This is a genomic window from Caballeronia sp. ATUFL_F1_KS39, assembly GCF_023630985.1.
Classification (GTDB): Bacteria; Pseudomonadota; Gammaproteobacteria; order Burkholderiales; family Burkholderiaceae; genus Caballeronia; species Caballeronia zhejiangensis.
Genome location: NZ_JALQDZ010000054.1, coordinates 1 through 57,671 on the forward strand (window position 1 = coordinate 1; position 57,671 = coordinate 57,671).

Consider the following 57,671-nt stretch of genomic DNA (forward strand, 5'->3'; position numbering starts at 1 on the left):
CAGTGGGATCAACGCCGCTCCGACGATGATAAGAAGCTTCATGCATGGGAACAGTCGTTGCCGAAGTGCATCGGCAATGTGCTGAAGGAGTTGAACCGCACGCACTACGCGTATGACGAGCGCGGGAACCTGAGCCGCAAGACCGAGCCTAATGGCGTGACGTGGGTTTATGCCTACGACAAGCAGAACCGGCTCACGGAGGCCAAGCGCTACGCGAAGCCGCCAGCGGCGAACGAGATCGACCGCCGGGAGAGGAGCACGGATGGTTTTACTACCTGGATTTCTGGCACTGCGCCGTTCGATGTTGCCGCAAGCTATACCTACGACGCGTTCGGGCGGCGCGTGGCGAAGGAAGTCAGAGGCGCGACAGGCGCAACCGAGCTAACCGTCTTCACATGGGACGGCGATGTGCTGCTCATGGAAGAGCGCTTTGACGAGCTGCCGCGCGAGTATGGACGCGAGCGCAAGTCCGCGAATGCCGCTTATCAGACGGTGCGGGAAGATGAGCAGGACGCGTATTCGCTGCCGGTCGCGCAGCGCATGCACACGTTGGACGTGAGCCATCAGTGGACGCGGGCGTCGCTCTATCTGCACGAACCGGGGACGTTCGTGCCGCTCGCTCGTCTCGATGAGAAGCTGGTCGAACCCGCGTTTCTCGCGACGGGCACCGATGGTGGGTTTGTTCAGGTTCCGGCGAAGAGCCGTCATGCGACGCTGTTCTATCAGAATGACCACCTTGGCACGCCGCAGGAGTTGCTCGACGAGTCGGGTAAGGTTGTGTGGCTGGCGCGGTATAAGGCGTGGGGTGGAAGGAAACCAACGCCCTATGGCAAGACGGATCCGGCCGAAGCGGATAACGCGATTCGGTTCCAAGGCCAATACGCGGACGACGAGACGGGGCTGACGTACAACCGTTATAGATACTACGATTCGAGTTCGGGCCGCTACATTACGCAAGACCCTATCGGTCTTGCAGGCGGAACAAACCTATATCAATATGCGCCTAATCCGGTGCAGTGGATTGATCCACTTGGGTTGTTGAAGCTCGGATACGACAAAAGCTCACGCACCTGGAGTACGCCGAACGGTTTGAGTTACGGGCAAGGGTCCAGACAAGGCAATCGAATTAAGCATGTCTTGGAACATGAGTCTCCAAACTCAAACAAGCCAACTCACTCAGTGTTCTGTACGTGCAAGCGCGGTAGCTCACTAGATATGGTGGATGAAGCTTGGAAGAATCGCGGCCAGCCTCTAGCCGACGATCCGGGCGCCTATATTGTTCCTATGGGCAGAGCAGTCGGTACTGCTGGGGAAACAAGCATCAAGATCATCACTCGTCCAGGGACGAATGAAGTTATTACGGCTTATCCAGTACATTGAAGGGATGAAAGATGATTTGCCCACGGTGTGAGCAAGATTATGTTGTCGAGGCAAGAATCAAAGCGAACGGGCGCTTGATTTATATCTGTCCCGAGTGTGACGCGACATGGTTGTCCAATACTGAAATCAGTTCCGGCAAATTCCAAGATTACGGAACCTACATGGAATCAATCGGACTGTCTCAGTTGTGGGATGAACTGGAGGTGGTCAAGCGCATTTAATGAAGAGGGCCGCTGACGCGGCCCTTTGTTCATTCGGCGGTAATGGTGGGCCGCCCATGTTCAACATTGATCTTGACGCGCTGCCCTGCTACGAATCCGGCGTGCTCGATCCATCGTCCGGCGAGCTTGAGCCACGGAAAACACGGCGGCTCCGTTCGCTGCCAGTAGGGTTTAGTCGAGCGGCTTTCGCGCCGCGACTCTTGAACAGTCACGAACCGTTCCGTAACGTGGGGGCGTGCTTTAAGATTGGTGTCAGCCATGGTCAACTCCTTGCTTGAGTTGGTGGTGGTCAGCGGGCCGTGAGTGTTGGTAGCACTCACGGCCCGCGCTTCGTTTACCTTACAATCGGCATCGGTACTATGATCCGGCGACGGGACGGTTCATCACGCAAGACCCTATCGGTCTTGCAGGCGGAACAAACCTATATCAGTACGCGCCGAACCCGACACAGTGGATCGATCCGCTAGGGTTGGCAAAGGTTTGTTGCTGTGGGGAGCCGTACGTAGATCCGGATGCTCGCTGGCGAGATGTCATGAACGATCCGAATACGCCAAGTTCAATGCGTGGTTGGCTCCAAAATCAGGCACGTAGAGTTGATGCTGGCCAGCAAGCCAATATCAAGGCACCACCGGGGTATGAACTTGCACACAGACCTCGTTTCGAAAATGACTCCGGTTACGATTATTCGCATGCTGACCCGATGTTGGCGGCAGACCATCGAGGCATTCAGCATCGCTATTGGCGCAAGCGGAATGGGTGCTGGTCGGCAAAGATGCCGAGTTCTGGGTCGCCTGGGACCGGCAAGTTGAGTCTCCCGAAGGCGGGCTCTTTACCCTAAGCGAGAAATGATGGCTAAAGCGCGAGTGATAGGCACAACAGTAGATGCGATCCATGCAGCTGAGACGGAATTGGCGCGACGCTTGCCTAAGTCGTTCTCGGATTGGCTTCTGGACAACAACGGCAAACTATTGGGTGCTTTGGTTGTGTTTCCTGTATTCGATGCACGCGATCCCCGCAAAACGTGGGAGTCGATAGTTCGTCACTTCAAAGAAGATTGGCAAGAGTGGCGAGACAACTTCTCAGGTAGCTCTATCGACCTCTCTCAGTTGCTACCGTTTGCGGAATTCGGAACGGGGGATTACTACTGCTTCGACTATGGAACGCTTGGCGATGCCGGAGAGCCTGTTGTAGTTCTTTGGTCGCACGAGACAGGGCAAGCGTCAGCGATTGCTGATAGCTTCGCAGCCTTTCTGACTACGCCCGGTCGACCGGGATAACGATGAGGGAAGCATCTTGGGGCCGCGTGAGCGGCCCTTGTTGTTTCTGGCCTCTAAAGCTCGAAATCGACCAACGCGCGGCTACCCGTTTCTCCCCGATCGGGGAGAAACGCAGCGGCGGCTGTCAGTCTGCCGGCAGCTAGAAAAGCCGTTCCGCGACCACCCGGCGCGCGTCGTCGTTGAGGTGCATTTGCTGAATTCCAGCGATCGCACGGTGCAGCCAGGTATATCAATACGCGCCGAACCCGGTTCGATGGATCGAGCCTCTTGGCTTAACGACATGTCCGTGTCCCGATGATTGCGAGAAGATACTTGAGAACGAGGGTGTCCAAACGGGGCGTCACGGAGATCTCAGAAGGGTTGGCGGGTTGCAAGACTCGCATCACATCTATCAGGACGCCGCAGTCAATGGCATGTCGGGCTACAACTATAACGACGCCCCCGCGATCAGTCTGCAGGGGCGAAATCAAGACGGAACGACCCGGGGGACACCGCACTACAACGCGAACCGCGCGCAAGACCGGGCATCGCTAGGCGGTACACTTGGAAGCGAGACTGTAGTTGCCTTCAATTCATTGAAAGCCGCCGGGCTAAGTTCCAAAGCCGCAAAATGCGCGGTCTTGAAAGCGAGAAGTTACTTCTCCGGGATAGGTGCCAGCGCGGGAGCCAGAACAACCACACCATCAAAGCGAGGTAGATCTAAATGACCAAGTTGAACAACGATGAAGCTTACTTACTTATCACCGAATTCATCGAGGCCATCAATGCTCAAGATGCTCAAACACTTCAAGCAAAGTTCGACGTAACGATGCCCATTCTTGAGGAAATCAAGGAAACGTTGGCAGAGTACTTCTTGGATAACCCACGGATCGGTGTAGCACCACTCGACCGAGCATTTATAGAGCAGCGAGGCTCCCGGCGCTTCATTGATGTTTTTGAGATGAATGGTGGTGAAGCATGGGGAGTGGAAGCAGTGCTCTGGTCAGATGGCAAGCCCCAAGAACCAATTCTCCAAGTCGAAATCCAACGAGACCACGCTCAGATGCGCTTGAGATACAAATATATTGGGTCGTAGCGGTTTGAGAATCGACTAACTTCTAGTTTCTGAAATGACCTCAATTGCATGCGTAGGCGACGCAACCACCCACGGCGGGCGCATCATCACGGGCTCCGACACGATGGACATCAAGGGGCGCGGGGTGGCTCGCATGGGTGATTTGGTGACGTGCCCGGAACACGGCACCAACCCTATTATTCAATGCTCGGACAGGTTGACCGACACGAACGGCAATGGCGTCGCACTCGACGGACATTTGACCGCGTGTGGCAGCCGTCTGATCGCTTACGAGGATCACGGCTCGGTGGGGTAAGGGAAATGGTCGAGCGTCGATGCGCGGCTCGACCTTCGCGACGAGCACCCATAAGGCCCGCCTGGCGCGGGCCTCTACTTATGCGCGCTCGACGTCCTCGCTCGCTTCGTCTTGCGCCTCGCCACCGCCCAACTCGCGCAACTGAACGACGCCTTCAGGTTCCGTCGCGTAGACTTCCGCCTCTCCCGGCGTGAGCGTCGAATCGTTCAGCGTGTCACCGTCCACGATGACCCGAATATCTGAAACTGCCCTGGTTCTCGATATGCACCTTCATTGCTTTGTGTCCTTGGGGTTAGCGTTGCTGCGGGTGGATGAGCCGATTGATCGAGGCCGCGCCGCCGCTTTCATGCTCAGGTAACTGCACGCCGCCGTGTCCGCCCGTATTGGCGATGGTGTTGTGATCGCTTCTATGTAGACGAGCGTGCACCTGTGAAAAATAAGCGCGGCTAGCAGAGCTGCGGCGTAGCGGATGGACATAGCGGAGCGACGCTTTACGAGAGCGCTCCGAAAGCCTTCCACGTTCCCGGCGTGCCTGCTGCGGTGCAGGTCCACCCGGCGACGGCTGTTCCGGCCGGGTTGCTATTGGTCATGCTGTCACCGATGACCCACGTTCCGGAGGTCGGCGGAGCCGTGCCTCGCAATACGCGCTGCCCGGGCAGCAGGTTCCCGCTGTCGAAGGACTGAAATGGCGCTACCGCTGTCGTACTGTCGATAGCTCAATTCCAAACGGCATAGCGGGCACACTGAAATCGTTGCCCGCGACATCAGCGAGTGCCACGGCCCCCGCTTGAAGATTGATAAGCCCAATCGGATATTGCGTGTCGCCTGGGTAGGTCCGCACGTTCCCCTTAATCGATAGCTTGCTGATGGTCACAGTTGCGCTCGTCGAGGAAGCGCCAACCGTGACCGCGCGCTCGTCGCTCGCGCCCGAGCTGTTGACGTTCAGAATGGCGTTACCGTCAACAACGATCGCTTGAACGGTGCATGCTGCCGCTGGCGCACACGCGACACAACCCGCAACTTCGCACTCTGCGATGGAAAGCAAGGTTGAACGGGTCGGCTTCGCCTTCATCGGTTCGCGAGGAGATGCTCGATGTGCCCGTCGAAGCGTGCCGGGTTCGGGCCGCTGCGCGAGCCGCGCATCGCCGCCCAATCCAGAATCTGACGGACCGTACCATTTCCGTGGTAATGGTTAATTTTGCAAAGAAAGTAGGCGCCGCCCCGCACAGGGGCAGTGCCAATAGACCGACGCGAATACGGGATCCGGCGAAAACCAAAACCAAAACCAAAAAATCAAAACGAGTGATGAATCCCCGCCAGCACGATGACTTGATTCGCCGTACTCGACACCCCAGCGGTAAAGAAAGCCGCCTTCACCCCCCCAGTAGCATGCTCATAAAGCGCATTGACATAAAGCTGCGTCGACTTCGACAACATATAGATATCGCCGATTTCGAACTGCGTCCATCGTCCGCCCGCGAACGTCGTCGTCGCCGCGCCGCCCGCGATCCAGTTCCACGCGACCGGTTTAAAGGTCAACCCCGCATCGTATGACTGAAACGTATCGGACTGCCCGTTCGATTGCAGCTTCACGCGCGTATAAAGCGCATGCACGACGAACTTGCCGATCTCATACGACGCACCTGCGCCCATCTCCTCCTGCTTGTCCGCCATGTAAGTCGCCGCCGGCTGACCCTGAAACGTCGTCAGACCGGTCGTCGCGATCGCGGGCGTGCGATTGTGCTCGTTCGAATACGTGGCCGCCGCCTTGAACGGACCGTTCGCATACGTAATGCCGAAGCCGTAGTTGCGGCCCGTCGAGAAGTTCGTCGTGTTGCCGAGGCCCATCATCGCGCCCGCAGAGAAGCCATAGAAGTTCGCCGAGCGGAATTTCACCGAGTTGTCGTAGGGCACCACGCCCGTATCCGCCAATTGATCGATGTTGCCTGGATGGAACGCGTACCAGCTCGCCGCGAGATACGCGGTCGATAGCGGTCCGAGCATGTCGAAGCTGAACGGCGTCTGATGACCGAGCGTCAGCGTGCCGACGTTTTCTTGCTCGAGCCCGAGATACGCCTGCCTATTCCAAAGCGTGCCCGCCTTCGCGAAGTTGCCCGTGTTCGTGTAGAAGCCGTTCTCGAGTTGCGCGACGGTCTTGAGCCCGCCCCCCAAATCCTCGACCACGCGAAAGCCCCAGCGATCCGGCTGCATGTTGCCCTGCTCCTCCATCCACTTCGGATGGCCGCCGACGTTGTTGATATACGCGATGCCGGCATCGAGACTGCCATAGAGCGTGACCGTGCTTTGCGCGGCCGCGCCGGTCGCGACCCCGGCCCCGATGAGCCCCGCTGCGATGATGTGCTTCACCCTTCGTTCTCCTGATTGTGTGGTTCGAGCGCGGGCCTCGCCCGCTTTCCTGTTCCTGCTGATCGCAGTTGTTGCCCTTCCCCAGCAAGACGTCCCGCCACTCGCTTGCGTTCCATATATGGATCACCGTCCTGCCTATGGAAAGTATAGTGAGCTTTCCCGCGCCAAAAAAATAAATTCGTGATGAAGCCGGGTAGACCCTGAGACGACGCGGACACGGCGCATCTGCCGGGCAAAAGGGCTTACGGATCAATGACAAACGGGCGTTCTTACTTCATCCGCGAGCTTTGAACCGCGTCGACTTAAGTGTTTTCACCTAGATATCTACTTTTATATTTTTTCCGAGCCAGTCGACTCCTATAATCACCATACACGAACTGACGTTCCTTTAGTGGAACACAGACGAACCAGAGGAAAGGGTGAAAGATGTCTGAACAATGGCGCTGCGCCGGGCATGCCGGCGATCTGTCGGAAGACGCACCAATCGAATTCAAGCTCGATGACGGCGCGGAAATCGGAATCTACAAAGTGGGCGACGCGCTGTATGCGCTCGAGAACGTCTGCCCGCACGCATATGCGTTGCTGACGCAAGGCTTCGTCGATGGCGACACCGTCGAATGTCCGCTGCACGAAGCGGTGTTTCACATCCCCACGGGCAAATGCCTGAAAGAGCCCGGCGGCCGCGACCTGAAGACGTATTCGGTGCGCCTCGCCGGCGAGGAAATTCAGATCAAGGTGGCGTGACATGGAAAAAGTCGTGAACTTCAACCCGCATCTCAAGCCGTGGCTCGCGCCGCAGCCGAACAACGTCGCCGGCAAGGGCGTGATCGAAAAGCCGGGCGAGACTGAAAACTTCATCTGGCAGACGCGCAAGGCCGAGCCGACGCAATACGAAAACGACTTCGGCGATGCGCTCGAACGCGTCTTCGAAGCGGGCGCGCTGGAACTGGAACAGGTGGTCGCGGGCTTGAACAAGGACGGTTTCCGCACGCCGGAAGGCACCGCATGGACCGCCGACCGCCTCGCCGCCGAACTGCGCACGCTCGCCGAATAAAGAAGGAGCTTCTTCCCATGACCTCCCCTCACCAAACAGTCGCCGTCGATCCCGTTCAGGCCTATCTCGATCGCGGCTTGCGCAATTACTGGTATCCCGTGGCGCCGAGCTGGCAAGTGGCGAATGCGCCCATCGGCTTGACGCGACTCGGCGATCAGATCGTGCTCTGGCGCGACAACGAAGGCAAAGTGCATGCGCTCGAAGATCGCTGTCCGCATCGCGGTGCGCGTCTGTCGCTCGGCTGGAATCTCGGCGGCAGCGTCGCGTGCTGGTATCACGGCATCGAAGTCGATGGCAGCGGCACTGTGCAGAAAGTGCCCGCCGTGTCCGCGTGCCCGCTCGAAGGCCAGAAGTGCGTGAAGTCGTACCCCGTCGAAGAACGCGCGGGCGCGATCTTCCTCTGGTTCGGCGACGACGCCAACAAGGAACCCGCGCCGCTCGTGCTGCCCGAAGAACTCGTCGGCGAGGAATACGCGAGCTTCCTGTGCATGTCGCACTGGAAGTGCAATTACCAGTACGCGATCGACAACGTGATGGACCCGATGCACGGCGCGTATCTCCACGCGACATCGCATTCGATGGCCGAGGGCGACAAGCAGGCCGACATGCGCGTGCGCAAGACCGAAACTGGCTTGATGTTCGAGAAGGTCAATCAGCGCGACGTGAACTTCGACTGGGTGGAGCTCGGCGAAACCGGCTGCCTGTGGATGCGCCTCGCGATTCCGTACAAGAAGAAGTTCGGGCCCGGCGGCAACTTCGGGATCATCGGTTTTGCTACGCCCGTCGACAACGACAACTGCCAGGTCTACTTCTGGCGCACGCGCAAGGTCTCCGGATGGCAGCGCGATGCGTGGCGCTTCCTGTATCGCAATCGTCTCGAAGGACTGCACTGGGCCGTGCTCGAACAAGACCGCTATGTGCTCGAAAGCCTGGCGCCGAACGCACGCGATCACGAATTCCTCTATCAGCACGATGTCGGCATGACGCGCGTGCGTCGCATGTTGAAGCAGCGCGCGCAGCAACATCTCGCCGCGCTCGAAGCATTGCCGAAGAACACGGAGCACGCTCATGCGTGATGCGTCGAAAGCGCTCGACGGCCGTCGCGTGATCGTGACCGGCGGCGCTCGCGGACTCGGCGCGGCCTTCGTGCGCGCGCTCGTCGGGCAAGGCGCGCACGTCGCGTTCGGCGATGTGCTTAGCGAAGAAGGCGAAGCACTTGCGCGCGAACTGCGTGACGTGCACTTCTTCCCGCTCGATCTGAACGAACCGCGAAGCATCGCCGAATTCGTCGAACAAGGCACGAATGCGTTGGGCGGTCTCGATGCGCTCATCAACAACGCCGCGATCACCAACTCGGGCGGCAAGTCCGCCAGCGAGCTCACACCGCAAACATGGGATGCGGTGATGAACGTGAACGTGCGCGGCACTTGGCTGATGAGCGTCGCGTGCCTGCCGCATCTGAAGGATTCGGGACGCGGCGCGATCGTGAACATCGCATCCGATACGGCGCTGTGGGGCGCGCCGAAGCTGCTCGCATACGTCGCGAGCAAGGGCGCGGTGATCGCGATGACGCGCTCGCTCGCCCGCGAGTTCGGCGCGGACAACGTGACCGTCAACGCGATCGCGCCCGGCCTCACCGAAGTGGAAGCCACCGCATATGTGCCCGCCGAGCGTCACGAGTATTACCTCAAAGGCCGCGCATTGACGCGCGCGCAAGTCCCCGACGACGTGAACGGCCCCGTGCTGTTCCTGCTCTCGGATGCGGCGCGCTTCGTAACGGGCCAGTTGCTGCCGGTGAACGGCGGCTTCGTGATGAATTGATTCGCTCTATTTGATTGGAACCTGGAGAAAGCAATGGCCGATGCAGACATCGAACGCAAGTCGTGGGATCAGCCCGCCGAAGCGAGCTTCGCACAATGGATGGACACGCGCGTCGCGCGCCTCGAAACGCGCCGTTACGACTGGGACGCGCTCAAGTTCCAGGCCGACTACGACCCGAAGTATCGTCGCGCGCAGATGCGTTATGTCGGCACTGGCGGCACGGGTGTATCGAAGGACATGAACACGATTCCCGCAGGCAGCTTCACGTTTTCGACGATGGTCATTCCCGCCGGCAACATCGGGCCGAGTCATATTCATATCGACGTAGAAGAGATTTTCTTCGTGCTGCGCGGAAAGATGAAAGTCGTCTGCGAGAAGGACGGACAAACGTGGGAAGCCGTGCTCGGCGAGCGCGATCTCATTTCCGTGCCGCCGGGCGTGTATCGCACGGAGATCAACATCGGCGAGGAAGACGCGCTGATGTGCGTGATGCTCGGCGCGCCGAAACCCATCACGCCGACGTATCCGCCGGATTCGCCGCTGGCGAAGTTGAAGCGCTGAGGCTCGCATGAACATCCAGACGCTCGCGTGCTTTCCCGACACGCATATCGAAACCGCGCACGGCATCACGGGTTATCGCGAGGCAGGTGCGATGCATCGGCGCGCGCTGCCCGTCGTGCTGCTGCATGGGATCGGGTCGGGCGCGGCGTCGTGGGTCCGGCAGATCGGCGCGCTTGGTGCGAAGCGGCGTGTCATCGCATGGGACGCGCCGGGGTATGGCGAATCTAGTTGCATACGTAACGATTCGCCGCTTGCGCTCGATTACGGGCAAGCGTTGCGCGCGTGGCTCGATGCGCTCGATATCGATCGATGCGTGATCGTCGGCCATTCGCTCGGCGCGATCATCGCGGGATCATTCGCCGTGCATACGCCACAGCGCGTCGCGGGCCTGCTGCTGATATCGCCGGCTGCGGGTTATGGCGCTGCATCGAAGGAAGTGCGCGATTCGAAACGCGATGCACGTTTGAAGATGCTGAACGAACTCGGCCCGCAAGGACTCGCACGCGAGCGCAGCGCCAACATGCTTTCGCACTACGCCGACGATGAAGCGCGCGAATGGGTCCGCTGGAACATGGCGCGCATCGTCCCCGCAGGCTATGCGCAAGCGACGCATCTGCTTGCCAACGCCGATCTCGCAGCGGATATCGCGCGCTTTCACGGACGCATCGCGGTCGCCGTCGGCGCGGACGATGCGATCACGCCGCCCGACGCATGCGAGCGCATCGCGCAGGCCGCGCGGGTCAATCTGCAAGTGATGCCGCGTGCGGGCCATGCAGGCTACGTCGAATCACCCGCTGCATACACCGCATTGATCGATGCGTTTTGCGAAAGCATCGAATGCCACACGAAAGACGGAGTACCGCAATGACATCCCTCGCCACGGAAGAAGCCGACAATGGCGAACCGACTTACATCGTGCCGGGACTCGAACGCGGATTGAAGATCCTCACCGAGTTCTCGCCGCGCGAACCGGTGCTTGGCGCGCCCGAATTGTCGCGACGCCTCGGCATTCCGCGCACGACGGTTTTCCGCCTGTTGCAGACGCTCGAATCGCTCGGCTTTCTGGAGCGCGCGGACAAGGACCGCAACTATCGGCTGGGCGTCGCCGTGCTGCGTCTCGGCTTCGAATATCTGAGCTCGCTCGAACTCACCGATCTCGGCCTGCCGATCATCGAAGCATTGCGCGACGCGACCGGTCTCACGAGCCACATTCTCATTCGCGATGGGCGCGATGTCGTGTTCGTCGCGAAAGCGCAGAGTCACGCGCCTATCTTCAGTTCGGTGAAGGTGAACGTCGGCACGCGCCTTCCCGCCCATGCGACGACGCACGGCCACGTTCTGATGGGCGATCTTTCGCTCGATGAACTGCGCGCGCTCTACCCGGAAGCGCATCTCGAACGCTTCACGACGTCCACGCCCGAAACGGTCGAAGAGCTCTTCGAGCGCGTGAAGGAAGACGCCGAACGCGGCTACGCGACAAGCCAGTCGTCGTTCGAGCGCGGCATATCGGTCGTCACCGCGCCCGTTCGCAACGACACGGGACGCATCGTCGCCGTCATCACGACGACGATTCCGCGTCCCGAGATCGACGCAGCGTTGCTCGACAGCGGTCTCGTCGACAAGGTTCGCGAAGCCGCCGAGGCGCTCTCGATGCGTCTCAACTATCGCCCGGGCGCGCGTGCTTCCGCGTCGAACCGCTACATGAAATCTCTGGGGTTGCAATGATTCGAATCGATCTCTCGGACCAGGTCGCTGTCGTCACCGGCGGTTCGTCGGGCATCGGTCTCGCGACGGCGAAGTTGTTCTTGCAAGCGGGCGCATCGGTGGCCATTTGCGGGCGCGACAGCGAACGTCTGCAAGGCGCGCAGGCAACGCTCGCCGATGAATTCCCGCAAGCGCAACTGTTCGCCGCGCGTTGCGACGTGCTCGACGCGGACCAAGTGAACGCATTCGCATCGCAGGTAATGCAACGCTTCGGCCGCGTCGACATGCTCGTGAATAACGCGGGTCAGGGCCGCGTCTCCACATTCGCCGATACCACCGACGACGCCTGGCGCGACGAACTGGAACTGAAGTACTTCAGCATCATTCGTCCGACGCGCGCCTTCTTGCCGATGCTGAAAGATGCGCCTTCGCCCGCGATCGTCTGCGTGAACTCGCTGCTCGCGCTGCAACCGGAGCCGCATATGGTCGCGACTTCATCAGCGCGCGCGGGCGTGTTGAGTCTCGTGAAATCGCTTGCGACGGAACTCGCGCCGCAACGCATCCGCGTGAATTCGATTCTCATCGGCATCGTCGAATCGGGGCAATGGAAGCGTCGCTACCAGAACTATTTGAACGAAAACGCCGATAACCCCACGCGCCAAAGCTGGGAAGAATGGACCGGCGAGCTCGCGCGCAAGAAAAACATTCCGCTCGCCCGCTTCGGCTTGCCCGAAGAAGCGGCGCAGGCGCTCTTCTATCTCGCAACAACGCTGTCGTCGTACACGACCGGCAGCCATATCGATGTTTCCGGAGGCTTTGCTCGTCATGTCTGAAAAAACCACGGTCGGCGAACTGATCGCCGCGTTCCTCGAACAATGCGGCGTCCGCACGGCGTTCGGCGTGATCTCGATTCACAACATGCCGATCCTCGATGCGATCGGGCGTCGCGGCAACATCCGCTATGTCGGCGCGCGCGGCGAAGCGGGCGCCCTGAACATGGCCGACGGCCTCGCGCGCGTATCCGGCGAACTCGGCGTCGCGTTCACGTCGACGGGCACGGCTGCCGGCAACGCAGCGGGCGCGATGGTCGAAGCGCTGACCGCGGGCACGGCGTTGCTGCATATCACCGGGCAGATCGAAACCGAGTATCTCGATCAGGATCTCGCGTATATCCACGAAGCGCCCGATCAGTTGTCGATGCTGCAATCCATCTCCAAGGCGGCGTTTCGCGTACGCACCGTGGACACCGCGTTGCCGACGATTCGCGAAGCCGTGCGCGTCGCGCTCACTGCGCCTGCGGGCCCGGTGAGCGTCGAGATTCCCATCGACATTCAGGCCGCTGAAATCGAATGGCCCGCCGATCTCGCCGCGCCGCACGTCGGCATGCTCACGCACGACAGTCTGCGCGTGAAGCAGCTCGCCGATGCGCTCACGAACGCGAAGCGTCCGTTGCTATGGCTCGGCGGCGGCACGCGTCATGCACGCGGCGCGGTCGAGCGCCTCGTGAAGCTCGGCTTCGGCGTGGTGACGAGCGTGCAAGGTCGCGGCGTGCTGCCGGAAGATCATCCGGCGACGCTCGGCGCATTCAACGTGCATCCGTCCGTCGAAGCGTTCTACAAGACCTGCGATGCGCTCGTCGTCGTCGGCTCGCGTCTGCGCGGCAACGAAACGCTGAAGTACAAGCTCGCGCTGCCGCAGCCGCTTTATCGCATCGACGCCGATGCGCTCGCCGATAACCGCGGCTATCGCAACGAACTCTTCGTGCATGGCGATGCATCGCGCGTGCTCGATGAACTCGCGACGCTGCTCGAAGGCCGCATCCGCATCGATGCCGCGTTCGCGAGCGATCTCGCGGCAGCGCGCGAAACGGCCGTCGCGGAAGTGTCGAAGGGACTTGGACCGTACAAGCGTCTCGTCGATTCGCTGCAACGCGCGGTGGGCCGCGATTACAACTGGGTCCGCGACGTGACGATCTCCAACAGCACGTGGGGCAACCGCCTGCTGAAGATTTTCAATCCGCGCGCGGGCGTGCATGCGCTCGGCGGCGGCATCGGGCAAGGCATGCAGATGGCGATCGGCGCCGCGCTTTCGGGCGCGGCGAAGAAGACTGTCGCGCTCGTCGGCGATGGCGGTCTGATGGTCAATGTCGGCGAGCTCGCAACCGCCGTGCAGGAAAAGGCCAACGTCATGATCGTGCTGATGAACGATCAATGCTACGGCGTGATCCGCAACATTCAGGACGCGAACTACGGCGGACGCCGCATGTTCGTCGATCTGCATCAGCCGGATTTCGCGCAGTTCTGCGCGAGTCTCGGCCTTGCGCATCGCCGCATCACGTCGCTCGATCAGGCCGATGACATCGTGCGCGAAGGGCTCGCGATCGATGGCCCGGTGCTGGTCGAAGTGGACATGCTGTCGGTCGGCTCGTTCGCGACCGCGTTCGCCGGGCCGCCCGTCAAGAAGGAAGAGCCGAAGGAGCCGGAATATGCGTGATCCCCTCCATGCACGGCAAGCGATCGACATCGCGATGATCGGCTTCGGCGCGATCGGTTCGGCGGTGTATCGCGCGCTCGACAACGATCCGCTCGTTCGCATCTCGCATGTGATCGTGCCGGAACGCGATCGCGACAACGTGCGCGCCGTGCTCGGCGATAACGTCGATGTTGTGTCGCACGTCGATGCGCTCGCCAGTCATCCGGAATTCGCGCTCGAATGCGCGGGACATGCGGCGCTCGTCGATCATGTCGTGCCGTTGCTGAAGTCGGGCACGGATTGCGCGGTCGCATCGATCGGCGCGCTGTCGGAAGCCGGCTTGCTCGATGCCCTCGCCAATGCCGCCAATGAAGGCGCGGCCACGATCACGCTGCTCTCGGGTGCGATCGGCGGCGTCGATGCGCTCGCCGCCGCGAAGGAAGGCGGCCTGGACGACGTGCAGTACACCGGCCGCAAGCCGCCGCTCGGCTGGCTCGGCACGCCTGCTGAAACGCTCTGCGATCTGAAGTCGCTGACTGAAGAGAAGGTCATCTTCGAAGGCACTGCGCGCGATGCGGCGCGTCTCTATCCGAAGAACGCGAACGTCGCGGCGACCATTGCGTTAGCGGGACTCGGACTCGATGGCACACGCGTGCGTCTCATCGCCGATCCGGCTGTCGAGCGCAACGTGCATCGCATCGTCGCACGCGGCGCGTTCGGCGAGATGTCGCTGGAAATGTGCGGCAAGCCGTTGCCGTCGAATCCGAAGACATCGGCGTTGACTGCATTCAGCGCGATCCGTGCGTTGCGCAATCGCGCCGCGCGTTGCGTCATCTAAGGAGCTTCAGAAAGATGAATCATCCCGACACTTCGCTCGTAACGTCCGGCGATATCTATATCGGCGGCGAGTGGCGCAAAGGGCGCGGCAATCAGTACGCGAGCATCTATCCCGCCGATCAATCCGTCAACGCGGAGATCAGCACCGCCGACGCCGACGACGCGCGCGAAGCCGTCGAGATCGCGGATCGCGCTTACAGGCAGGCCGATTGGGCCGGACTGAAGCCGCATCAGCGTGCTGCGGTTCTGCATCGCATCGCGAATCTGATCGAAGCGCGTCATGAAGCGCTCGCGCAATTGCAGCGCCGCGACAACGGCAAGCCGATCAGCGAAACGCGCGCCCTGGTCACGAGCGCGGCCAACACGTTCCGCTACTTCGCAGCGTGCCTCGAAACGCTCGAAGAAGAACTCACGCCTTCGCGCGGCGATTATCTGACGATGAGCGTGCACGAACCGCTCGGCGTCATCGCGGCAATCACGCCGTGGAATTCGCCGATCGCATCCGATGCGCAAAAGCTCGCGCCTGCGCTCGCGGCCGGCAACGCGGTCGTGCTGAAGCCCGCTGAAGTGACGCCGCTGGCATCGCTTGCGCTCGCGCGCATCTGCGAGGAAGCGGGCGTGCCGAAAGGGGTCGTGAGCGTGTTGCCCGGCAAGGGCTCGGTCATCGGCGATGCGCTCGTGCGTCATCCGCTCGTCAAGAAGGTCGCGTTCACGGGCGGCACCGAAGTCGGTCGCGGTATTGCGCGTCTTGCCGCGGAAAAGCTGATGCCGGTATCGCTCGAACTGGGCGGCAAGTCGCCGACCATCGTCTATGCCGATGCCGATCTCGATCACGCAGTGAACGGCGTGCTGTACGGCATCTTCAGTTCATCGGGCGAATCGTGCATCGCGGGATCGCGGCTCTTCGTCGAACGCAAGGTGTACGGCGAGTTCATGTCGCGTCTCGTCGATCGCGCACGCGGGCTGCGCGTCGGCGATCCCACGCGCGAAATCACGCAGATGGGTCCGCTCATCACATCGCAGCATCGCGAGAGCATCGAACGCTATGTCGCGCTCGGTCTCGAAGAAGGCGGCACGCTGTTATGCGGCGGCGAACGTCCGACGGGCGATGGCCGCGAGAAAGGCTTCTTCTATCTGCCGACGATCATCGAAGGTCTCGCGAACGATGCGCGCATGTGTCAGGAAGAAATCTTCGGCCCGGTGCTTGCCGCCCTGCCCTTCGACGACGAAGCCGCGTTGTTGCAACAAGCGAACGACAGCGTGTTCGGTCTCGCCGCCGGCATCTGGACGCGCGACTACAAGCGCGCATGGAACCTCGCGCGCGCGTTGAGCGCGGGCACGGTCTGGATCAACACGTACAAGCAGTTTTCGATTTCGACGCCTTTCGGCGGATGGAAAGACAGCGGCATGGGACGCGAGAAAGGCCGTCTCGGCCTGCGCGAATACATGCAGCAAAAGAGCCTGTACTGGGGCTTGAACGATGCCCCGCTGCCGTGGGCGAACTGAAGGAGTTGCCATGACGATCCTTGGCATTGAACGCATCACCTACGGCGTGACCGATCTCGACACCTGCCGGCGCTTTTTCGCGGACTGGGGATTGAAGGAAGTCGCGCACGATGAAGCGCGCGCGCGTTTCGAAACGCTCAACGGCTGCGAAGTGCTGCTTGCATTGGCCGACGATCCCGCGCTGCCGCCCGCATTCGAAGGCGGTCCGACGTTGCGCGAAGTGACGTGGTCCGTCGCGACGCGCGCCGAACTCGACGCATTGCGCGGACGCTTCGCGGGCCAGCCCGGTCACATCGAAACCGACGATGCGGTCGGTTGCATCGATCCGAACGGCATGGCGATTCGTGTGGAAGTGACGAAGAAGCGCGACATCGACGTGAAGGGCTCACTGTCGAACGTGTGGGGCAACGCGCAGCGCATCGATACGCCGAGCCCCGTCTATGAGCGCGCGGAACCCGTCGAAGTGGGACACGTCGTGTTCTTCACGAACTGCGTCGCGGAGCAGGAAAAGTTCTATCACGAGCTGCTCGGCTTCGAGACATCGGATCGCTATCCGGGACGCGGCGCGTTCATGCGTTGCGCGCCGCATGGCGGTCATCACGATTTGTTTCTCTTGCAACTACCCGATGGAAAACGCGGCCTGAATCACGTCGCGTTCACGGTGCGCGACATCCACGAAGTCTTCGGCGGCGGCCTGCATATCAGCCGCTGCGGATGGACCACGCAACTCGGACCGGGACGTCATCCGGTTTCGTCGGCGTACTTCTGGTACTTCAAGAATCCGGCGGGCGGTCTCATCGAGTATTACGCGGATGAAGACGTGCTCACGCCCGAATGGCAGCCGCGCGAGTTCGAGCCGGGTCCGACCGTGTTTGCGGAATGGGCCGTCGATGGAGGTCTCGACGGCAACACGCGCCGCCAGAAAGAGGCGAAGGCGCCCGAAGGCAAGTTCATGACGGAGCGGAAAAATGGCTGATCTTCAGACAGTCGTCGTGATCGGCGGCGGACAGGCGGCGGGCTGGATCGTGAAGACGTTGCGCAAGGAGGGCTTCGATGGCCGCGTCGTGATGATCGCCGACGAGATTCATCTTCCTTATGAGCGCCCGCCGTTGTCGAAGGCCGTGCTCGCGGGCGAAGCGGATATCGAAACCGTGCGTCTCGTCGATCACGATGCATTCGCCGCGTTGAACGTCGAAGCGTGGCAGCCGGAACGCGCGACGTCGATCGATCGCGATGCGCGCATCGTGCGTACCGCGAGTGGACGCGAAGTGCAGTACGACCGGCTTGTCATCGCAACGGGCGGTGCGGCGCGCCGTCTGCCGGCATCGCTCGTGAAGACTTCGCATCTTGCCTATCTGCGCACGCTCGACGATGCGGTGCATATCGGCAAGCGTCTGCGCGAGAGTCATGCGAAGCGCCTGCTCGTGATCGGCGGCGGATGGATCGGCCTTGAAGTCGCGGCGACCGCGAAGAAGCTCGGCGTCGATGTGACCGTGATCGAAGGTGCGCCGCGTCTGTGCGGACGTTCGGTGCCCGCGAGCGTGTCGGACTTTCTGCTGAAGTTGCATCGCGATAACGGTGTCGATGTGCGTTTGAATGCATCGGTCGTATCGCTCGAAGACTGCGAAGGCGGCGTGCGCGCTTCGATGGCCGATGGCACGTTCATCGACGCCGGCTTTGCCGTCGCGGGCATCGGTCTCGCGCCGCACACGGCGCTCGCGGAAAGCGCGGGCATCGAAGTGAACGACGGCATCGTCGTCGATGAATTCGGCGCGACCCACGATGCACATGTGTTCGCTTGCGGCGATGTCGCCAATCATCCGAATGCGTGGCTGAAGCGCCGCGTGCGTCTGGAATCGTGGGCGAACGCGCAGAACCAGGCGATCGCGACGGCCCGCGCCGTGCTCGGCGTTCGCACGCCGTATGCGGAGATTCCGTGGTTCTGGTCGGATCAGTACGACGTGAACCTGCAGATTCTCGGCGACATTCCGCCGGGCGCGACGCCTGTCGTGCGCGGCGATCTGGACGCGCGTCGTGCATCGCTCTTCTTCTTCGAAGGCGATGTATTGCGCGGCGTCATCGCGATCAACGCGACGCGCGATCTGAAGGTCGCGAAGAAATGGATGAGCCAGGGACGCGCGGTCGATATCGCGTCGCTCGCGGATACGGCGAAGGCACTCGCATAACACATTGACGGGAGCAGGCATGAGGAGCATGAGCAACACGGCCGTTGAGCACGGCGGCACGGCCACGACAGTCGCGGACGCGAGCGCGGCCGCTCACGCGGTCACGAAGGGATCGATCATCGCGCGCATCGAACGGCTGCCCGCCAACGCGATGCAGGTGCGCGCGCGGATTCTGATCGGCGCGGCGACGTTCTTCGATGGCTTCGATGTCATCGTCATCGCGGCGACCTTGCCGCTGCTCATCCAGCGTTGGGGGCTTACGCCGGGACAGGTCGGCTTTCTGATCGCGTCGGGATCGATCGGACAATTGATCGGCGCATTCCTGTTTCCTTCGCTTGCGGAACGCTTCGGGCGCGTGCGTTCGATCGCGTGGAGCTCGGGGATCATCGGACTGACGAGCATTGCATGCGGCTTCGCGCCTTCGTTCGCCGTGTTCGTCGCGTTGCGCATCGTGCAGGGCCTCGGGCTCGGCGGCGAGTTGCCGGTGGCGGCGACGTACATCAACGAGATCACGCGCGCGCATGGACGCGGGCGCTTCGTGCTGCTGTATGAGATCGTGTTTCCGATCGGCCTGCTTGCATCGAATGCGCTCGGCGCGTGGATCGTGCCGCGATTCGGATGGGAAGCGATGTATTTCATCGGCGGCATTCCGCTCGTGCTGTTCTTCATGTTGCGCGCGCTGGTGCCGGAATCGCCGCGCTGGCTCGGTGAACGCGGCCGCATGAAGGAAGCGGGCGATGCGCTTTTTGCATTCGAAGCGACCGTCAAGCAGCCGTTGCCGCCGCTCGGCAATCTCGCCGAATTCGAAGCGATGGCGAATCGGCATCCGAAGCGGCGCCGTCTCGATCTGATCGGGCCGGCGTATCTGAAGCGCACGATCGCCGTCGCGCTGCTGTGGATGACGTGCGGCGTGCTGCAGTACGGTCTCTCGACGTGGTTGCCGACGATCTACAAGACGGTTTATCACGCGCCGCTGCAGCTTGCGCTGAATCTTGCGGTGGCGGCGTCGGTGCTGGGCGTGATCGGCTCGCTGACGTGCGCGCTGATCGTCGACAAGGTCGGGCGCAAGCCGGTCATCAACTGGTCGTTCGTGTTGTGCGCGGTGTCGCTGGTATGCGCGGGCGTGTTCGTCGCGCAGTCTGTGTATGTGGTTGCGACGTTCTGCGCGCTCGCGCTCGGCTTCATGGCTTGCGGGTTTATCACCGCTTATGTTTATACGCCGGAGTTATATCCGACGAGTATCCGCGCTTTCGGTTGTGGTCTCGGTGGCGCATGGCTCAAGATCGCGGCGATCTTCGCGCCGGCGCTCGTCGGCAAGACGCTGATGGGCGGGAACATGGACATCGCGTTCTATGCGCTCGCGGTCGTGCCGGTCGTCGCGGCGGCGGCGGTGCATTTCATGGGGATCGAGACGAAGGGGAAGGTGCTGGAGCAGTTGGAGGTTTGAGAGGATGGTTGCCCCGCTTTGCGCGGGGCTTTCTCTTTCCTGTTGAGCGGAGGCCAGAGGGGGCCTCGCTCGTTCGGAGGGTTTTCTGAGTTTTTTAGGTGGAACGTCCGGGGCGATCATGCTGCCGATTTAATCGCGGTTAGCGTCGCAAAGTCTGCCTCGTCCGGCGTTTGATCCGCCAGGCTCGAGTGGGGGGCCGCTTTCGGTTGCACAGTTCGATGTATTCGCCGATGGGGCGCTTCGGACCACGCACTCGCGCGCTCCAGATCGGCGTGAACTAACGCGCCGCGTGCATCAGTTCGCCCCCGGTAACGGGACGCCGACCTTCTGGGCGGCAGCCAGCGCACCAGGTGGCAAGGGCGGCGGCTGCCCGGTTGCCTTCTCGGCGAGCGTCTTCGTCACGAAGATGCGCGAGGGCAGTGTGAAGTGACGCAGCGCCAGCACGTCAAGCGGACCCGCGCCCGCTTCGGCGCGCAACTGCACCGAGAGCGAGGACCCCGCGCCCTGGTCCGGCGTCCACGACAGCAGATAGCGCGCATTATCCTGCTGCGAAACTCTCGCGCGCTCGAGCAGCCGGATGAATGCGAAGCGACCCTGCGAGTACATCGTCGAACGCAAGCCGCCTTCCTCAGTCTCCCACTGAAGCTGCGCGTTGTTATCCAGCGCCTGCGCCGGCCATTCGAACGGCACCCATTGTTCCATCTGGTTGAAGTAGTGCAGTTGCTGGCCCGACGAGATCAGCTTCATGTCCGTGATGCCCGGCGTCGCCAGGCGCGCGCATAGTCGTCGAAGTAGCGTTGGCGCAGCTCGGCTTTGAGCGTCGAGGGAGCGGTGTTGTCGATCTTCGCGTCGGATAACACCCAGTCGCCGGTGACGGTGCGTTGCTCGCTTGCTTCATCGATCGCCTTCGGGATGCGCTCATCCCACGCGGCGCGGGTGAACACGCCGGGAACGGTGGCGGTCGTGCTGAAGAGGCCTCGGCTCGGGTGGTCGCCCAATAGCGTCGCGAGTGTGATGGGCGGGTACTTCGGCTTCGTTTCCTCGATGATCTGCTGGTAGATCGCATCGGTGGAGTTTTGCAATCCCCGCACGCCGATGATGGTCTGGCGAGTGGCCGCCACGAGCCCGGAATCGGGATCGATCGCAGGCGCCGAAGTCGACGCCCCTGCACGCGTCAGATGGTTCGCGTAGAAGGCGATCACGTGCTGACGCACGTCATCCCATGTGCCCGCGGTCACCGACGCGTTCTGCGGCCGCATCGGTGCATCGGTGGCCACCAACTGCGTGTTCAGGAATGCGGCGTCGGCATGCTCGGGATGCGCGAGCATCAAGTAGGTCTTGAGCGTATCGTAGGCGGCCTGAACCTGCGCGTTGCCGCCACTGGCGATTTCCGCGTCGGAGAGCGAGGCGAGTTGCTGGAGGCGTGCTTCGAGCTTCGCCTTGATCGGCTCGATCAGCACGCGCGAGGCAATGCGCTGATACGCGGGCCACAGGGCGTCGAAAAGTGCGGCGTCGTGGTTCAGGCCGAAACGCGTGAAGAACGGCGCGCCTTCCTTACGATGGAATTCGAGCGTGTCGAGTTGCTTGTCGAGGGCGTCGAGCGCGAGCAGCGCTTGCGTCGGGTCTTGCGTGGACAAAGCTTTGGTTATGGTGGACGCGGCCTCGTGCATGGACGCGCGGTTCGATGCGCCCGAAATTATCGATCCCGATAGCCAGACTGCGGTGGCGGCGACGATCGACCAGGCGGCCGTGGCCGACCAAGAGAACCCGACGCGGCGACCATGGACCTTGCGGCTGTGCGTGGCGATGGCGGTCCATACAGCACGACGCGGCGTTTCGGGAACGCCCCTGCCTTCGCGCGCGGCCTCACGCGGAAATCCCTCCACACTTACCGATTGAGGCAGCGGTAAAAAGAACAGTCCATGCACGTTGCTGCGAACAAAGCTCGAGCGTCTCACGCCCGTCACGAGGTCGGCCAGCGCTCCTTGGAACATCGAGATATGCTGTGAAAGCACCGCGAATGATCGGTCTCTCGGATTCCGTGATACCCGAGCCACACCGACATCTGCCAGGCTATAAGTCAGACGCTGTAACGAGGCGCGGACATCGCCGCCGCTCGGATTGGGACTGGACCACGTAAAACCGATCGCCTCGTTCAAATCGACAGCGTTCTTACCGACTTCCTCCACATTCAGAACATACACAGGTGCAGACCAGCGCAACCCGCGAGCCAATCGCGCGAGCGTTCGGGAAAGCATCTGTGCATCGAACGGTTCGTGACCGCAAGGATCGGCGCGCGTGACAGTGACCACGGCGTCCACCGGACGGCGACTGCGTAGCCGGCGAATGTCAGAAAGACGCTGAGATTCGAAATCGCCGTTCGTTTGTCGCGCATACAGAAGAATGGCTCCGCCCACGCTCGCATAGCCGAATTCAATCAGATCCGGCGCCAAACGTCCGACCAAAGCTTCATCTCCAACGAGCAAAACCCACGACTCAGGATTACGCCAACGCCGGCCGTGTCGCTCGACCAGCCATTGCTTCATCTCTGAGATATCCGCCGCGCCAGACTTCGGCATGGTCCGCGACGCGTCCATCGGCACCCCGCCGTTCTTCAACACCCAAGTTTTGACAGCCCGATAAGCCGTCGCCGCACGCGACGATTCGTGGTAATTGAGCGCAAGCCACAACACGATAAACACACCGCACAGCGCAACGATGACCGGACCACGACTGTCTACCGAAATGCCAATCCACTGAGGCCGCAGCCAGACCAGCAGCCCCGGCAGGATAACGAGGAACAGCGTGCTGATTAAATCAAGCTTGAATTTCCGAGTCATGCAAAGATTCTTTGTTGTTCGATTCATTGTGGCTGGTCTGCACCACGGCAACACAGGCGCATTCGCCCGACTTCTGGACGACGAGCTGCGGCACGCCCGACCGATTCGCTCTATCCACGCCGCACGCGACGGCGAGCCACCCCGCCGATCGGCCTGCCCGTCCGACCGCGCGATCCAGATCAAACTCCCTCAGTGGCTCCTGCTCCTCCGTTCGCACACCGACGTGACTGAGGGACGCGTGCAGCGGTCCGACCGACTCGCCGTCCAATCCAGTCATCCACACCGAATCCAGCGACGCAGGATCCGCATTCGCCCAACGCAATGCGTACGTCAATGCGTGATCCAGATTCCCACTCGTCGAACTAAGGGGGCGATGCACCTTTCCGTCAGGTATCAATTGATGCTGCTCGGCGAGCGCCTGAGAACTCAGGAGCAGACCGACGCCCGCTTCAGCCGACCCATCGGCGGGACGCTCATCCAGCATGCCCTGAAGCGAAACCGAAACAAGCAGAACCGCATAGCGGTGTAACGGTCCCACCGAATCGTCAAGCCATCGATCGATCGTCGTCAGATCGATCGGCACTTTTGCGACCGTCGCTTCCGCTCGACGCAATTCGTGTCGCGCCCAGCTGGCCGTCCAGACCGTCTTGATATCCGCTTCACCGAGATAACCCGATACGTCGAGCACAATGCGCAGCGGAAAATTGTCCGGAAGCGCGTCGAGTCGTTCCGTCAGTTCGTCGAGAAGGCTATCGAAAACCCATGGCAGGAGCAGATCATGGCGCTCCTCGTCATCGGCCGCCAACAATGCCTCCGCAGGTTCGAGCCAGCGCGCCGTGATGGACGCATCCTGCGTGAAATCCGAAGCGTTCGCAGTGAGTGACAACTTCCTGGTTTCGATGTGCGCCATGAGTTCCGCTGTCTCGTCCTCCGTTACGCGAATCGCCGTGCCAAGCACGAACATGGGAATGCTTTCCCGGGCAAACGCTTCCTCACGGTGGCGCTTGCATGCAGCATTCCACGCTTGAACATCCAGACGCCGCCCTTCATACATGCTGAATCGGCGCAACACGATGAACGCGGCAATACCCGCCGGGTATACGAATCACTTGGCCGACGATAGAATCCGCCCTTACATAAACCAATCAGTATCGCGAAATACATTCATGCGGATCGATAAACCGCTTTGGCACGAAGGCCTGATTCTCACGCAGCAGCATTTTCAACAACAGGAGCGATGGGCGGAATTTGCCCTTCGTCAATTCACGACTGCGGCCCTTGCGCAACCGTGGGGAACGCTCGACGTCGAGGTCGACGAAGACGCGCTCGCCGCTGGCCGTCTCAAGCTCTCGCGCCTCAAGCTGCGTTTTCCCGACGGTACGCCCATCGATACATCGATTGCGCAGCCATTACCCCTTTCGCGCGATCTCACGCAAGGCGTGAGCGCGGATCGGCAAAGCGTGACCGTGCTGGCCGCGCTCGCGCTGCCAGACGCCAACGGCAACAACTGCCGCATGGATGAGGCGGCGCTCACGCGTCCGCGCCGCGCCTACCGCGAGTTCGTCAAGGTCGTCGACACAAACGGCACCGACGAAAGCGAGATCGCCGCGGAACGTCATGCCGTGCGTCTGCTGTTCGATTTCGAGCCGCACGCCGATGACACCGTTTGCGCCATCGCACGCCTCGTCCGTTCCACGAGCGGCCAGTTCCAGCTCGACCGGCGCTACGTGCCGCCTTGCCTGTCGCTGGGCGCGCATGAGCTTCACGTCGAGCGCATCGGCCGGATCGCCGACATCCTGCTGGCGAAGAGCCTCGCCCTCGGCGCGCGGCGCAGCGAGCGCATCGAACAGGTCGCGGAATACGGCGTCGCCGACGTGCAGTTGTTCTGGCTTCTGCATTGCATCCATGCCGCGTGGCCGCAACTCCGATTCCTCGCTTCGAATCCGAACTTGCCGCCCGAGCGCTTGTACACGGTCCTCGCCGAGCTCGCCAGCGCGTTGATGACGTTCTCCACGAGCTCGCAGCTCACGGACATTCCTGCGTACGATCACGTCCGCGCCGACGAAGTGTTTGCGGAAATCGAATCGATGATCCGGAACTTGCTGGATGCGATCATCCCGTCGCGTGTCGTGCCGATCGATCTCGCGCACGAGAACGCGACGACGTGGACCGGCCAGATTCTCGACACCCGTATCGCCGATGGCGCCGCCGACTGGTATCTGTCGGTCAATTCGACGCTGCCCGCGTTCGAACTCGTCGAACGCATTCCGCGGCTGTGCAAGATCGGCGCGCCGGACGAGGTCGATCACATCGTCAATTCGGCTCTGGCAGGTATCGCGTTGAAGGCCGTTCAGCGCGTGCCGGCGGCAATTCCCGTGCGCCTCGATAACCAGTACTTCGCGCTCGATGCCGCGAGTCCCGCGCACGCGCGCATGCTGGCCGCGCGTGCATGCCAGATCTATCTGCCGACATCCGTCCCGGATGTCTCGCTCGAACTCTACGCGGTGCTGCGCTCATGAACATGCTGTCCACGTCTTCCGCACACTCGAGCCTCGTCGAGCCGGCTCCGGGCGTCGCGCCGTCGGTCATGACCGGTATCCGCGATCTGCTGCGCGACACCGCGCTCTTCGTCGCGAATCTGTCGACAGGCGGCTCCTCTGCCGAGTTCGCATCGTTGCGTGCGCACTGCAAGTCGATGACCGACGAATTCAGCGCGGCGCTCCATCTCCGAGGCTATCCGGACGAAGTACGCGAGGACGCGGTGAAGGCCCAATGCGCCTTGCTCGACGAAACGGCGCTGCATCATCTCTCCGATGAAGAGAAGCCGCTGTGGTCCGCACAGCCTTTGCAGGTCGAGAGGTTCAAGCAGCACGACGGCGGCGAACGCGTCTTCGAGCGGCTGGAGTTCCGCATGCGCGAACACTCGCCGCAAGTCGATCTGCTCGAGTGTTACGCGGCGATTCTCGGACTGGGCTTTCGCGGCCGATATTCGGGCAATGGCGAGAATCAGCGTCTGGCACTCATCGATGAGTTGAGCGCGCTGATCGCGCGCCTTCGTCCCGAAAGCGAGCGCTCGCTCGTCATCGACCAGCCGGGCCGGCGCTTCGGCAACTGGCTTCGGCGCATCTCGCCGTGGGCCGTCGCCGGAATCGGCTGCGCCGTCGCGCTCGTTACGTGGTTCATCTGGCACGTCACCCTCGACATGCAGCTCGCCGCGCTGATTCCCAACGCAGTCAAGCCGTGAGCGCCATGCAGAGACTGGGTTATCCGGCGCGCACCATCGTCGTCTTCGCGGCGCTGCTCGCGCTCGCCGTGCAGTGGTTCGTGCAGCCGTTCGGCAAGGAATGGATCTGGCTTTCGACGGCAGGCATGGTGATCGTCGCGGCGGCCCTCGTCGGCTGGCGCACGCGACGCCTGTCACGCGCGCGCCGCAGCAGCATGCATATCCTGAACGCGCTGGGTGCGGCGACCGTCGATATTCCGCTGAACCTGCGCACGCGCATGCCGCTCGTGCTCGTCATGGGCGATGCGCTCGCCTCGCTTTTCGATCACGGCTCGGGCACGCCGCGTCTCGTGCTTATCGGCGATGGCGCGATCTGGCTGCGCGTGGATCGTCCGCAGGATCTGCCCGGCATCGCACTCGCGATGCGCCAGTGGCGCGACGGCCAGGCGCCCGACGGCGTCGTGCTGAGCATTGCGCCCGCGCTCCACGCCGACGCCGATGTGCTCTCGCAAAGCCTGCGCGTGGCGCGCCAGGCGCTCGCCGATGCCTCGCGCATCGTGAGCGTGCGCTTGCCGGGTTATGTCGCGGTGTATCAGCGCCTGACACGTATCGCGTCCAGCGACGCAAACGCGGCACGCCGATGGCACTGTGTGTCGTCGGGGACGCCGCTCGTCGACGCCCGGCGCTTCGAAGCGCTGATCCGCAATGCGGAAGACGATGCCTGCCGCCATGCGGGCGATCGTTACGCGTCCGCCCATGCGGCCGCACTGGCATCCATCGTCGGCTGGACGCAGCGCATGGTGTTCGGCACGCTGACCGATCCGCGCCAGCCGGCCACGCCCTGGGCGCTCTACGGCGCAGGCTGGATCGACTGCGGGCCCGCCAGCGACGCACATAAACCGTGGGAGCAGGACGTGCAGATGCAAACGCACATCGCGCCCGCGAGCGTCGAAGCAAGCCCGGCTCCGTGGCCGTTGCCGCAATCGCTGATCGAAGCAATGCCCCGCCGCATCGTGACGTCGCCGCGCGTGGCCGCCTTCGCACATGCCATCGGCATCGTGGCACTGGCGGCAGGCGCCGCGATCCTCGGCGCGGGCCGCAACAATGCGGCGCTGCTCGAGCGCCTGCAGGCGGACATGGACCGCTACGCAGCCGTCACGCCGGAGCACGACGCCGCGCGCCGCGACGCGTTGAAGGCGCTCGTCGCCGATCGCGATGAACTGGATCGCTACGCGCGCACGGGCGTGCCGCTCAGACTGTCCTTCGGGCTCTATCGCGGAGCGCAATTGCTGCCGGCGTTGAATACCGCCATCGCCAGCTATCAGCCGCCTGCGCCGCCGCCCGCCGTGGTGACGCTCGACAGCATGTCGCTCTTCGACAGCGGCAAGGCGCAACTTAAACCGGGATCGACGCGCGTGCTCGTCGAAGCCGTCGAAATGATCAAGGCGCATCCGGGCAAGCGGATCCTCGTGGCGGGCCATACGGACAACGTGGGCAATGCCGCGAGCAATCTGAAGCTGTCGAACGCGCGCGCCGCGGCTCTGCGCGACTGGCTGATCGAAGCGTCCGGCATACCGGCTACGCAGTTTGCGGTTCAGGGCTACGGCGACACACGCCCCATCGTCGCGAACGACACGCTACAAGGGCGCGCGAAGAACCGTCGCGTGGAAATCACTCTCGTACCGGACACCGCGAACGTCGCGAACTGACATCGTTAATCGAATTCCCGGAGTTCTCTCTTCGGGATCTTGTCGCTCAGGAGTTGTTTTTCTGAGCATTGCTTGGCAGTACCAAAGAGGAGTAGTAAATGGCAATTCCCGCATACATGTGGCTGAAGGATGACGGCGGCGCCGACATCAAGGGTTCCGTCACCGTGCAAGGCCGCGAAGGCAGCGTCGAGATCGTCGAGTTCGGTCATGGCGTGCATATCCCGACCGATGGCAACACCGGCAAGCTCACCGGCACGCGCGTGCACGCGCCGATCACGCTGACCAAGGAAACCGATTCGTCCACGCCGTATCTGTACAAGGCGGTGACGAGCGGCCAGACGCTGAAGTCGGTCGAGATCAAGTGGTACAAGATCGACGACGCGGGCAAGGAGAAGGAATACCTCAACACCAAGCTCGACAACGTCAAGGTCGTCGCGGTCCGTCCGAAGATGCTCGACATCAAGAATCCGGCTTTCGAGAAGCACAACCATCTCGAAGAAGTCGAACTGCGTTACGAGCAGATCACCTGGTCGTTCAAGGACGGCAACATCATCCACAAGGACACGTGGAACGAGCGCGCGTAAGCGCGTGACCCAGCGGCTCATGACAACGTGAGCCGTCGAAGCCAGCCTGCTTGCGGGCTGGCTTTTCTTCTGCAATTCATCCCCACCGTACGCCCTCTTTCATTCACCTCGGCACCGACTTCATATGACAATGCGCGACTCCACTCATCTGCTTCGCCGGCTCAACCAGCACTGCGCCCGCACGCTCGAAGCGGCCGCGAGCCTGTGCCAGACGCGCCTTTCCGACGAAATCACCGTCGAGCATTGGCTGCTGAAGCTCATCGAGGCGGACGAAGGCGACATTCCCGCGATCCTGCGTCACTATGAAATCGATGTCGATGCGATCTGGAACGCACTGCTCGCCGCAATCGACCGCCTGCCGCGCAATCTGCGGGGCATGCCGTCGCTTTCCATCCAGCTCGCGAGCGTGCTTCAGGACGCGTGGAATCTCGCATCGCGCGAGGATATCGACGGTACGATCCGCTCGGCGCATCTGCTGCGCGCGCTCATCGGCGCACCGCATGTCATGCGGACGCAGGACGCGTGGCCGCTTTTTTCGCTTTCCGATGCGCAGATCGAACGGCTCGTGCCGCGTCTCGGACGCGCGTCGTGCGAGAACGCGCCCGCGCAGGAAGACGAAGGCGACGCAAGCGCACCAGTTGCAGATGCTCAAGCGCCCGTCAAGCAGGCGGCCCCGCGCTCGACCGAAGGCCAGGCGCTCGAGCGCTTCGCCATCGACCTGACGGAGAAGGCGCGTCGCGGCGAAATCGATCCGGTGTTCGGCCGCGATCGCGAGATCCAGCAGATGATCGACGTGCTCGTGCGGCGGCGCAAGAACAACCCGATCCTCGTGGGCGAGCCGGGCGTCGGCAAGACGGCGCTAGTCGAAGGGCTCGCGCTGCGCATCGCCGAAGGCAGTGTGCCGTCTCTCTTGCGCGACGTGCGCATTCTCACGCTCGACCTCGGGCTGCTGCAAGCCGGTGCGGGCGTGAAAGGCGAATTCGAGCAGCGCCTGAAAAACGTGATCGATGAAGTCAAGGCATCGGCGACGCCGATCGTGCTGTTCATCGACGAAGCCCACACGCTGATCGGCGCGGGCAACTCGGCCGGCGGCTCGGACGCTGCGAACTTGCTGAAGCCTGCACTCGCGCGCGGCGAGTTGCGCACCATCGCCGCGACGACGTGGTCCGAATACAAGGAATACTTCGAGCGGGATGCGGCGCTCGAGCGGCGCTTCCAGATGGTCAAGGTGGAAGAGCCGGACGACGATGCCGCCTGTCTCATGTTGCGTGGCCTCGCGACGCGCTACGCACGGCATCACAACGTGCATATCCGCGACGAAGCGCTCGTTGCGGCAGTCAGACTGTCGCGCCGCTACATCCCCGCGCGCCAGTTGCCGGACAAGGCCGTCGATCTCATCGATACCGCCGCGGCGCGCGTGCGTATGGGTCTCGACGCGCCGCCCGCCGAACTGCAGCGCGCGCGCGCGGTCGTGGCCGCGCTGGAACTCGAAGGCGCGAGCATCGATGCCGACGAACGGGCGGGCATCGACGATACAGCCGCGCATCGCGACGCGCTCCGCGCCTCACTGGCGCAAGCGAATCAGGAACTCGCGGACGTTCAGGCGCGCTACGACCGCGAACTGTCGCTGGTGCGCGCGCTGCTGGAACAACGCGGCGACGGCAAGACGAAGCCGGATGCAGATGCGTTCGCCGCAGCGAAGCACGCCCTCACGGATGCGCAAGGCAAGTCGCCGCTGATCTTCGCCGATGTCGACGCACAGGCCATCGCGCGCGTGGTCGCCGAATGGACGGGCGTGCCGGTCGGCAATCTCGTCGAAGACGAGCTGCTCAATCTGCTCACGCTCGAAGATCAACTGGCGAAGCGCGTGGTCGCGCAAGACGACGCGCTCGGCATGCTCGCGCAAAGCCTGCGCACCGCGAAGGCGGGGCTCAAGAGCGAACATGCGCCGCTCGGCGTGTTCCTGCTGACCGGACCCTCGGGCGTCGGCAAGACGGAGACGGCGCTTGCGCTCGCCGATGTGCTGTTCGGCGGCGAGGCCGCGCTCACCACGATCAACATGTCGGAGTATCAGGAAGCGCACACGGTGTCGCAGTTGAAGGGCTCGCCGCCGGGTTACGTCGGCTATGGCCGCGGCGGCGTTCTGACCGAAGCGGTGCGTCAGCGCCCATATAGCGTCGTGCTGTTGGATGAAGTTGAGAAGGCGCATCGCGACGTGCTCGACATGTTCTATCAGGTGTTCGATCGTGGCTCGATGCGTGACGGCGAAGGTCGGGAAATCGACTTCCGCAACTGCGTGATTCTGATGACGTCCAACCTCGGCTCCGAACAGATTCACGATGCGACCACGGACACGCCAGGCATCGCGCACGCCGCGTTGCTCGACGCCATCCATGATCCGCTCGTGAAGCACTTCCAGCCGGCGCTGCTCGCGCGTTTCCAGACGCTCGTGTTCCGCCCGCTCGACGTAAGCGCGCTCGGCGATATCGTGCGCCTCAAGATCGCGAAGATCGCCGATCGCCTGAAGCGTCAGCACGATGTGACGCTCGCCTGCGAGGAATCGCTGATCGCATCGCTGGCTCAAATGTGCCTGTCGCGCGATTCGGGCGCCCGCAATATCGACGCTTTCCTCGACCAGCGCATTCTGCCGACTGTCTCGCGCGAACTCCTGACGCGCATGGCGAGCGGCGCCGCACCCGCGGAGATTCGTCTCGCCTATTCAGAGGAAGGCAATCTGACGATCGAGTTCATCGATCGCGACTCGTCCGTGCCCGCAACCGCCTGAAGCGAGAAAAGATGCCAGGCCCGTCCCTATATGAAATGCTGCTCGGTCAGATCGACGGCGAACCGCTCAGCGATTTCGATGACCGCACGCTCGAAGTCCTGAGCGTGCAGCAGAACGTGCGACGCATCCTGAACACGCGCGCCGGTGCCCTCAAGCATCTGCCGGACTACGGGCTGCCCGATCTGACCAACATCTACAAGGCGCTGCCGGCTTCTTCACAGGCGCTGAAGGAGCAGATGGAAGTCGCGCTGCTGAAGTACGAGCCGCGCATCCGCGCGATCGACGTCGCGATGGTCGATACGTCCGAGCCGGGCCTGCAAGTGAGCTTCGAAATGACCTGTCATCTGAAGCGCGCGGGCCTCGTGCGCTTCGGAACGTACTTCGTGCCGCCCGGCGTTTTCCGGCTGGAGCGGCGCGTGCGCGAGGGCAGGATTTGAATCAGCTTGCGCGCGGGCTGATTCGCGCGCTACACCGAAGCCCCCCGCTCGCCGACCAACTCGCGAAGATCGTGCGCGATCCGGCCGATGACCGGCTCCCAGTCATGCAGCTTCTTCTGTCGATACAGACGCACGGTGGGATACCATTCGGTTCGCTCGCCCTGCAGTCCCCAGCGCCACTCGGGCGCGGACGGCAAGATTCCCCATGTCGGCTTGCCGAGCGCGCCAGCGAGATGCAACGGCGAAGAGTCCACCGATATCACGAGATCGAGATGATCGATGAAGCCGGCGGTATCTGCAAAGTCCGTCCACTGAGACGACACGTCGTGCGCGCGAATGCCCGACTGCCTCGTCAAACTGGCGTTCGCCTGGTTCTTCTGCAGCACGAACCATTCGATACCCTCGATCTCCGACAGCGGCTTCAATGCGCGCGCAGGCACGAAGCGGTCGATGCCGCTGAAGTTGTGCGGCCCGCTATACCAGCACAGTCCCACCTTCAGCGTGCCCGCATACGGCTGCATGAAGCTGTCCCAGCGAGCGCGGGCATCAGCTGGCGCCTCGATGTATCCGCGTCGACTGTCGGAGATGGCCGCTGCTGTCTCGTGCATGTATGCGGGCAGCAAGTAGTCGAAGACCCAGTAATCGTAATTCGCCAGTTCGTCCGGCCGCCAGCCAGATGCAACGCTTTGCGCGCCGTCGAGATCGCGAAACAGCCGGTGCAGTTCCGGCCGGCAAACGAAGTGAACCGACGCGCCCGCCGCTGTCAGCCGGCTCGCGTAACGCGCGAGCATCAGATTGTCGCCGACGCCCGCATGGTAGGCGACCAAGATACGCTTGCCTTGCAGCGATTGACCCCGCCACCATTTTGAAAGATACGGGGCAATATCCGGATCAAGCGCAAGAACATACTCATCGCTCGACACCCCTTCGAGCTTGCGCCATCCCTCGCGCTCGCGTCCGAGCAGAATGAGCACGTCCCCGAGCGGACCGAAGGCATCCACTCGGTGCGGTGCAATCTCTTCGGCTCGGCTAAATGCATCCAGCGCTTCGAGATAACGGCTCTGCATGTACAGCGCTTTCCCCAACATCAGCCAGATGTCGACGTCGTCGGGTGTCTGCGCGAGCAGCGCGCCCGCACGTTCGATGACCCCGGCATAATCGGAGAGGAATCGTCCGCGAAGATGCAGCGCGCTCTTCTCGTCGGCCCGGATAAGCGCCTGCTTCGCATGGAACCGCATCAGTTCCGGTCGACCAGCGAACAGGTAAATCTGCGCGAGGGCGGAATGTGCGTCGCAGTTGTCGGGATCGAATTCGAGCGCCTCGACAAAGCACTCGATCGCGCTTTCCCGATCCCCGCATTCGTTCAGATAGATGATGCCGCGCTGAACTCGGACGATCGCGTTGTCGGGGTTCCGCGCGATCCATCGCGTACACATTTCCAGCGCGAGAAGCGGCTCACCTAATCGGATGAGGCCATTGGTGGCCTCGATCGCGTAATGAGCCTCGTGAGGTTCGATATCGAACGTCCCGTGCCACAAGGCGATTGCCTGGTCGCGTTTGCCACGCTCGATTGCAGCCTGAGCAGCGCTGGCGAGCGCCGTCGCTCGCTCCCTGATGTCATGCTCCACCATCGCTCTTCCGTCGTTCAATAAGGATGCCGGAGCGTAACAGAGCCGAGCGTCTCAACCGTAACAATGCGACGCGCGAACGCCGCTACTCATGCCACTGCCCCGCCCCTCCCGCGAACGCCGGCACGCCCATCTCCTCGCGACTGCGCGCCGCACGCGCTTCATCGGCTTCGACGGTCTTGCTCGTATCGATGAAAAGCGCCGCGACCGCACCGACCGCGAGCAATCCCGCTGAAATCGTGAACGGCACGTTATAGCTTCCTGTCTGCTGGATCAGATAACCGAACGCGACCGGCGACACCATTCCCGCGATGCCGAAGCCCGTGTTCATCATGCCGCCCGCCGTGCCCGCATACTTGCCCGCGATATCGAGCGGCAACGTCCACAGCACCGGATTCGTGATCTCGAGGAAGAAGAACGATGCCGTCAGAAACCACACCGCCATGATCGGGCTCGGCGCATTGACCATCGGCAGAAGGAAGGCGAGCGACCCGCCCATGCCCACCACGAGAATGCTGCAGCGCGCGAGCCGCAGTTTTCCCGTGATCCGGTAGATGCGGTCCGACAGCACCCCGCCGAGCGTATCGCCGATCACACCGGCAAGCAGCGGCAATGCGGTGAACAGCGCGAGATGCTTCAGATCGAAGCCGCGCGATTCCTTCAGATACGAAGGCAGCCACGTCAGATACACCCACAGCAGCCAGCCATAGCAAAAGTCGACGAAGGTCACGAGCCACATGCGATGAATCAGCATGCGCCACGGCGTCGGCTGCTTTCTCGCGCGCGCGCATTCTCCCGCGCGATAGCCGATCTCAGCGGTTTCCTCGGGCGTCACGCGGCGGTTTTCATCGGGTGAATTGGTGAAGACGAAGAGATACAGCACCGTCCACGCAAGGCTCGCGATGCCCAGCAGAATGAATGCCTCGCGCCAGCCGCTCGCTGCGACCACGGCAAGCACGAGCGGCGGCGTCACCGCGCCGCCGAGCCGCGCGAAACTATGCGTGATGCCTTGTGCAAAGCCGCGTTCGCGCACCGGCATCCAGAACGTGAAGGCGCGCGTGGCGGTCGGAAACGCGCCGCCCTCGCCGATGCCCAACGCAAGGCGCAACAGCACGAGCATGCCGATGCTGCCCGCGAAGCCCGTCGCGAGCGTCGCCGCGCCCCATATCAACGAGAGCACGGTCAATACGAGCTTCGGGCCGAATCGATCGGCAAGCCATCCGCCGACGATCTGCATCACCGCATACGGATACGCGAACGCGGAGAACACGAGCCCGAGCTGCACGGACGTGAGGCCCATCTCCTGCCGGATCAACGGTCCTGCCACGGCGATGTTCACCCGATCGATGTACGAGATGAAGTACATCAGACACATCACGCCGAGAATGATATGGCGCGTCTTCACGCGCTGACGTTGCTTGTTCACAGTGTCTCCTTCCTTTGGTCCATCTGATGTGGAATATCGAGCCGTGTCAGCTATACGAGCTTCAGGCGCTGCACCTTGCCCGAAGGTCCGCGCGGCAATGCATCGGTGAAGCGGAATTCACGCGGCGTCTTGTAACGGCCGAGTTCGCGCAGACAGTGCGCGCGCAAGTCGGCCACATCGAGCGATGCCGCGCCGCCGTTCGGCACGATGTACGCGACGATGTCCTGGCCATACGCCGCATCGGGCACGCCGACGGCCGCTGCTTCGAGCACGCCGGGATGACGCAGCAGCGCTTCGTCGATCTCGCGCGGCGCGATGTTCTCGCCGCCCTTGATGATCAGTTCCTTCGCGCGTCCATTGATGTAGAAGAAGCCCGCCTCGTCGCGGTAGCCGAGATCGCCGCTGCGCAGCCATCCGTCTTCCGTGAACGCGTTGCGCGTTTCTTCCGGACGCTTGTAGTAGCCGCTCATCAATTGCTCGCCGCGCAGCACGAGCTCGCCGGTTTCGTTGGGCGCGCACTCACGTCCATCGATGTCGACGATCTTCGCTTCGCCGCCGGAAGGCAAGCCGATACTGCCGATTCGCCTTAACGTTTCGTCATACGGATTACTGAATATCGGCGCGGCGGTCTCCGTCATGCCCATCGTTTCGATGACGCCGATGCGAAAGCGCTTCTCGAACGCCCGATGATGATCGGCCGGTAACGCTGCCGACGCGCTGCGGCAAAATTTCAGCGCCGACAGATCGCAGCCCTCAGCGCCCTCGCCGTTCAGCAGATAAGCGACGATGGTCGGCACCACGTTGATCCATGTGCATCCGAACTGCGATGCCTCGTTCCAGAACGTGCGCGCCGAGAAACGCGGCGTCATCACCGCCGATCCGCCGTGCCACAGTGGCGACAGCAGCGCGACGACGAGACCGTTGATGTGATAGAGCGGCAACGATACGAGCACGCGATCATCATCGGATAGACGATGTTCGTCGCTGATGTTGCGCATGTTGGCGAGCAGGCTGCGATGACTCAGCAGCACGCCTTTGGGCGCGCCCGTCGTGCCCGACGTGTACATGAGCAGCGCCGTATCGCCGGGATTCATCGCGCCCGCATCGCTCGCGACGATATGCGCGCCGGGCGTTTCGTCGCGCACGAGTCCGATCGTGCGTGACGGAAGCGTCGGGATATCGGGTAAAGCGTTCGCATCGGGCGACGTACGCACCACAGCGACGTCACGGTCCATGCCTTCGCGACGCAACACGTCGATCGCTTCGACGATGGTGTCGTGCGTGTCATCGGCGACGAAGATCGCGCGCGTCTCCGAATGCTCGACGATATAGCGCACCTGCGAAGGCTGACACAAGAGATTCAGCGGATTCGCCACCAGGCCGCTATACATCGCCGCCAGCAGCAGCCGCGCGGTCTGAATGCCGTTGCCCATGAAGACGGACACGACATCGCCCGCACGCAGGCCCGCAGCATGAAAACGCTCTTCCAGCGCGAGACATGCTTCGCGCAACGCGCCGAAGGTCAGCATGTCGTCTCCGACCGCGGACAGCAGGAAGGGTTTGTCCGGTGCGCGTCCGGCGCGAGCGTCGATCAATGCGCGCAACGTGGATGCAACGACCGGCGCACGATCGGAAGGAACGATTCGATCCGCTAGCGCGCTCATCGCCCGATCCTCCTGAAGTAATCGCCGAGCAACGCGTCGACTTCCGGCACGCGCTCCGCAATCCGATACGCGATGCGCGTCACGTTCAGGTATTGCCGATAGCCGAGATTCGCCGAGAAGTTGTTGCCGCCCCAAGTGCCGCATCCCATCGACAGCGAGAACGGCAGGCCGTTGTCGAAGTTGCCGCCGGTCGCGAGGCAGTGCGCCTGATCGACGATCACGCGCGCCACCGGCAATTCAGTGCCGAGCCGGACGGCGAGGGCATCGTCCGCGCCGTGCACGCCGACCGAATGTCCCGCGCCCATGTATTGGTAGATGCCGCGCACGATGCCGATTGCGGCGTCGATGTCGCGCGCGCGATAGACCGTCAGCACGGGCGAGAGCTTTTCGCCGGAGAACGGATACTCGGCGCCGTAGCCGCTCTCCTCGACCATCAAGAACTTCGGCTCGCGCGCCGCGATATCGTCGAGGCCCGCTTCGCGCGCAATGGCCGTCGCCGAGCGCGCGGTGCAGCGCGCCGAGAGCTTGCCGTCGTGCCACATCGCCGCCTGCAACCGCGCCTTCTGCGCACCGTCGAGCAGCACGCCGCCCTGCTTCGTCAACGCATCGAGCATGCGTGCATGGATCGCGTCTTCGATCACGACACTGTTCTCCGATGAACAACTCGTCGCGTTGTCGAACGTCTTGGACGCGGCAATCTTGCGCGCTGCATCATCGGGAATCGCGCTCGCCGCGACGATCGATGCGACGTTGCCCGCGCCCACGCCGAACGCGGGCGTGCCGCTCGTATAGGCCATGCGGACGTTCGCCTGCGAGCCCGTCGCGACGACGAGATCCGCGAGCTTCATCAACGCGGCGGTCGCGGCCTTGCCGATCGGATGCGGCAACATCTGCACGAGATCGCGATCGAGACCGGCCTTCGCGAACTCCGCATGAATGAACTCGATGAGCAACGCGCACGACGAATAGCCCTTCGGTGAGGGCGCGACGATGACCGCGTTGCCGCACTTGAGCGCGTTGATGATCTTGTTGGCGGGCGTCGCGGCCGGATTCGTCGATGGCGTGATCGCCGCCACGACGCCGACCGCGCGCGCAATTTCGACGATGCCGTGTTCCTCGTCGCGCGCGATCACGCCCGTCGTCGCGACGCCGTGAAGATCGCGCAGCAGGCCGAGCGTCTTGCGATGGTTCTTGCGGAATTTGTCGTCGGCGTTGCCGAGGCCCGTATCGCGCACGGCCAGGTCCGCGAGTTGCCGGTTGCGCTGCGGCTCCATGATGGCCCACGCTGCGGCCGATGCAGCTAAGTCGAGCGTCTCCTGGCCCGCTTGTTCGAAGCGTCGTTGCGCGGCGCGCCCTCGCGCCACGAGCGCGGCAACGATGCGCTCCACATCGGGTTCTGGTTGATTCGGCGCATCGTCGTGAGGACGTGCGAGCGTCGCGCCGCTTGCCATGTGATTCATGCGATAAACCTCGGCTGTTGGAAGATTGAAGGTGCTTTCCAATCTAGTCAGCCGCGTCCGTCGCGCGGTCCCGTTTTCTGGACTAACGCGTGCAGCGATAGCGCGAGCATCGGAAATTCAGCTTTTCGGGACTTTTTAGAGTCCCGAAAACCGGTGTTTTCGACGCACAATGAAATAAAACCGAAAAGTATGCGAACGGAGACAAGCGTGACTTCGAATCAATCGAATGCCGCCGCCGTGCGCGCGTTTCGCGTGCTCGAAACGCTCGCCGAGGCGAATCGCCCGCTTTCCATGACCGAGCTCGTCGATGCATTGGGTCTGCCCAAACAGACCGTGCATCGCATCCTGGTGCAGTTGATGGACGCATGGCTCGTCACGCGCGGCGCAAGCGACAAGCTTTATGAATGCTCGGCGCGCGTGCGTACGCTCGCCATCAACGTGCTGATGCACGCGGGTCCCGCTGCGGCGCGTCATGCGCTATTGGAACAGCTCGTCATGCGCGTCGGCGAAACATGCAATCTGACGATGCTCGCGGGCAACGACGTCGTCTATGTGGATCGCGTCGAAACGGGATGGCCGCTGCGCATGCATCTGCAGCCAGGTTCGCATGTGCCGTTGCATTGCTCCGCAAGCGGCAAGCTGCTGCTGAGCTTTTTGCCGAAGGATCGGCGCGAACGCATGATCGAACGCTTGCCGTTGCGTTCGTATTCGGAGCGCACGATCACCGATCGCGACGCACTGCGCAAGGAGCTCGCATTGACACGCCGCCGCATGCTCGCCATCAACAATCAGGAGCATTTGCAGGGACTCGTTGCGATCGCGGTGCCGGTGATGCTCGATCGCAATCGCGCGTGTGCGGCGATTGCGATTCAGGCGCCGGTGGGGCGCGTGGCGCTCGATCAGTTGCTTGCGTTCGAACCCGATCTGCGCCGTGCTGCGGAAGAAACCGCGAAGACGTTCAAGGATTGAAGGCCGGTTTTCGATTCGGCAAACCGGCCTTTGCTTCAGTGCTTATCGTTCGCTGGTCTGGAGATGCCGCGTCGAATGATGTTCGTCTTCGACCTCGACTTCCTTGCGGCCGCGCTTGAACACGACATACGCGACGATCAGAATGCCGAGACTCGCGACGCCCAGCCACAGCGGCTTGCGTTGATCGGGAATGAAGGCCATCGCGACGAGAATCGCCATCATCCCGAAGATCGCGAGCCACGTGAGATAGGGAAATCCCCACATGCGTACGCGCAGGTCGCTTACTTCGAAGCTCGTCATACGGCCGCGCAAGCGCAGTTGCGAAAACGCGATCAGCAGATACACGAAGATCGCCACCGTGCCATACGAATTCACGAGGAACGCGAACACCGTATCCGGCGATACATACGACATCACCACCGACACATACCCGAACACCGTGCCGAGCAGAATGGCGCGCGTCGGCACGCCGCGCTTGTTGACCTTCGCGAGTCCGAGCGGCGCATCGCCGTGACGCGTCAACGCGAACAGCATGCGCGATGCCGCATAGAGGCCCGAGTTCAGCGCGGACAGCACGGCGGTGAGGACGATCGCGTTCATCACGTTGGCTGCGGCGGGCATGCCCATTACTTCGAGCGCGCTGACATAAGGCGTCGCCATCTGATGCGAATTCCACGGCACCAGCGCGACGACGAGCGCCACCGATCCGACATAGAACACGAGCACTCGCGTGATGACGGAATTAGTTGCCTTCGCAACTGCCTTCGCAGGCTCCTTCGCTTCGGCCGCCGCGATCGTGACGATTTCCGCGCCGAAGTAGAAGCCGGTCGCCGCGACCGCGCCCGTCATCACGGGCCCGATACCCTTCGGCATGAAGCCGCCATGGCCGAGGAACGTCGCGGCGACATCGGTCGTGTGCATCGATGCGGGCCAGAAGCCGCAGACGTACAGGCCGCCGAGAAACAGGAACACGATGATCGCGCCGACCTTGATCGACGAAAACCAGAACTCGAATTCGCCATAACTGCCGACCGAAATGAGATTGGTCAGCGTGAGCACGACGAGCAACACCAGGCTGATCATCCATGCAGGCACATCCGGTATCCAGAACTGCACGAGCTTCGCGCCCGCGACTGCTTCGAGCGCGATCACGATGACCCAGAAGTACCAGTACATCCAGCCCGTCAGGAACCCGGCGAGACGGCCCGGCCCGCGCTGCGTCTTGAACGCGAGCCGCGCATATTCGTAGAACGAGCCGACGGCGGGCATCGCGCAGGCCATCTCGCCGAGCATACGCATGACGAGAACCACGAGGCCGCCCGTGATGAGAAACGAGAGAATCGCCGCGGGTCCGGCCTGCTGGATCACCACGCCGCTCCCGACGAATAGTCCGGCGCCTATGACGCCGCCCAATGCGATCATCGTCATGTGGCGCTGCTTGAGGCCACACTTGAGATCGCTCTGCTCCGTACTCGATTGCATGTCGTCTCCTGATTTGCTTGTATCGATTCGGCGCTCGCCCGCGGGTTCGTTGCCGGCGGGTCGAGGCGTTCGTTCAATGACGCTTCAAAGCGCCGGACGATCCTTTCGATAGGCGTTCTTCACCGCGATCCTGCCATCGCTGAACGTGAAGACGTCCACCATGCGCGCCTCGATGCGCGAGCCGTCCGCCTTCGTGCCGCGAAACGTCGATTCCGATACGCCGCGATTGCCGCTCACGAAGTGCTCGCCGTCATTCCACGATGCATCGGGAAAGGTTTCCCACGCAAGCGTGAAGCCCTTGCGCACTTCGTCCCGGCCCTTGAACGTGCGGCCCAGCGCATCGGGTCCGGCCACGCCGTGAAAAACGCATTCGTCCGCCATGCAGTTCATCAGCGCGTCGATGTCGTGGCGGTTCCATGCATCGTTGAACGTCTGCAAGAGGCGAATGTAATCCTGATTCGTTTGTGTGCTCATGTGTCGATGTTTTCAGTGCGTTGCGAAAGAGACCAAAATGCGTTCAGCGCTTCTCGTCCTGCGCCAGATACTTGTGATACAGAAACCGTTGGCCGACGCGGCGGAACGGCGCGAAGCCTTTCCACTTCACCATGCCCATCACGTTCGGATATTCGAGCGCGGAGTCGTAGATCGGCAGATCGTCGCGGCTGTGCTGCCACTTTCCCGCGACGCGCTCGGCCATGCGCCGCCCCGCATGCGCGGAGAACGACACGCCGTTTCCGCCATAACCGACTGCATAAAAAATGCTCTGCTGCGGATCGGGTTGCGCGACGCGCGGCATCATGTCGTGACTCACATCGACCCAGCCCCACCACGAGTAATCGATGCGAATGCCTTTGAGCGATGGAAACTTGCGATGCAAGCCCTCGATGAGCACGTCCATATGGCGAGGGTTTGCCGCATCGGCGCCGGTGATCGCGCTGCGGCTGCCGATCTGCACGCGGTTATCCGGCAACAGCCGATAGTAGAAGCGCAGCGTGCGCGTATCGGTAATGACCTGGCGCGAGAGGAAATTGGTCGATGCGAGTTCTTCCTGCGTAAGCGGCCGCGTAACGAGCGAGTTCGAGAGTATCGGCATGATCTTCGCGGATAGCGCGCGATGCATGTCGTTGCGCGTATAGCCGCCGGTCGCGAACGCGATCGCCTTCGCGCGAATCACGCCGCGCGGCGTGCGGACATGATGCACGCCGCGAATCGTCTCGACGTTGAGGACCGGCGTGCCCGGATGCACCTTCACGCCGAGCGAGCGCGCCATACGCATATAGCCGAACGCGAGCTTCAACGGATGCACGCCGATGCCATCGGGCTCCAGCAGCGCGCCGCAATTCTCGCGATCGTCGACATACGATTGCGCGACTTCCTTCGCGCTCAGCATGCGCGCGTCGTAGCCGAATACGTCGCGCATCACTTTGCATTCGTTCGCGAGAAAGTCCATCTTGCGCGCGCGATGCGCGATGTACAGATGCCCGCCCGGCTGCGGATCGCATGTGAACTCGCCGATCAATTGCTTGAAGGTGTCGAAACCTTCGCGGATCTCGGCATCGAGCCTGAGCGCCGTCTGCTTGCCCCAGCGTTCGATCCATTGCGAGCGATAGAGGCGTCCGCTCGCGTTCTGCCCTTGCCCGCCGTTGCGGCTCGTGCAGCCCCATGCCGTGCGATTCGCATCGACGATGGTCGCGCGGATGCCATGTTCGCGCGCCAGAAAGAGCGCCGTCGAAAGGCCGGTGAATCCCGCGCCGACGATCAACACGTCGACGTCGGCATCGCCGGGCAAGGGGCCGTCGTCTTCGGGCGGCTCGCCTGCCGTCGCGACCCAGTAGGTGGGCGCGTAATCCATCGGCTGACGACCGATGGGCGAAACGAGCGGGTCGTAGAGCGGATCGTATGGGGCGCACGCGCCACGAAAGGCCGGCGCAACGTAGTCGAGAGTAGCCACCGATGACTCCTTGGAAAGTACCCTCATACTGCACCGAACTCGACGTACCGCTTAGAGCCACGCCGAAACCATCGTTAGTGCCAGGATGCCGCCGCCGCTGGCCCCAGCGATTGGTCGCGTCTGGCACTACCGCGCGCGCTTTTTGTCTGGTCATACTGAGCCGAATCCCTTCTCTCTCGCACCGAATGTCTCGGGAGGCCAATGATCATGCGGAGTGACCCATGCCGAAGCGCTCTCAGGCATCGAAGGGCAAGCATTCATGCCTTCGAGTCATCTTCCCGCCGATCTGCGCAGCATTGCCTTTCGCTCCGATGAGCGTTTCGATCGCCGCTTGCCCAAGGCCACGTGCGCGTCGATCGGCGATCGCCTCTTGCGCGCGAAGAGCATCGCGCGGCTCGTGATGGAACGTGTGCCGAGATTCACGTCGTCGGCAAGCGCTGGCAAGTCATGCCATGCCGCGATGTCGACGAAACCGCCATCGTCTTCATCGGCCTGTTCGAAACCGACGACATACATCGCGCGTTAAGTCGTGCCTCTGCGCCGCGCACCGAGCCATGCGGCGAGCTTCGCGAATAGCGTCATGTCCGGCGCAACGCTCAGATCCACTGCGAAGTGATGCCGATAGTACGTGCTCAAATCGAGGCCGACGCCAAGGCCGAGCACTTCCACAGCGCGCGATGCTTCGTGCTTCTCGACGACCTCCCTCAAGTGCTGATCGAGATAGTTCGGATCGTTGGCTTGCGCGGTCGCGCTGTCCATCGGGCTTCCATCGGAGATGACAACGAGGATGCGGCGCGCTTCGTCACGCGCGATGAGCCGCGAGCATGCCCAATCCACCGCTTCGCCGTCGATACCTTCGCGGAACAGATCGGCCTTGAATAGCGCCGCGATATCGCGTCGCCCGGCACGCCAGCCTGCCTCCCCTTCCTTGAAAATCATGTTGCAGGCTTCGTTGAGCCGGCCCGGATACTTCGGCCGGCCCTTCGCGAGCCAGTCGAGCTTCGCGCGCCCGCCATTCCATGCGCCGGTCGTGAAGCCGAGCACTTCCGTCGTGACGCCCGCCATGCCAAGCGCTCGCACGAGCACGTCGATCATCACCGTGACCGGCTCGATGCTCGCCTTCATCGAGCCCGAGCAGTCGATGAGAAAGCCCACCGCACAGTCCGCGTGCGGACGTTCGCGCTCGCGTCTGAAGACACGCCGCTCATCCGGCGATGCCACCACTTGCGCGAGCCGCCGGCCGTCGATGCGCCCGTCTTCCTCGCCGAACGACCAGCCATCGCGACGCGGCACGGTGATCGATGCCTGCAGCATGCGCGCGAGACGCGGCACGTTGATATGCCGCGCGGCAATCAGAGCGTCCAGCCGCTCGCGATATTCGCGCAACAACGCGGCCCGGATCAGCGTCGATGGGCGAACGGTCTTGTCGTAACGCGTGGTGAAGATGCGATACGCCTCGCCCGTCGCCTCGCGCGCGCTGCTGTCGCCACTCGCAGCGAGCGCCAGCCGTTCGAGTTCGCCATGTTCGTCGTCGGTATCGAACCAGGTGCCGAGCATGGTGCGCGCGGCATCTTCTTCTTCGTCGTCGGATGAATCGCTCTCGACGAACGTGTGCCGTACTTCCTGCACCATTTCGTCTATCGTTCGCGCGATTTCCAGCGCATGGACCGCATACGCGCGCTGGTCGTGACGATGGCGGCGCATGCCCGCAAGCGCATTGCCGAGCGATGGCGCGAGCGCCGCACGGGTCGCTTCGATGAGCCCTTCGGTTTCTTCGAGCACGGCGCGGCCCGAAAGACGCGACTGCGCCATTTGCGCGGCCGTGTAAATCAACAAGCCGATTTCGCTGTCGAGCAAGCCCGATTCGTAGCACGCGAGCGACCACGCATCGAAGCGATGCCGCACATTGCGCTTCACGCCTTCCATGCCGGAAGGCACGCGCGTTTCGCAGCGCAACTGTTCGAGCATGTCGAAGACCATGCGCGCGACGGGTTCACCGGGAGCGAGTTCGCGATGCAGCGCGGCATCCGAATGCGCGATGCGCAACGCGGACGCATCGGCCGCGCCGCGCGTCGAATCGGCGTCATCTTCCTCTCTGTGCTCGCCGCGCAAATGCGGCGCATGCAACGGCACCGGCCGCAGATGCCGATACAACTTGCCACCGCGGTAATGCAATGCGTCGTCGCCGGTCAGGGCTCGCACGGTGGCCGCGCACAGCGCATCGCGTCGCGCGCGTTCGCGCGAGTCGTTCATCGCGCCGACTCGTCGTGCCACTGCGATGGCGTATCGAGTTCCTCGCCGAACGCGCGCTGAAAATATTCCGCGACGATCGGCCGTTCCGCTTCATCGCATTTGTTCAGGAAAGTGAGACGCAGCGCGAGCTTCGTATCGCGGAAAACTTCGCGGTTTTCCGCCCAGCTAATGACGGTGCGCGGCGACATCAGCGTCGAAAGATCACCCGCCGCGAAGCCGCGCCGCGTGAGGCCCGCCATGCTCACCATCGAATCGACGAGCGCGCGGCCCGCGTCGTCATCGAGCTGCGGCACGCGCGCGAGCACGATGCGGGCCTCTTCCTCGCGCGACAGGTAGTTGAGCGTCGCGACGACGTTCCAGCGATCGATCTGCGCGTGATTCAACATCTGCGTGCCGTGATACATACCGTTCAGGTTTCCGAGGCCGATCGTGTTGGTCGTCGCGAACAGCCGAAAAAAACGATGCGGCTGGATCACGCGGTTCTGGTCGAGCAGCGTAAAACTGCCGTCGCGTTCCAGAATTCGTTGAATCACGAACATCACGTCGGGACGGCCGGCGTCGTATTCGTCGAACACGAGCGCAACCGGCCGTTGCAGCGCCCAAGGCACGATGCCTTCCTGAAACTCGGTGATCTGCACGTCGTCGCGCACCACGATCGCGTCCTTGCCGACGAGATCGAGGCGGCTCACGTGGCCATCGAGATTGACGCGCATGCAAGGCCAGTTGAGCCGTGCCGCCACCTGTTCGATGTGAGTCGACTTGCCGGTGCCGTGCAGCCCCTGCACCATCACGCGCCGGTTGAATGCAAAGCCGGCGAGAATCGCCAGCGTGACCTCGGGATTGAAGCGGTACGCCTCGTCGATTTCCGGAACGTGCGGATCGCGCGTGCTGAACGCAGGAACGTCCAGATCGGTGTCGATTCCGAAAAGCGAGCGCACGGACACCTTCCGATCCGGCTCGTCCATCCATGTGTCGCGCATCATGAGGCTTCGTCTCCCGTAGCAGAGACTCCAGCATAGCAACTATTCTTTTTCGGAACAATTCATTTCGTTTATTTTTATCCGAACGGCATATGAGGCGGCGATCGGCACCTCATTTAAAATAATGTCGACAAATTGATATGGAAATCATGCCGATGGACAAGCCCGACACGCCCACGCTGCGCGCCTTCGCGCTGCTGGAATATCTGGTCCAGGCGGGCAACCCCGTGTCGCTGACGGACATGGCCGACGACATGGGTATGCCGAAGCCTTCGCTGCATCGGATGCTCGCGTCGCTCGAAGCGGGCGGACTCGTGATTCGCGAGCCCGGCGACCGAAACGCGTATGTCGTCGGCCCGCGTCTTGCGCAACTCGGTCTCAACGTGATGACGCACGCGGGCGCACGGCGTTTGCGTCATGCGATCCTCACCCGGCTCGTCTCCGATCTCGGCGAGACCTGCAATCTGACGATGCTGCATGAAAACGAAGTGCTGTATCTGGATCGCGTGGAAGCGCCGTGGCCGCTCAGGCTCGACCTCAAGCCCGGCTCGCATGTACCCGTCTGGTGCAGCGCGAGCGGCAAGCTGCTACTCGCGCTGCAACCGCGCGAGGAACGCAATGCGCTCGTGCGCGCGATGAAACTCGAGCGCTACACGGCAAACACGATCACCGACACGGAAATGCTGGAAGCGGAATTGGACCGCATCGCGAAGAAGGGCGTGGCGATCGACAACGAGGAGTTCGTGCAGGGCATCGTGTGCGCGGCCGCGCCCATCGCCGACGCGCACGGCACATGTATCGCGGCGATCGCCGTTCACGCGCCTGTGTCGCGCACGCCGCTCTCGCGCGCGCTGGAAATGGTGCCGCGTCTGAAGGAAGCCGCGGTGGAGTTGGGCAAGACATTCTGAAGGCCCGTTCCGGATCAGCCGTATAAAAAAACGCAACCGAGCGTTCTGAAAATCGTGGCGTCGCCGCCGCTTCCCGGCGTAAAGTAGTCGTAATCCGAAACCAACCGTTCCGTTTCCGATTCATGCGCGACGTCACACATCTCGATCCTTCCGAACACGCCGGCGATGAAGCACGGACGCTTCGCCCGCTTGCCGTGCTCGAACAACTGGCGGCCGCCGGCCACGCCTACACGCTGTCGCAACTGGCGGCGCGCGTACGCATTCCCAAGGCGACATTGCTCCGGCTGATCGATTCGCTCGAAGCGCAGGGCTATGTCACGCACATGCCCGACTCGCGCGGCACCGATCGCGGCATCGCGCTCGGGCCGCGCGCCGCCCAGCTTGCACTCGCCACGCTCGCCAACAATTCGTTCACGCGCGCATGCCGGTCGATCCTGCGCTCGCTCGTCGACGTGATCGGCGAAAGCTGCAATCTCACCGCGCTCGACGGCGATACCGTCCTTTACATCGAGCGCGTCGAAACGGCCGAGCCGCTGCGCTTGCACATGCAGGCCGGCATGCGCGTGCCGCTGCATTGCACGGCGAGCGGCAAGCTGTTTCTTTCGCAGATGCCGCTGGCCGAGCGCCGCCAGATTCTCGGACGCCTCACGCTCACCAAGAAGACGCATCGCACGCTGACTGACCGGTCGTTGCTCGAAGCCGAGCTCGACCGGCTCGCGGCGCGCGGGATCGGCATCGATAACGAGGAGTTCGTGCTCGGCATGGTCGCGGTCGCGGTGCCCATCACCGACGCCTCCACCGGGCGCGCGCTCGCGTGCCTCGCCGCGCATGCGCCGACCGCGCGCGCGAATCTCAACGATCTGCTGCAGGCGGTTCCGCAGTTGCGCGAAACCGCCGTGAAACTCGCAACGCTCATCGATACGTCCGACGGACTGACGCTCATGACGCGTCAACGCCCCGCCGCACGCTGACTCCGCATTTCGCCGAACTTCCCGCCGAAGGCCGCCGCACGGGCATCGGCGGCGATTCGCCCTTCTTTTGAACGACTTCATTCCGATTTTTTAGAGACGAATCATTCCATTTATTCGAAAAACAGGTTGACCGCGGAATCGGCCTGTCCTACGATGTCTTCACGATACGAATTCCGGAACAGAACGTTCCGTTTTATTTCACCCGGAGACATTCATGAGCGAGCACGACCAAGCACGTCCGTCCAAGACCACCCTCGCCGCCACCGGCGCGGCGCCCAGCGGTCCGCAGGCGATGACCCCGTCCGAAGCATTCGTCGAAACGCTCGCCGCCAATGGCGTGACCGAGATGTTCGGCATCATGGGTTCGGCATTCATGGACGCGATGGACATCTTCGCGCCCGCCGGCATCCGTCTCATTCCGGTCGTGCACGAGCAGGGCGCGGGTCATATGGCCGACGGCTATTCGCGCGTGTCCGGTCGTCACGGCGTCGTCATTGGTCAGAATGGTCCGGGCATCAGCAATGCGGTGACGGCCATCGCTGCGGCGTACTGGGCGCACAGCCCGGTCGTGATCGTCACGCCGGAAGCCGGCACGATGGGCATCGGCCTCGGCGGTTTCCAGGAAGCGAAGCAACTGCCGATGTTCCAGGAATTCACGAAGTATCAGGGCCACGTCACGCATCCGGCGCGGATGGCCGAATTCACCGCGCGCTGCTTCGATCGCGCGATGTCCGAAATGGGACCGACGCAGCTCAATATTCCGCGCGACTATTTTTACGGCCAGGTGAAGGTCGAGATTCCGAAGCCGCAGCGTCTCGATCGCGGCCCCGGTGGCGACCAGAGCCTGAACGAAGCGGCCGATCTGCTCGCGCAAGCGAAATTTCCCGTCATCATCTCGGGCGGCGGCGTGGTGATGTCCGATGCCATCGAAGAGTGCAAGGCGCTCGCGGAACGTCTGGGCGCGCCGGTCGTCAACAGCTATCTGCATAACGACTCGTTCCCGGCGAATCATCCGTTGTGGTGCGGCCCGCTCGGTTATCAAGGCTCGAAGGCGGCGATGAAGCTGCTCAGTCAGGCCGATGTCGTCATCGCGCTCGGTTCGCGCCTCGGACCGTTCGGCACGCTGCCGCAGCACGGTCTCGACTACTGGCCGAAGGAAGCGAAGGTCATCCAGATCGATGCGGATCACAAGATGCTCGGCCTCGTGAAGAAGATTTCCGTCGGCATTTGCGGCGATGCGAAGGCGACTGCCATCGCGCTCACGCAACGTCTCGCGGACCGCAAGCTCGATTGCGATGCGACGAAGGATGCCCGCGCGAAAACCATCGCTTCTGAAAAAGCCGCGTGGGAGAAGGAGCTCGACGAGTGGACGCACGAGCGCGATCCGTACAGCCTCGACATGATCGAAGAGCAGAAGGGCGAGAAGCCCTTCAGCGGCGGCCAATATCTGCATCCGCGTCAGGTGTTGCGCGAACTCGAAAAGGCGATGCCGGAAGACGTGATGGTCTCGACGGACATCGGCAACATCAACTCGGTCGCGAACAGCTATCTGCGCTTCAACAAACCGCGCAGCTTCTTCGCGGCGATGAGCTGGGGTAATTGCGGCTATGCGTTCCCGACGATCATCGGCGCGAAGGTCGCGGCGCCGCATCGTCCGGCCGTGTCGTATGCGGGCGATGGCGCGTGGGGCATGAGCCTGATGGAGACCATGACATGCGTGCGCCACAACATTCCGGTGACGGCCGTCGTCTTCCATAACCGTCAATGGGGCGCGGAGAAGAAGAATCAGGTGGACTTCTATAACCGCCGCTTCGTCGCGGGCGAGCTCGACAATCAAAGCTTCGCCGAGATCGCGAAGGCGATGGGCGCGGAAGGCATCGTCGTCGACAAGCTGGAGGATGTGGGCCCGGCGCTGAAGAAGGCCATCGATCTGCAGATGAATCATGGCAAGACGACGATCATCGAAATCATGTGCACGCGTGAGCTCGGCGATCCGTTCCGCCGCGATGCGCTCTCGAAGCCGGTACGCATGCTGGACAAGTACAAGGACTACGTCTAAGTCCTGCCTCACGCCGCTGCGCGCCCGCGCAGCGGCGCTTTCCGACCGACCATCGAGAGCCCGCCATGAAAGCCATGCATCGCATCATCGATCAGGCTCGCGACCTGCCGATGCGCGTCGTCCTCTCCGAAGCCGAAGACACGCGCGTCCTTCAGGCGGCGCAACGCGCGCACAGGGAAGGTATCGCGCGCATCGTGCTCGCGGGTGCGAAAGCGCGCGCGTATCAGGTCGCGGATGGCGCGGGCATCGATCTCGAAGGCATCGAGGTGATCGATCCTTCTCAATCATCGCTTGGCGAACGCTTTGCGGAAGAGCTTTTCGCGTTGCGCGAGAAAAAGGGCATGACGCCCGATCAGGCGCGCGCCGCCGTGCGCGATCCGCTGTGCTTCGCGAACCTCATGGTGCGTATGGGCGAGGCCGACGGATCGGTCTCCGGCGCGGTCAACACGACGGCGGATGTCGTGCGTAACGCGATTCAGATCATCGGCGTTCGGCCTTCATTCAAGCTCGTTTCCAGCTTCTTTCTGATGATGCTCTGCGAGCCCTTTCATACGATGAAAGGCGGCCTCGTCTTTTCCGATTGCGCGCTCGTCGTCGAGCCGAATGCGGAGCAACTCGCCGAAATCGCGATGGCCGCGGCCGACAGCGCACGCAGTCTGCTGATGGAAGACCCGCGCGTCGCGATGCTGTCGTTTTCGACGAGCGGCAGCGCGCATCATGCGGCCGTCGACAAGGTCATCGAAGCGACGCGGCGCGTGAAGGAAGCGCGCCCCGGCCTCGCCATCGATGGCGACGTGCAGCTCGACGCCGCGATCGTCGCCGAAATCGCGATGCGCAAGGTGCATCACTCGCAGATCGAAGGACACGCCAACACGCTGATCTTCCCGAGTCTGGAAGCGGGCAACATCGGCTACAAGCTCGCGGAGCGCATCGGCGGTGCGAAGGCTATCGGCCCGTTGTTGCAAGGGCTGGCGAAGCCCGCCAACGATCTGTCGCGCGGCTGCAGCGCGGACGATATCTTTCACGTAATCGCCGTGACTTGCGTGCAGGCGCAGGCAGCGCGGCATCACCCGGCGTGAGCGCGCATCATGGACACGCGAGCCGATACGGAAGCCTTCGCTCACCCTGAATCGACGGATGGCGCGCCGCTCGCCGAAAGCGCCGCGCGCAACGAAACGCCTACGCTGCGCGCATTCAGCGTGCTCGAACATCTGGTCGCGGCGAAGGGCGCGCTGTCGCTCGCGGAGCTGGCGAACATCATCGAGCAACCGAAGGCATCGCTGCATCGCATGTTGCAATCGCTCGAAGCGGGCGGCTTCGTCGCGCGCGAGCCGGGCCAGAAGAACGCTTACGTGATCGGCCCGCGCCTCGAACGGCTCGGCGTCGACGTGATGATGCACAGCGGCGCGCGGCGCCAGCGTCATGCGATTCTGGAGCGTCTCGTCGCCGATCTCGGCGAAACGTGCAACCTGAGCACGCTGCACGACACGCAAGTGCTTTATCTCGACCGCTGCGAATCGCCGTGGGCGCTGCGACTGGAGCTCAAGCCCGGATCGCATGTTCCCGCGCATTGCAGCGCGAGCGGCAAGCTGCTTCTTTCGATGATGCCGCGCGACGAACGCAGCGCGCTCGTTCGCGCGATGCGGCTCGAACGCTTCACGCCCAACACGCTCGACGATCCGAACCTGCTCGAAGCGGAACTGGATCGCATCGCGAACAAGGGCATCGCCGTCGATAACGAAGAGTTCGTGTTGGGCATCGCCTGCGTCGCCGTGCCGGTTTTCGACTCGCGCGGCAAGTGCATCGCGGCTATCGCCGTGCATGGGCCGGTCTCGCGCATGGCGCTGTCCCGTGCGCTGACGTTCGTGCCGCGCCTGCAGGAAGCCGCCGCCGAGCTCACGGGCACTTTCTGACGCGCCGCAGCATCGTTACTTCGGATGGCGAATCAATAAATCGCGGCTCAGGGACAACCCCAATCCCCCTTCCGCTTCTGAATCGGAATTCGCACTTTCCGTTTCACTTTCGCGAGCTTCCGCGCTTTTCTCTTGGCTTCCTTGCCCGCTTCTTCCACATTGAACGAAACGCAAGCGAAACGATTCGTTCCAAAAGAAGACCTCAGGAGACAGGTGTCATGCAGCAGGAAGTCGATTACGTCATCGTCGGTGCGGGCTCGGCAGGTTGCGTGCTCGCCAACCGTCTGAGCGCCGATCCGTCCAACACCGTGCTGCTGCTCGAAGCGGGCGGGCCCGATGCGAGCCCGTGGATTCATATCCCCGTCGGCTACTTCAAGACCATGCACGATCCCGAGCTCGACTGGTGCTATCGCACGGAACCGGACGATGCCGTCGCAGGACGCAGCATCGACTGGCCGCGCGGCAAGGTGCTGGGCGGCTGCAGTTCGCTCAACGGGCTGCTCTATGTGCGCGGTCAGCGCGAGGACTACGATCGCTGGGCCGAACTCGGCAACGCGGGATGGAGTTACAAGGACGTGCTGCCCTACTTCAGGAAATCGGAAGATCAGGAGCACGGCGCGAGCGAATATCACGGCGCGGGCGGGCCGTTGAAAGTATCGGATTTGCGCTTGCGCCGTCCGATCGCCGATCACTTCATCGCGGCGGCGCAGGAAATCGGCATCCCGTTCAACGAGGATTACAACGGCGCGACGCAAGAAGGCGTCGGCTATTTTCAGCAGACGGCCTACAAGGGCTTTCGCTGGAGCACCGCGAAGGGCTTTCTCAAGCCGGTGCGCGACCGGCGCAATCTTATCGTCGAGACGCGGGCGCAAACGCGCAGGGTGCTGTTCAACGGCAAGGAAGCGGTCGGCATCGAGTACATGCATGAAGGCGTCGTGAAGAAAGTACGCGCGCGTGTCGAAGTGATTCTCGCGGCTGGCGCGATCGGGTCGCCGCAGATTCTGCAGAACTCGGGCGTCGGGCCTTCGAGCGTGTTGAACGGCGCAGGCGTGCAAGTGAGGCACGACCTGCCGGGCGTGGGCCGGAATCTGCAGGATCATCTGCAAGTGCGGCTTGTGTTCAAGACGCGCGAGCGGACGTTGAACGACGAGGTCAACAATCCGCTGAAGAAAGCGCTCATCGGCTTGCAATACGTTATCTCGCGCACCGGGCCGCTGACGCTCGCGGCGAGCCAGGTTGCGATCTTCACGCGTTCGTCGCCGGATGTCGCGCGTCCCGACATCCAGTTTCACATGCAACCACTTTCCGCCGACAAGCCCGGACAAGGCGCGCATCCGTTCTCGGCGTTCACGTCTTCGGTGTGTCAGTTGCGGCCGTACAGCCGCGGCAGCGTCGAGATTCGCTCGAACGATCCGCTGCAATATCCCGCGATTCATGCGAATTATCTTTCCGACGAACGCGATCATCCCGTCGTGATCGGCGGCATCAAGGTGGCGCGACGCATCGCGGCGGCGCCTTCGCTCGCGAAGCACATCGTGTCGGAGTTCATTCCTGGTTCGGAGTATCGAACCGATGCCGATCTGCTCGACGTCGCGCGCAAGTTCAGTCAGTCGATCTATCACCCGGCGGGCACCTGCAAGATGGGCAACGATGCATCCGCGGTCGTCGATGAGCGCCTGAAGGTGCGCGGCATCGGACGACTGCGTGTGGTCGATGCGTCGATCATGCCGGAGCTCGTATCGGGCAACACGAATGCGCCTGTCATCATGATCGCGGAGAAGGCGGCCGACATGATTCTCGAAGACCAGCGCTATCAGCACGTCACGCATGTGGAAGACGTAACCCAGGTCGTTGCGGAAAAGCCCATGGCCCATGCAGGCCAAAGAGACTGAGCACAAGTCTCGAACCCATCACGGAGACAAACCATGAACGCACTGCCCCGAACCGATGGCAAACAGATGAGAAAGGTCGTCGTCGCAAGTCTGATCGGCGCGACGATCGAGTGGTACGACTTCTTTCTGTACGGCGTGGTCGCCGGCATCGTCTTCAACAAGCTCTATTTTCCAGGCAGCGATCCGCTCATCTCGACGATGCTCGCTTACGGCACCTTCGCCGTCGGCTTTCTCAGCCGGCCGCTGGGCGGCGTGATCTTCGGGCACTTCGGCGATCGCGTCGGCAGAAAGAGCATGCTCGTGATGACGCTGACGATCATGGGCGTCGCGACGGTGTTGATCGGCATGGTGCCGACGTATGCGCAGATCGGCATATGGGCGCCATCGCTGCTGCTGTTTCTGCGCGTGCTGCAAGGCATCGGTCTCGGCGGCGAATGGGGCGGCGCCGTGCTGATGGCGTTCGAATACGCACCCGAGAACAAGCGCGGCTTCTATGCGAGCATTCCGCAGATCGGCCTCGCGCTCGGCTTGTGTCTGTCGTCGGGCGTCGTCGCGGGGCTCTCGCTCATGCTGACCGACGCGCAGTTCCTCGCATGGGGCTGGCGTATCGCGTTCTTCCTGTCGTTCGCGCTTGTGCTCATCGGCATGTATATCCGCCTGAACGTGATGGAAACGCCGGAGTTCGCCCGCATCCAGAAGACGGGCAGCGAAGCGCGCATGCCGATCGTCGATGTCATCACGAAGTATCCCGGCAATACGCTTGCGGGCATGGGCGCACGCTTCATCGATGGCGTGTTCTTCAACGTGTTCGGCGTGTTTTCGATTTCTTATCTCACCGGCACGCTGCATCTGCAACGCACGGACGCGCTGCTCGGCGTAATGGTCGCCGCGTTCGTGATGATCTTCACGATTCCGTTCTTCGGACGGCTGTCGGATCGCGTTGGGCGTGCGCGCATTTACTTCTGGGGATCGCTTGCGACCGGGCTTTCCGCGTTCCTCGGCTTCTGGCTCATGAAGAATAGCGGCGGCAATACGATGCTCGCGTGGCTCGCGGTCGTGATTCCGCTCGGCGTGGTTTATGCATCGATCTATGGTCCGGAAGCCGCGCTCTTCTCCGAACTCTTCGACGCGAAAGTGCGCTACTCGGGCATCTCGTTCGTGTATCAGTTCTCGGGGATCTTCGCGAGCGGCATCAGCCCGATCATCGCGACGTGGCTCTTGCAACGCAACGGCGGCGATCCGTGGATGATCGCGGGATACTGCCTCGCAGCGGGCATCGTCAGTGCGATGTCGGCGGCGTGGGTCGGGTTGCGGCAGAGAAGGGAGATGGCGTTTTCGGTGCGGGGCGCGAGTTGACTTGCAGCTCAGAAGAAGAGACTCATCAAAAACTTCACCGGCCTGAACGACACCGGCTCGGCGTGCTCGTCGAGCGAGAGCCGGGCGAAATAGACGGCGTATGCGGGCACTTCGCGCCAAATCGAATACGCGTCCATCGCCCTGACTTCACGCGGAAACGCACCCGGCAAGACCGTTGCGCCAAGGCTCTCGAACGCGAGCTGCGCTCGTGGAAGGTGGAAATAGCGAGCAAAGACCCGCACGATGACACTTCAAGGCGGTCTCGAGCCGCGCCGCGAGAATGGGCTTTGGCGTGCCGTCATCTTGGAGCGCATTTCGGAAGACCACGGCGACGTCGGCGCGTTCGAAAGGCACGGTGATACGTCGCAGGCAGATCAGCACCATGCGAATCATGGAGGCGCGCATCACGCGGGACTCCCCGCAACGCCAACCTGCCGCCTCAACCATTCGACATCGACGTGCTGCAGATAGCTTCTGATGTTTCCCCACACCGGATGAAATCCATAGCCGCCATGCAGCAACTCATCTTCGGCCTGTTGCCTGGTCCACCCTTGATACACCACGCGATACAGCGCCGATACCAGCCCCGTGCGATCCGCGCCATGCTGACAGTGAATGAGAATCGGACCATCGCGGTCGACATCGCGCAGCGCCTTGAGTGCGGCGATCATGTCCTCGTCCTTGATGTTCCATGTGTTGATACGGATGCGCTGCAGCGCGATGCCGCTGCCTTCGAGAGCATCCTCATCGGAATGAAACGAACGGAAGCTGACGATCTTGCGGATACCCAGTGCGCGCAGTTGCACGATATCGGCCGCCGATATCTGCGCGCTCCGATAAAGCGAAGGCGTGATGCGATGAAGATTGTCGACGCCTGCGTACACGATCGGTTCGGCCCAGTTCAGCGGGCGTTCGACCGTCATGGATGCAGACGTGGCCGGAGCGGGCGCTGCCGCCATCTTCGACTGCAGGACGTATGCCGCAGCCATGAAGCCCGCGCCGTAAAACAAAATGCGGAAGACTTTATTCATGCGACGACCGCCCCGTGCCAGGCTCACGCGACAGATGAAACAACACGAGCGCTGCAATGCTCATGGTCCAGTAATCGGTTGGTGCGAACCCGATCCAGTGCTTGTGCCAGGGCACATGAAGCGCATCGAAGCGATCGATGCCGAACGCGGGATTGAGAGCGAACCAGAGAAAGTCTTCGATCAGCCAGAACGTCATGACGCATGCGACGATGCGCGCCTCGATGCGCCATGACCATCGATCGAAAAAGATCACGGGCAGATGAAAGAACAACGCGACGAATGGAAAGACCCACGCGTGATACCCCGTCATCGGTCTGCCGCCCCAGAAGATGTCGAGCAACCAGTGATGTTCGATGCGCCATGTCGGCAAGCTCGCGGCCCAACCTGCGTTGCCTTCGATCTGTATTTCGACGTTGGCGAACAAGAAGCCCAGCAGCGCGACCCAGCCGACGAGCGCGAGCGTGCGCCCGCCAGGCACGAGGACACGTGCGTTCATGCCGCCACCTTTGTATCCGGATTGCCGAGCGCATCGCACACCGTATCCAGAACGAAACGTGCTGCATACGGACGCGAGAGCGGCGCGATTCGCTCGCGCATCGCATCGAGCCGGGCCGGATCGTCGAGCAGCGCGCGAACGCGATACTCCAGCGCCACTGCATCGACGGCTTTCAGCGCGACGCCGTGTTCGAGCAGGTAATCCGCATTGCGCTCTTCCTGCCCCGGGATCGGCGAGGTGACGATCATCGGCCGTTTCATTGCGAGGCACTCGGACGTGGTCAGCCCGCCAGGCTTCGTGATGACGAGATCGGAACACGCCATCAGGCGCTCGACGTTGGGCGTGAAGCCGGAAACGTGCAAACGTGCTGGATGGAACGCGCACAGTTTTCGCAACGCGGCGCGCATCGCTTCGTTGCGACCCGCCAAAGCGATCAACTGAAAATCGCCGTCCATGTTCAGCAGACGTTCGGCGAGTGCGTCGAGCGCGCCAAGACCTTCGCCGCCGGACATCATCAACAGAGTCATGCGCGCAGGGTCCAGGCCGCATTGCGCCGCGCACGCCGCGCGGTCGAGAGGCTCGCTGAAGGCGGGCATGACAGGTATCCCGCCGATGTGAACCGATGCCGATGAAACGCCGCGGTTCGTCATGCGCCAGGCGACTTCGTCGTTTGCGGCGAAATATCCCCGCATCCCCGGCACGACCCACATGCGATGAAGATCGAAGTCCGTGACTTGCACCCACACCGGCGTATGGATGTTGCCGAGACGACGTTCACGCGAAAGCAACTCGGCAGGCAGGAAATGCGTGCAAATGATCGCATCGGCGCGATGCCGCTCGATCTCCGTTGTCAGCGCGCGGCAGTTGAGCCGCTCGACCGCGCGTCGAAGACGTTCGCCGAATGATCGTGGCGAAGCGCTGTCCGTCTTCTGATAGAGATAACTCCAGAGGGCCGGCTGGCGAGCGACCAGTTTGATGTAGAACTCTGCGTAAAGCGCCTTGAAACTTGCGGGAACGAAGTCCATGACATCGAGATGCACGGCTTCGACACTTGCGGGATGAGTCTTTGCATAAGCGCACAGCGCCTCTGCTGCGCGAACGTGGCCGGCGCCCGCGCTCACGCTTAGAACAAGAACCTTGGGCATACTTATCGGAAAGCTCGATGGGGTGACTGTTCGATTCGGCTTGGAGATCACGCTAGCGCGCCGCCGATATCGTCAATAGAACCAACTTACGAAGTCGTCATCCGTGAAAAACGCAGGCGATTCTATTCAATCGTCGCGCCGCATCCGCTATCCGGGATCATTTTTTACTTCAGCGTCATCGTGCGAACGGATTCGCGGCTAACAGCTCGTCTGCCTTCGGGCTATTTTTCAACTGGCGCGACAGGCAAGCCCCACGTAATATCGACACATCCAATAAACGTTCCACAAGGAGACATGCATGCCCAT

At 62.4% G+C, this 57,671-nt stretch carries 53 protein-coding genes and 2 pseudogenes (1 of these 55 running past the window's edge); 36 read left to right on the forward strand and 19 right to left on the reverse strand.

All coding sequences use genetic code 11. The annotated features are described in order from the left end of the window. Positions 1-1,380 (forward strand): RHS repeat-associated core domain-containing protein (locus NCR93_RS26900; protein WP_241814152.1); only part of this gene is annotated, 1,380 nt, incomplete at its 5' end. A 250-nt stretch (positions 1,381-1,630) separates the two neighbouring features. On the opposite strand, the gene NCR93_RS26910 is transcribed toward NCR93_RS26900, so the two are convergent. Then, the gene (locus NCR93_RS26910) at positions 1,631-1,861 is read right to left on the reverse strand and encodes a SymE family type I addiction module toxin (RefSeq protein ID WP_175980350.1); all 231 of its coding nucleotides are present in this window, start codon (positions 1,859-1,861) and stop codon (positions 1,631-1,633) included. 74 nt (positions 1,862-1,935) lie between these two features. Between NCR93_RS26910 and NCR93_RS32055 the strand changes: the two are divergent. The 6 genes and pseudogenes from NCR93_RS32055 to NCR93_RS26930 all read left to right on the forward strand — a co-directional run. After that, positions 1,936-2,080 (forward strand): annotated as a pseudogene (locus NCR93_RS32055) (RHS repeat-associated core domain-containing protein); the annotation flags it as partial. After that, complete coding sequence (locus NCR93_RS26915; RefSeq protein ID WP_502799860.1) at positions 2,056-2,439, forward strand: polymorphic toxin type 8 domain-containing protein; 384 nt, start codon at positions 2,056-2,058, stop codon at positions 2,437-2,439. The pseudogene NCR93_RS32055 and the gene NCR93_RS26915, both read left to right, overlap by 25 nt. A gap of 10 nt (positions 2,440-2,449) precedes the next feature. Next, positions 2,450-2,878 carry an SMI1/KNR4 family protein gene (locus NCR93_RS26920; protein ID WP_175980369.1) on the forward strand — a complete coding sequence of 143 codons (429 nt, stop codon included), beginning with the start codon at positions 2,450-2,452 and terminating at the stop codon, positions 2,876-2,878. Positions 2,879-3,186: 308 nt separating this feature from the next. Further along, positions 3,187-3,585: a hypothetical protein gene (locus tag NCR93_RS32160; protein WP_502799861.1), complete on the forward strand. Its 399-nt coding sequence runs from the start codon at positions 3,187-3,189 to the stop codon at positions 3,583-3,585. Beyond that, positions 3,582-3,953, forward strand: coding sequence for a hypothetical protein (locus NCR93_RS26925; RefSeq protein ID WP_175980348.1), 372 nt, complete (start codon positions 3,582-3,584; stop codon positions 3,951-3,953). The genes NCR93_RS32160 and NCR93_RS26925 overlap by 4 nt, the downstream gene beginning before the upstream one ends. Positions 3,954-3,987: 34 nt before the next feature. Next, on the forward strand, positions 3,988-4,248 hold the full coding sequence (locus NCR93_RS26930; RefSeq protein WP_175980347.1) for a PAAR domain-containing protein: 261 nt from the start codon (positions 3,988-3,990) through the stop codon (positions 4,246-4,248). Positions 4,249-4,326: 78 nt separating this feature from the next. Here NCR93_RS26930 and NCR93_RS26935 read toward each other — a convergent pair whose 3' ends face one another. After that, positions 4,327-4,473: a hypothetical protein gene (locus tag NCR93_RS26935; protein WP_175980346.1), complete on the reverse strand. Its 147-nt coding sequence runs from the start codon at positions 4,471-4,473 to the stop codon at positions 4,327-4,329. A 1,068-nt stretch (positions 4,474-5,541) separates the two neighbouring features. Beyond that, positions 5,542-6,615, reverse strand: coding sequence for a porin (locus NCR93_RS26940; protein WP_008345987.1), 1,074 nt, complete (start codon positions 6,613-6,615; stop codon positions 5,542-5,544). Between the two features lie 426 nt (positions 6,616-7,041). Between NCR93_RS26940 and NCR93_RS26945 the strand changes: the two genes are divergently transcribed. The 14 genes from NCR93_RS26945 to NCR93_RS27010 are packed head-to-tail and all read left to right on the forward strand — an operon-like array spanning position 7,042 to position 20,203. Then, positions 7,042-7,359 carry a non-heme iron oxygenase ferredoxin subunit gene (locus tag NCR93_RS26945; protein WP_008345991.1) on the forward strand — a complete coding sequence of 106 codons (318 nt, stop codon included), beginning with the start codon at positions 7,042-7,044 and terminating at the stop codon, positions 7,357-7,359. 1 nt (position 7,360) lies between these two features. Next, on the forward strand, positions 7,361-7,669 hold the full coding sequence (locus NCR93_RS26950; RefSeq protein ID WP_175980345.1) for a recombinase-like helix-turn-helix domain-containing protein: 309 nt from the start codon (positions 7,361-7,363) through the stop codon (positions 7,667-7,669). Positions 7,670-7,686: 17 nt separating this feature from the next. Beyond that, the gene (locus tag NCR93_RS26955) at positions 7,687-8,745 is read left to right on the forward strand and encodes an aromatic ring-hydroxylating dioxygenase subunit alpha (protein WP_175980344.1); all 1,059 of its coding nucleotides are present in this window, start codon (positions 7,687-7,689) and stop codon (positions 8,743-8,745) included. Continuing rightward, positions 8,738-9,490: an SDR family oxidoreductase gene (locus NCR93_RS26960; RefSeq protein ID WP_008345996.1), complete on the forward strand. Its 753-nt coding sequence runs from the start codon at positions 8,738-8,740 to the stop codon at positions 9,488-9,490. Before NCR93_RS26955 ends, NCR93_RS26960 begins: the two co-directional genes overlap by 8 nt. A 33-nt stretch (positions 9,491-9,523) precedes the next feature. Beyond that, a complete protein-coding gene (locus NCR93_RS26965) occupies positions 9,524-10,051 on the forward strand; it encodes a cupin domain-containing protein (RefSeq protein WP_008345999.1) in 528 nt (175 codons plus the stop codon). A gap of 7 nt (positions 10,052-10,058) precedes the next feature. Beyond that, entirely contained in the window at positions 10,059-10,919 is an 861-nt protein-coding gene (locus NCR93_RS26970) for an alpha/beta fold hydrolase (RefSeq protein WP_175980343.1), read from the forward strand. Beyond that, the gene (locus tag NCR93_RS26975; RefSeq protein WP_175980342.1) at positions 10,916-11,776 is read left to right on the forward strand and encodes an IclR family transcriptional regulator; all 861 of its coding nucleotides are present in this window, start codon (positions 10,916-10,918) and stop codon (positions 11,774-11,776) included. The genes NCR93_RS26970 and NCR93_RS26975 overlap by 4 nt, the downstream gene beginning before the upstream one ends. Further along, the gene (locus tag NCR93_RS26980; RefSeq protein WP_175980341.1) at positions 11,773-12,588 is read left to right on the forward strand and encodes an SDR family oxidoreductase; all 816 of its coding nucleotides are present in this window, start codon (positions 11,773-11,775) and stop codon (positions 12,586-12,588) included. Before NCR93_RS26975 ends, NCR93_RS26980 begins: the two co-directional genes overlap by 4 nt. After that, positions 12,581-14,248, forward strand: coding sequence for a thiamine pyrophosphate-binding protein (locus NCR93_RS26985; protein WP_008346007.1), 1,668 nt, complete (start codon positions 12,581-12,583; stop codon positions 14,246-14,248). Before NCR93_RS26980 ends, NCR93_RS26985 begins: the two co-directional genes overlap by 8 nt. Next, positions 14,241-15,065: an aspartate dehydrogenase gene (locus tag NCR93_RS26990; RefSeq protein ID WP_008346008.1), complete on the forward strand. Its 825-nt coding sequence runs from the start codon at positions 14,241-14,243 to the stop codon at positions 15,063-15,065. The genes NCR93_RS26985 and NCR93_RS26990 overlap by 8 nt, the downstream gene beginning before the upstream one ends. Positions 15,066-15,079: 14 nt before the next feature. Beyond that, positions 15,080-16,570, forward strand: coding sequence for an aldehyde dehydrogenase (locus NCR93_RS26995; RefSeq protein ID WP_175980340.1), 1,491 nt, complete (start codon positions 15,080-15,082; stop codon positions 16,568-16,570). 10 nt (positions 16,571-16,580) lie between these two features. Further along, positions 16,581-17,546, forward strand: coding sequence for a VOC family protein (locus tag NCR93_RS27000; protein ID WP_008346011.1), 966 nt, complete (start codon positions 16,581-16,583; stop codon positions 17,544-17,546). Continuing rightward, positions 17,539-18,756 carry an NAD(P)/FAD-dependent oxidoreductase gene (locus NCR93_RS27005; RefSeq protein WP_175980339.1) on the forward strand — a complete coding sequence of 406 codons (1,218 nt, stop codon included), beginning with the start codon at positions 17,539-17,541 and terminating at the stop codon, positions 18,754-18,756. Before NCR93_RS27000 ends, NCR93_RS27005 begins: the two co-directional genes overlap by 8 nt. Positions 18,757-18,784: 28 nt before the next feature. After that, positions 18,785-20,203, forward strand: a complete 1,419-nt coding sequence (locus tag NCR93_RS27010) for an MFS transporter (protein WP_175980338.1) — start codon at positions 18,785-18,787, stop codon at positions 20,201-20,203. A 294-nt stretch (positions 20,204-20,497) separates the two neighbouring features. Here NCR93_RS27010 and NCR93_RS27015 read toward each other — a convergent pair whose 3' ends face one another. The 3 genes and pseudogenes from NCR93_RS27015 to NCR93_RS27025 all read right to left on the reverse strand — a co-directional run. Further along, positions 20,498-20,950, reverse strand: a complete 453-nt coding sequence (locus NCR93_RS27015) for a type VI secretion IcmF C-terminal domain-containing protein (protein WP_239295277.1) — start codon at positions 20,948-20,950, stop codon at positions 20,498-20,500. Beyond that, positions 20,947-23,043, reverse strand: a complete 2,097-nt coding sequence (locus tag NCR93_RS27020; RefSeq protein ID WP_239295278.1) for an ImcF-related family protein — start codon at positions 23,041-23,043, stop codon at positions 20,947-20,949. Before NCR93_RS27020 ends, NCR93_RS27015 begins: the two co-directional genes overlap by 4 nt. After that, positions 23,021-24,133: pseudogene (locus NCR93_RS27025) on the reverse strand (KPHS_23130 family T6SS system protein); the annotation flags it as partial. The pseudogene NCR93_RS27025 and the gene NCR93_RS27020, both read right to left, overlap by 23 nt. Positions 24,134-24,209: 76 nt before the next feature. Here NCR93_RS27025 and tssK point away from each other — a divergent pair. The 6 genes from tssK to tssE all read left to right on the forward strand — a co-directional run bounded on the left by tssK (position 24,210) and on the right by tssE (position 31,781). Further along, entirely contained in the window at positions 24,210-25,562 is a 1,353-nt protein-coding gene (gene tssK, locus NCR93_RS27030) for a type VI secretion system baseplate subunit TssK (protein WP_175980336.1), read from the forward strand. After that, on the forward strand, positions 25,559-26,287 hold the full coding sequence (icmH, locus tag NCR93_RS27035) for a type IVB secretion system protein IcmH/DotU (protein ID WP_175980335.1): 729 nt from the start codon (positions 25,559-25,561) through the stop codon (positions 26,285-26,287). Before tssK ends, icmH begins: the two co-directional genes overlap by 4 nt. 5 nt (positions 26,288-26,292) lie before the next feature. After that, complete coding sequence (locus NCR93_RS27040; RefSeq protein ID WP_175980334.1) at positions 26,293-27,975, forward strand: OmpA family protein; 1,683 nt, start codon at positions 26,293-26,295, stop codon at positions 27,973-27,975. A gap of 98 nt (positions 27,976-28,073) precedes the next feature. Next, positions 28,074-28,559, forward strand: coding sequence for an Hcp family type VI secretion system effector (locus NCR93_RS27045; RefSeq protein WP_175980333.1), 486 nt, complete (start codon positions 28,074-28,076; stop codon positions 28,557-28,559). A gap of 124 nt (positions 28,560-28,683) precedes the next feature. Continuing rightward, positions 28,684-31,344, forward strand: a complete 2,661-nt coding sequence (gene tssH, locus NCR93_RS27050; protein ID WP_175980332.1) for a type VI secretion system ATPase TssH — start codon at positions 28,684-28,686, stop codon at positions 31,342-31,344. Between the two features lie 11 nt (positions 31,345-31,355). Then, on the forward strand, positions 31,356-31,781 hold the full coding sequence (gene tssE / locus NCR93_RS27055) for a type VI secretion system baseplate subunit TssE (protein ID WP_033536886.1): 426 nt from the start codon (positions 31,356-31,358) through the stop codon (positions 31,779-31,781). A gap of 29 nt (positions 31,782-31,810) precedes the next feature. On the opposite strand, the gene NCR93_RS27060 is transcribed toward tssE, so the two are convergent. The 4 genes from NCR93_RS27060 to sauS form a co-directional block, all read right to left on the reverse strand. Continuing rightward, a complete protein-coding gene (locus tag NCR93_RS27060; protein ID WP_175980331.1) occupies positions 31,811-33,412 on the reverse strand; it encodes a tetratricopeptide repeat protein in 1,602 nt (533 codons plus the stop codon). Positions 33,413-33,494: 82 nt separating this feature from the next. Then, the gene (locus NCR93_RS27065) at positions 33,495-34,835 is read right to left on the reverse strand and encodes an MFS transporter (protein ID WP_008346035.1); all 1,341 of its coding nucleotides are present in this window, start codon (positions 34,833-34,835) and stop codon (positions 33,495-33,497) included. A gap of 50 nt (positions 34,836-34,885) precedes the next feature. Then, complete coding sequence (locus NCR93_RS27070) at positions 34,886-36,499, reverse strand: AMP-binding protein (protein WP_175980330.1); 1,614 nt, start codon at positions 36,497-36,499, stop codon at positions 34,886-34,888. Then, positions 36,496-37,959, reverse strand: coding sequence for an acylating sulfoacetaldehyde dehydrogenase (gene sauS, locus NCR93_RS27075; protein ID WP_250532308.1), 1,464 nt, complete (start codon positions 37,957-37,959; stop codon positions 36,496-36,498). Before sauS ends, NCR93_RS27070 begins: the two co-directional genes overlap by 4 nt. Positions 37,960-38,148: 189 nt before the next feature. Between sauS and NCR93_RS27080 the strand changes: the two genes are divergently transcribed. Next, positions 38,149-38,928 carry an IclR family transcriptional regulator gene (locus tag NCR93_RS27080; protein ID WP_175980328.1) on the forward strand — a complete coding sequence of 260 codons (780 nt, stop codon included), beginning with the start codon at positions 38,149-38,151 and terminating at the stop codon, positions 38,926-38,928. Between the two features lie 42 nt (positions 38,929-38,970). Here NCR93_RS27080 and NCR93_RS27085 read toward each other — a convergent pair whose 3' ends face one another. From NCR93_RS27085 to NCR93_RS27105, 5 genes are all read right to left on the reverse strand, one after another. Continuing rightward, positions 38,971-40,410, reverse strand: a complete 1,440-nt coding sequence (locus tag NCR93_RS27085) for an amino acid permease (protein WP_008346042.1) — start codon at positions 40,408-40,410, stop codon at positions 38,971-38,973. Positions 40,411-40,494: 84 nt separating this feature from the next. Further along, positions 40,495-40,884 (reverse strand): nuclear transport factor 2 family protein, encoded by a 390-nt coding sequence (locus NCR93_RS27090; RefSeq protein ID WP_008346044.1) that lies wholly within the window; start codon positions 40,882-40,884, stop codon positions 40,495-40,497. Positions 40,885-40,927: 43 nt separating this feature from the next. Beyond that, positions 40,928-42,361 carry an NAD(P)/FAD-dependent oxidoreductase gene (locus NCR93_RS27095; RefSeq protein ID WP_175980327.1) on the reverse strand — a complete coding sequence of 478 codons (1,434 nt, stop codon included), beginning with the start codon at positions 42,359-42,361 and terminating at the stop codon, positions 40,928-40,930. 522 nt (positions 42,362-42,883) lie between these two features. After that, positions 42,884-44,614 (reverse strand): cobaltochelatase CobT-related protein, encoded by a 1,731-nt coding sequence (locus NCR93_RS27100; protein ID WP_175980326.1) that lies wholly within the window; start codon positions 44,612-44,614, stop codon positions 42,884-42,886. Continuing rightward, positions 44,611-45,597 carry an AAA family ATPase gene (locus NCR93_RS27105; RefSeq protein WP_008346051.1) on the reverse strand — a complete coding sequence of 329 codons (987 nt, stop codon included), beginning with the start codon at positions 45,595-45,597 and terminating at the stop codon, positions 44,611-44,613. The genes NCR93_RS27100 and NCR93_RS27105 overlap by 4 nt, the downstream gene beginning before the upstream one ends. Positions 45,598-45,749: 152 nt before the next feature. On the opposite strand from NCR93_RS27105, the gene NCR93_RS27110 reads away from it, so the two are divergent. From NCR93_RS27110 to NCR93_RS27140, 7 genes are all read left to right on the forward strand, one after another. Beyond that, a complete protein-coding gene (locus NCR93_RS27110; protein WP_008346053.1) occupies positions 45,750-46,502 on the forward strand; it encodes an IclR family transcriptional regulator in 753 nt (250 codons plus the stop codon). Positions 46,503-46,624: 122 nt separating this feature from the next. Continuing rightward, entirely contained in the window at positions 46,625-47,473 is an 849-nt protein-coding gene (locus NCR93_RS27115) for an IclR family transcriptional regulator (protein ID WP_008346055.1), read from the forward strand. 292 nt (positions 47,474-47,765) lie between these two features. Further along, positions 47,766-49,532, forward strand: coding sequence for a sulfoacetaldehyde acetyltransferase (gene xsc, locus NCR93_RS27120; RefSeq protein ID WP_051078970.1), 1,767 nt, complete (start codon positions 47,766-47,768; stop codon positions 49,530-49,532). Positions 49,533-49,597: 65 nt separating this feature from the next. Continuing rightward, entirely contained in the window at positions 49,598-50,611 is a 1,014-nt protein-coding gene (pta, locus tag NCR93_RS27125; RefSeq protein WP_175980325.1) for a phosphate acetyltransferase, read from the forward strand. A 9-nt stretch (positions 50,612-50,620) separates the two neighbouring features. Further along, a complete protein-coding gene (locus tag NCR93_RS27130; RefSeq protein WP_239295280.1) occupies positions 50,621-51,445 on the forward strand; it encodes an IclR family transcriptional regulator in 825 nt (274 codons plus the stop codon). Between the two features lie 218 nt (positions 51,446-51,663). Further along, a complete protein-coding gene (locus NCR93_RS27135; RefSeq protein ID WP_034470087.1) occupies positions 51,664-53,337 on the forward strand; it encodes a GMC family oxidoreductase in 1,674 nt (557 codons plus the stop codon). Positions 53,338-53,379: 42 nt separating this feature from the next. Next, a complete protein-coding gene (locus NCR93_RS27140) occupies positions 53,380-54,693 on the forward strand; it encodes an MFS transporter (RefSeq protein WP_372492603.1) in 1,314 nt (437 codons plus the stop codon). An 8-nt stretch (positions 54,694-54,701) separates the two neighbouring features. Here NCR93_RS27140 and NCR93_RS27145 read toward each other — a convergent pair whose 3' ends face one another. From NCR93_RS27145 to NCR93_RS27160, 4 genes are all read right to left on the reverse strand, one after another. Further along, a complete protein-coding gene (locus NCR93_RS27145) occupies positions 54,702-54,935 on the reverse strand; it encodes an ElyC/SanA/YdcF family protein (protein WP_175980324.1) in 234 nt (77 codons plus the stop codon). Positions 54,936-55,097: 162 nt separating this feature from the next. Next, on the reverse strand, positions 55,098-55,724 hold the full coding sequence (locus tag NCR93_RS27150; RefSeq protein WP_175980323.1) for a dual specificity protein phosphatase family protein: 627 nt from the start codon (positions 55,722-55,724) through the stop codon (positions 55,098-55,100). Further along, positions 55,717-56,220, reverse strand: a complete 504-nt coding sequence (locus NCR93_RS27155) for a hypothetical protein (protein ID WP_175980322.1) — start codon at positions 56,218-56,220, stop codon at positions 55,717-55,719. The genes NCR93_RS27150 and NCR93_RS27155 overlap by 8 nt, the downstream gene beginning before the upstream one ends. After that, a complete protein-coding gene (locus tag NCR93_RS27160; protein ID WP_175980321.1) occupies positions 56,217-57,365 on the reverse strand; it encodes an MGDG synthase family glycosyltransferase in 1,149 nt (382 codons plus the stop codon). Before NCR93_RS27160 ends, NCR93_RS27155 begins: the two co-directional genes overlap by 4 nt. Before the next feature lie 298 nt (positions 57,366-57,663). Here NCR93_RS27160 and pdxR point away from each other — a divergent pair, with 298 nt between their 5' ends. Beyond that, positions 57,664-57,671, forward strand: the 5' end (the start) of a protein-coding gene (pdxR, locus tag NCR93_RS27165) for a MocR-like pyridoxine biosynthesis transcription factor PdxR (RefSeq protein WP_175980320.1). It continues 1,510 nt past the right edge of the window; the window shows 8 of its 1,518 coding nt (coding positions 1-8); it begins with the start codon at positions 57,664-57,666; the stop codon falls past the right edge of the window.

Coding starts and splice junctions, on each gene's coding strand:
- NCR93_RS26910 (WP_175980350.1), bottom strand. CDS start 1,861: ATGGCTGACACCAATCTTAAAGCACGCCCCCACGTTACGGAACGGTTC.
- NCR93_RS26920 (WP_175980369.1), top strand. CDS start 2,450: ATGGCTAAAGCGCGAGTGATAGGCACAACAGTAGATGCGATCCATGCA.
- NCR93_RS26925 (WP_175980348.1), top strand. CDS start 3,582: ATGACCAAGTTGAACAACGATGAAGCTTACTTACTTATCACCGAATTC.
- NCR93_RS26930 (WP_175980347.1), top strand. CDS start 3,988: ATGACCTCAATTGCATGCGTAGGCGACGCAACCACCCACGGCGGGCGC.
- NCR93_RS26945 (WP_008345991.1), top strand. CDS start 7,042: ATGTCTGAACAATGGCGCTGCGCCGGGCATGCCGGCGATCTGTCGGAA.
- NCR93_RS26950 (WP_175980345.1), top strand. CDS start 7,361: ATGGAAAAAGTCGTGAACTTCAACCCGCATCTCAAGCCGTGGCTCGCG.
- NCR93_RS26955 (WP_175980344.1), top strand. CDS start 7,687: ATGACCTCCCCTCACCAAACAGTCGCCGTCGATCCCGTTCAGGCCTAT.
- NCR93_RS26960 (WP_008345996.1), top strand. CDS start 8,738: ATGCGTGATGCGTCGAAAGCGCTCGACGGCCGTCGCGTGATCGTGACC.
- NCR93_RS26965 (WP_008345999.1), top strand. CDS start 9,524: ATGGCCGATGCAGACATCGAACGCAAGTCGTGGGATCAGCCCGCCGAA.
- NCR93_RS26970 (WP_175980343.1), top strand. CDS start 10,059: ATGAACATCCAGACGCTCGCGTGCTTTCCCGACACGCATATCGAAACC.
- NCR93_RS26975 (WP_175980342.1), top strand. CDS start 10,916: ATGACATCCCTCGCCACGGAAGAAGCCGACAATGGCGAACCGACTTAC.
- NCR93_RS26980 (WP_175980341.1), top strand. CDS start 11,773: ATGATTCGAATCGATCTCTCGGACCAGGTCGCTGTCGTCACCGGCGGT.
- NCR93_RS26985 (WP_008346007.1), top strand. CDS start 12,581: ATGTCTGAAAAAACCACGGTCGGCGAACTGATCGCCGCGTTCCTCGAA.
- NCR93_RS26990 (WP_008346008.1), top strand. CDS start 14,241: ATGCGTGATCCCCTCCATGCACGGCAAGCGATCGACATCGCGATGATC.
- NCR93_RS26995 (WP_175980340.1), top strand. CDS start 15,080: ATGAATCATCCCGACACTTCGCTCGTAACGTCCGGCGATATCTATATC.
- NCR93_RS27000 (WP_008346011.1), top strand. CDS start 16,581: ATGACGATCCTTGGCATTGAACGCATCACCTACGGCGTGACCGATCTC.
- NCR93_RS27005 (WP_175980339.1), top strand. CDS start 17,539: ATGGCTGATCTTCAGACAGTCGTCGTGATCGGCGGCGGACAGGCGGCG.
- NCR93_RS27010 (WP_175980338.1), top strand. CDS start 18,785: ATGAGCAACACGGCCGTTGAGCACGGCGGCACGGCCACGACAGTCGCG.
- NCR93_RS27015 (WP_239295277.1), bottom strand. CDS start 20,950: ATGAAGCTGATCTCGTCGGGCCAGCAACTGCACTACTTCAACCAGATG.
- NCR93_RS27020 (WP_239295278.1), bottom strand. CDS start 23,043: ATGACTCGGAAATTCAAGCTTGATTTAATCAGCACGCTGTTCCTCGTT.
- tssK (WP_175980336.1), top strand. CDS start 24,210: ATGCGGATCGATAAACCGCTTTGGCACGAAGGCCTGATTCTCACGCAG.
- icmH (WP_175980335.1), top strand. CDS start 25,559: ATGAACATGCTGTCCACGTCTTCCGCACACTCGAGCCTCGTCGAGCCG.
- NCR93_RS27040 (WP_175980334.1), top strand. CDS start 26,293: ATGCAGAGACTGGGTTATCCGGCGCGCACCATCGTCGTCTTCGCGGCG.
- NCR93_RS27045 (WP_175980333.1), top strand. CDS start 28,074: ATGGCAATTCCCGCATACATGTGGCTGAAGGATGACGGCGGCGCCGAC.
- tssH (WP_175980332.1), top strand. CDS start 28,684: ATGACAATGCGCGACTCCACTCATCTGCTTCGCCGGCTCAACCAGCAC.
- tssE (WP_033536886.1), top strand. CDS start 31,356: ATGCCAGGCCCGTCCCTATATGAAATGCTGCTCGGTCAGATCGACGGC.
- NCR93_RS27060 (WP_175980331.1), bottom strand. CDS start 33,412: ATGGTGGAGCATGACATCAGGGAGCGAGCGACGGCGCTCGCCAGCGCT.
- NCR93_RS27070 (WP_175980330.1), bottom strand. CDS start 36,499: ATGAGCGCGCTAGCGGATCGAATCGTTCCTTCCGATCGTGCGCCGGTC.
- sauS (WP_250532308.1), bottom strand. CDS start 37,959: ATGAATCACATGGCAAGCGGCGCGACGCTCGCACGTCCTCACGACGAT.
- NCR93_RS27080 (WP_175980328.1), top strand. CDS start 38,149: ATGCGAACGGAGACAAGCGTGACTTCGAATCAATCGAATGCCGCCGCC.
- NCR93_RS27085 (WP_008346042.1), bottom strand. CDS start 40,410: ATGCAATCGAGTACGGAGCAGAGCGATCTCAAGTGTGGCCTCAAGCAG.
- NCR93_RS27090 (WP_008346044.1), bottom strand. CDS start 40,884: ATGAGCACACAAACGAATCAGGATTACATTCGCCTCTTGCAGACGTTC.
- NCR93_RS27100 (WP_175980326.1), bottom strand. CDS start 44,614: ATGAACGACTCGCGCGAACGCGCGCGACGCGATGCGCTGTGCGCGGCC.
- NCR93_RS27105 (WP_008346051.1), bottom strand. CDS start 45,597: ATGATGCGCGACACATGGATGGACGAGCCGGATCGGAAGGTGTCCGTG.
- NCR93_RS27110 (WP_008346053.1), top strand. CDS start 45,750: ATGGACAAGCCCGACACGCCCACGCTGCGCGCCTTCGCGCTGCTGGAA.
- NCR93_RS27115 (WP_008346055.1), top strand. CDS start 46,625: ATGCGCGACGTCACACATCTCGATCCTTCCGAACACGCCGGCGATGAA.
- xsc (WP_051078970.1), top strand. CDS start 47,766: ATGACCCCGTCCGAAGCATTCGTCGAAACGCTCGCCGCCAATGGCGTG.
- pta (WP_175980325.1), top strand. CDS start 49,598: ATGAAAGCCATGCATCGCATCATCGATCAGGCTCGCGACCTGCCGATG.
- NCR93_RS27130 (WP_239295280.1), top strand. CDS start 50,621: ATGGACACGCGAGCCGATACGGAAGCCTTCGCTCACCCTGAATCGACG.
- NCR93_RS27135 (WP_034470087.1), top strand. CDS start 51,664: ATGCAGCAGGAAGTCGATTACGTCATCGTCGGTGCGGGCTCGGCAGGT.
- NCR93_RS27150 (WP_175980323.1), bottom strand. CDS start 55,724: ATGAATAAAGTCTTCCGCATTTTGTTTTACGGCGCGGGCTTCATGGCT.
- NCR93_RS27155 (WP_175980322.1), bottom strand. CDS start 56,220: ATGAACGCACGTGTCCTCGTGCCTGGCGGGCGCACGCTCGCGCTCGTC.
- NCR93_RS27160 (WP_175980321.1), bottom strand. CDS start 57,365: ATGCCCAAGGTTCTTGTTCTAAGCGTGAGCGCGGGCGCCGGCCACGTT.